The 56,999-nt window shown below is 54.9% G+C and carries 49 protein-coding genes (1 of these 49 only partly in view); 16 read left to right on the forward strand and 33 right to left on the reverse strand.

All coding sequences use genetic code 11. The features are described from left to right. Positions 1–877: the 3' portion of an oxidoreductase gene (locus B7G66_RS03610; RefSeq protein ID WP_003619150.1), read on the forward strand. It extends 194 nt beyond the left edge of the window; the window shows 877 of its 1,071 coding nt (coding positions 195–1,071); its start codon lies off the left edge, out of view; its stop codon occupies positions 875–877. Then, positions 868–1,371, forward strand: a complete 504-nt coding sequence (locus B7G66_RS03615) for a heme-degrading domain-containing protein (protein WP_003619148.1) — start codon at positions 868–870, stop codon at positions 1,369–1,371. Before B7G66_RS03610 ends, B7G66_RS03615 begins: the two co-directional genes overlap by 10 nt. Positions 1,372–1,687: 316 nt before the next feature. Here B7G66_RS03615 and B7G66_RS03620 read toward each other — a convergent pair whose 3' ends face one another. Further along, positions 1,688–2,311, reverse strand: a complete 624-nt coding sequence (locus B7G66_RS03620; protein ID WP_040510652.1) for a TetR/AcrR family transcriptional regulator — start codon at positions 2,309–2,311, stop codon at positions 1,688–1,690. A gap of 105 nt (positions 2,312–2,416) precedes the next feature. Here B7G66_RS03620 and B7G66_RS03625 point away from each other — a divergent pair, with 105 nt between their 5' ends. Further along, positions 2,417–2,986 carry a hydrolase gene (locus tag B7G66_RS03625; RefSeq protein ID WP_003619144.1) on the forward strand — a complete coding sequence of 190 codons (570 nt, stop codon included), beginning with the start codon at positions 2,417–2,419 and terminating at the stop codon, positions 2,984–2,986. 44 nt (positions 2,987–3,030) lie between these two features. Then, positions 3,031–4,428 carry a DHA2 family efflux MFS transporter permease subunit gene (locus tag B7G66_RS03630; RefSeq protein WP_040511793.1) on the forward strand — a complete coding sequence of 466 codons (1,398 nt, stop codon included), beginning with the start codon at positions 3,031–3,033 and terminating at the stop codon, positions 4,426–4,428. Positions 4,429–4,648: 220 nt separating this feature from the next. Here the strand turns inward: B7G66_RS03630 and B7G66_RS03635 are convergent, their stop codons facing one another. The 7 genes from B7G66_RS03635 to B7G66_RS03665 all read right to left on the reverse strand — a co-directional run bounded on the left by B7G66_RS03635 (position 4,649) and on the right by B7G66_RS03665 (position 11,051). After that, the gene (locus tag B7G66_RS03635) at positions 4,649–5,659 is read right to left on the reverse strand and encodes an aldo/keto reductase (RefSeq protein ID WP_003619140.1); all 1,011 of its coding nucleotides are present in this window, start codon (positions 5,657–5,659) and stop codon (positions 4,649–4,651) included. A 271-nt stretch (positions 5,660–5,930) separates the two neighbouring features. Beyond that, on the reverse strand, positions 5,931–6,380 hold the full coding sequence (locus B7G66_RS03640) for an RrF2 family transcriptional regulator (RefSeq protein ID WP_040510650.1): 450 nt from the start codon (positions 6,378–6,380) through the stop codon (positions 5,931–5,933). A gap of 113 nt (positions 6,381–6,493) precedes the next feature. Beyond that, positions 6,494–7,498, reverse strand: a complete 1,005-nt coding sequence (locus tag B7G66_RS03645; protein ID WP_080545421.1) for a TauD/TfdA dioxygenase family protein — start codon at positions 7,496–7,498, stop codon at positions 6,494–6,496. Positions 7,499–7,867: 369 nt separating this feature from the next. Beyond that, positions 7,868–8,254 carry a rhodanese-like domain-containing protein gene (locus tag B7G66_RS03650; protein WP_003619131.1) on the reverse strand — a complete coding sequence of 129 codons (387 nt, stop codon included), beginning with the start codon at positions 8,252–8,254 and terminating at the stop codon, positions 7,868–7,870. Between the two features lie 84 nt (positions 8,255–8,338). Beyond that, positions 8,339–9,040 carry an ABC transporter ATP-binding protein gene (locus tag B7G66_RS03655; RefSeq protein WP_003619129.1) on the reverse strand — a complete coding sequence of 234 codons (702 nt, stop codon included), beginning with the start codon at positions 9,038–9,040 and terminating at the stop codon, positions 8,339–8,341. Then, positions 9,037–9,819: an ABC transporter permease gene (locus tag B7G66_RS03660; protein ID WP_202795164.1), complete on the reverse strand. Its 783-nt coding sequence runs from the start codon at positions 9,817–9,819 to the stop codon at positions 9,037–9,039. The genes B7G66_RS03655 and B7G66_RS03660 overlap by 4 nt, the downstream gene beginning before the upstream one ends. A gap of 107 nt (positions 9,820–9,926) precedes the next feature. Then, on the reverse strand, positions 9,927–11,051 hold the full coding sequence (locus tag B7G66_RS03665; RefSeq protein ID WP_040510645.1) for an ABC transporter substrate-binding protein: 1,125 nt from the start codon (positions 11,049–11,051) through the stop codon (positions 9,927–9,929). Positions 11,052–11,381: 330 nt separating this feature from the next. On the opposite strand from B7G66_RS03665, the gene B7G66_RS03670 reads away from it, so the two are divergent. Next, positions 11,382–12,455: an LLM class flavin-dependent oxidoreductase gene (locus tag B7G66_RS03670; RefSeq protein ID WP_003619124.1), complete on the forward strand. Its 1,074-nt coding sequence runs from the start codon at positions 11,382–11,384 to the stop codon at positions 12,453–12,455. An 82-nt stretch (positions 12,456–12,537) separates the two neighbouring features. On the opposite strand, the gene B7G66_RS03675 is transcribed toward B7G66_RS03670, so the two are convergent. Next, the gene (locus B7G66_RS03675) at positions 12,538–13,410 is read right to left on the reverse strand and encodes an NADPH-dependent oxidoreductase (protein WP_231106169.1); all 873 of its coding nucleotides are present in this window, start codon (positions 13,408–13,410) and stop codon (positions 12,538–12,540) included. A gap of 354 nt (positions 13,411–13,764) precedes the next feature. Between B7G66_RS03675 and B7G66_RS03680 the strand changes: the two genes are divergently transcribed. The 3 genes from B7G66_RS03680 to B7G66_RS03690 all read left to right on the forward strand — a co-directional run bounded on the left by B7G66_RS03680 (position 13,765) and on the right by B7G66_RS03690 (position 18,296). Then, the gene (locus B7G66_RS03680; protein ID WP_141312807.1) at positions 13,765–16,416 is read left to right on the forward strand and encodes a TonB-dependent receptor; all 2,652 of its coding nucleotides are present in this window, start codon (positions 13,765–13,767) and stop codon (positions 16,414–16,416) included. 85 nt (positions 16,417–16,501) lie between these two features. Then, complete coding sequence (soxC, locus tag B7G66_RS03685) at positions 16,502–17,725, forward strand: sulfite dehydrogenase (RefSeq protein WP_003619119.1); 1,224 nt, start codon at positions 16,502–16,504, stop codon at positions 17,723–17,725. Next, positions 17,712–18,296 carry a c-type cytochrome gene (locus tag B7G66_RS03690; RefSeq protein WP_003619115.1) on the forward strand — a complete coding sequence of 195 codons (585 nt, stop codon included), beginning with the start codon at positions 17,712–17,714 and terminating at the stop codon, positions 18,294–18,296. The genes soxC and B7G66_RS03690 overlap by 14 nt, the downstream gene beginning before the upstream one ends. Positions 18,297–18,661: 365 nt before the next feature. Here the strand turns inward: B7G66_RS03690 and B7G66_RS03695 are convergent, their stop codons facing one another. From B7G66_RS03695 to B7G66_RS03730, 8 genes are all read right to left on the reverse strand, one after another. Continuing rightward, positions 18,662–20,080, reverse strand: coding sequence for an NCS1 family nucleobase:cation symporter-1 (locus B7G66_RS03695; protein WP_003619114.1), 1,419 nt, complete (start codon positions 20,078–20,080; stop codon positions 18,662–18,664). Between the two features lie 66 nt (positions 20,081–20,146). Then, positions 20,147–20,590, reverse strand: a complete 444-nt coding sequence (locus B7G66_RS03700) for a MarR family winged helix-turn-helix transcriptional regulator (RefSeq protein WP_040510643.1) — start codon at positions 20,588–20,590, stop codon at positions 20,147–20,149. A gap of 52 nt (positions 20,591–20,642) precedes the next feature. Further along, positions 20,643–21,902: an MFS transporter gene (locus B7G66_RS03705; protein WP_003619109.1), complete on the reverse strand. Its 1,260-nt coding sequence runs from the start codon at positions 21,900–21,902 to the stop codon at positions 20,643–20,645. 183 nt (positions 21,903–22,085) lie between these two features. Next, complete coding sequence (locus B7G66_RS03710) at positions 22,086–22,886, reverse strand: alpha/beta fold hydrolase (protein ID WP_048858849.1); 801 nt, start codon at positions 22,884–22,886, stop codon at positions 22,086–22,088. A gap of 23 nt (positions 22,887–22,909) precedes the next feature. After that, positions 22,910–23,671, reverse strand: a complete 762-nt coding sequence (locus tag B7G66_RS03715; RefSeq protein WP_003619105.1) for a maleate cis-trans isomerase family protein — start codon at positions 23,669–23,671, stop codon at positions 22,910–22,912. Continuing rightward, positions 23,665–24,327 (reverse strand): isochorismatase family protein, encoded by a 663-nt coding sequence (locus B7G66_RS03720; protein ID WP_003619102.1) that lies wholly within the window; start codon positions 24,325–24,327, stop codon positions 23,665–23,667. The genes B7G66_RS03715 and B7G66_RS03720 overlap by 7 nt, the downstream gene beginning before the upstream one ends. 51 nt (positions 24,328–24,378) lie before the next feature. Further along, positions 24,379–25,410 (reverse strand): M29 family metallopeptidase, encoded by a 1,032-nt coding sequence (locus B7G66_RS03725; protein WP_003619100.1) that lies wholly within the window; start codon positions 25,408–25,410, stop codon positions 24,379–24,381. A 96-nt stretch (positions 25,411–25,506) separates the two neighbouring features. Next, positions 25,507–26,634 (reverse strand): FAD-dependent monooxygenase, encoded by a 1,128-nt coding sequence (locus tag B7G66_RS03730; RefSeq protein WP_003619098.1) that lies wholly within the window; start codon positions 26,632–26,634, stop codon positions 25,507–25,509. 602 nt (positions 26,635–27,236) lie between these two features. Here B7G66_RS03730 and B7G66_RS03735 point away from each other — a divergent pair. Further along, positions 27,237–29,588, forward strand: coding sequence for a TonB-dependent receptor (locus tag B7G66_RS03735; RefSeq protein ID WP_003619096.1), 2,352 nt, complete (start codon positions 27,237–27,239; stop codon positions 29,586–29,588). Positions 29,589–29,799: 211 nt separating this feature from the next. Here the strand turns inward: B7G66_RS03735 and B7G66_RS03740 are convergent, their stop codons facing one another. The 10 genes from B7G66_RS03740 to B7G66_RS03785 all read right to left on the reverse strand — a co-directional run bounded on the left by B7G66_RS03740 (position 29,800) and on the right by B7G66_RS03785 (position 43,132). Next, the gene (locus B7G66_RS03740; RefSeq protein WP_003619094.1) at positions 29,800–31,053 is read right to left on the reverse strand and encodes a M20 family metallo-hydrolase; all 1,254 of its coding nucleotides are present in this window, start codon (positions 31,051–31,053) and stop codon (positions 29,800–29,802) included. Between the two features lie 82 nt (positions 31,054–31,135). Beyond that, positions 31,136–32,224 carry a phosphotransferase gene (locus B7G66_RS03745; protein WP_239016120.1) on the reverse strand — a complete coding sequence of 363 codons (1,089 nt, stop codon included), beginning with the start codon at positions 32,222–32,224 and terminating at the stop codon, positions 31,136–31,138. After that, complete coding sequence (locus B7G66_RS03750) at positions 32,221–33,663, reverse strand: NAD-dependent succinate-semialdehyde dehydrogenase (RefSeq protein WP_040511788.1); 1,443 nt, start codon at positions 33,661–33,663, stop codon at positions 32,221–32,223. Before B7G66_RS03750 ends, B7G66_RS03745 begins: the two co-directional genes overlap by 4 nt. A 98-nt stretch (positions 33,664–33,761) precedes the next feature. Continuing rightward, the gene (locus B7G66_RS03755; RefSeq protein WP_040511785.1) at positions 33,762–35,183 is read right to left on the reverse strand and encodes an amidase family protein; all 1,422 of its coding nucleotides are present in this window, start codon (positions 35,181–35,183) and stop codon (positions 33,762–33,764) included. 249 nt (positions 35,184–35,432) lie between these two features. Beyond that, positions 35,433–36,845 carry an amidase family protein gene (locus B7G66_RS03760; protein WP_003619087.1) on the reverse strand — a complete coding sequence of 471 codons (1,413 nt, stop codon included), beginning with the start codon at positions 36,843–36,845 and terminating at the stop codon, positions 35,433–35,435. Positions 36,846–36,905: 60 nt separating this feature from the next. After that, positions 36,906–37,109 carry a DUF3311 domain-containing protein gene (locus tag B7G66_RS03765; protein WP_003619084.1) on the reverse strand — a complete coding sequence of 68 codons (204 nt, stop codon included), beginning with the start codon at positions 37,107–37,109 and terminating at the stop codon, positions 36,906–36,908. Positions 37,110–37,153: 44 nt separating this feature from the next. After that, entirely contained in the window at positions 37,154–39,619 is a 2,466-nt protein-coding gene (locus B7G66_RS03770) for a TonB-dependent receptor (RefSeq protein ID WP_003619083.1), read from the reverse strand. Positions 39,620–39,911: 292 nt separating this feature from the next. Continuing rightward, complete coding sequence (locus B7G66_RS03775) at positions 39,912–40,859, reverse strand: 2-hydroxyacid dehydrogenase (protein WP_003619081.1); 948 nt, start codon at positions 40,857–40,859, stop codon at positions 39,912–39,914. Positions 40,860–40,948: 89 nt separating this feature from the next. Then, positions 40,949–42,334 (reverse strand): aspartate aminotransferase family protein, encoded by a 1,386-nt coding sequence (locus B7G66_RS03780; RefSeq protein ID WP_040511780.1) that lies wholly within the window; start codon positions 42,332–42,334, stop codon positions 40,949–40,951. 39 nt (positions 42,335–42,373) lie between these two features. Continuing rightward, positions 42,374–43,132: a class II aldolase/adducin family protein gene (locus B7G66_RS03785; RefSeq protein WP_003619077.1), complete on the reverse strand. Its 759-nt coding sequence runs from the start codon at positions 43,130–43,132 to the stop codon at positions 42,374–42,376. 499 nt (positions 43,133–43,631) lie between these two features. Between B7G66_RS03785 and B7G66_RS03795 the strand changes: the two genes are divergently transcribed. The 3 genes from B7G66_RS03795 (at position 43,632) to B7G66_RS03805 (ending at position 47,562) form a co-directional block, all read left to right on the forward strand. Beyond that, a complete protein-coding gene (locus B7G66_RS03795) occupies positions 43,632–44,729 on the forward strand; it encodes a LysR family transcriptional regulator (protein WP_196760700.1) in 1,098 nt (365 codons plus the stop codon). A 34-nt stretch (positions 44,730–44,763) separates the two neighbouring features. Then, on the forward strand, positions 44,764–46,218 hold the full coding sequence (locus tag B7G66_RS03800) for a sodium:solute symporter family protein (RefSeq protein ID WP_003619072.1): 1,455 nt from the start codon (positions 44,764–44,766) through the stop codon (positions 46,216–46,218). Positions 46,219–46,347: 129 nt separating this feature from the next. Further along, positions 46,348–47,562 (forward strand): aspartate aminotransferase family protein, encoded by a 1,215-nt coding sequence (locus B7G66_RS03805; protein WP_040511774.1) that lies wholly within the window; start codon positions 46,348–46,350, stop codon positions 47,560–47,562. A gap of 429 nt (positions 47,563–47,991) precedes the next feature. Here B7G66_RS03805 and B7G66_RS03810 read toward each other — a convergent pair whose 3' ends face one another. Then, positions 47,992–48,885 (reverse strand): LysR family transcriptional regulator, encoded by an 894-nt coding sequence (locus tag B7G66_RS03810; RefSeq protein ID WP_003619065.1) that lies wholly within the window; start codon positions 48,883–48,885, stop codon positions 47,992–47,994. A 129-nt stretch (positions 48,886–49,014) separates the two neighbouring features. Between B7G66_RS03810 and B7G66_RS03815 the strand changes: the two genes are divergently transcribed. Next, complete coding sequence (locus tag B7G66_RS03815) at positions 49,015–49,404, forward strand: (R)-mandelonitrile lyase (protein ID WP_003619063.1); 390 nt, start codon at positions 49,015–49,017, stop codon at positions 49,402–49,404. 166 nt (positions 49,405–49,570) lie between these two features. Further along, positions 49,571–49,870 carry an EthD family reductase gene (locus B7G66_RS03820; RefSeq protein WP_040510642.1) on the forward strand — a complete coding sequence of 100 codons (300 nt, stop codon included), beginning with the start codon at positions 49,571–49,573 and terminating at the stop codon, positions 49,868–49,870. Between the two features lie 78 nt (positions 49,871–49,948). Here B7G66_RS03820 and B7G66_RS03825 read toward each other — a convergent pair whose 3' ends face one another. Next, a complete protein-coding gene (locus B7G66_RS03825) occupies positions 49,949–51,190 on the reverse strand; it encodes a multidrug effflux MFS transporter (RefSeq protein WP_048858851.1) in 1,242 nt (413 codons plus the stop codon). A 116-nt stretch (positions 51,191–51,306) separates the two neighbouring features. Next, positions 51,307–52,356 carry an NAD(P)-dependent alcohol dehydrogenase gene (locus tag B7G66_RS03830; protein WP_040510641.1) on the reverse strand — a complete coding sequence of 350 codons (1,050 nt, stop codon included), beginning with the start codon at positions 52,354–52,356 and terminating at the stop codon, positions 51,307–51,309. Positions 52,357–52,834: 478 nt separating this feature from the next. Here B7G66_RS03830 and B7G66_RS03840 point away from each other — a divergent pair, with 478 nt between their 5' ends. After that, a complete protein-coding gene (locus B7G66_RS03840; protein ID WP_040511773.1) occupies positions 52,835–53,818 on the forward strand; it encodes an aldo/keto reductase in 984 nt (327 codons plus the stop codon). 43 nt (positions 53,819–53,861) lie between these two features. Then, the gene (locus tag B7G66_RS03845) at positions 53,862–54,851 is read left to right on the forward strand and encodes an aldo/keto reductase (protein WP_003619053.1); all 990 of its coding nucleotides are present in this window, start codon (positions 53,862–53,864) and stop codon (positions 54,849–54,851) included. Positions 54,852–54,886: 35 nt separating this feature from the next. Here B7G66_RS03845 and B7G66_RS17120 read toward each other — a convergent pair whose 3' ends face one another. From B7G66_RS17120 to B7G66_RS03850, 3 genes are all read right to left on the reverse strand, one after another. Next, positions 54,887–55,234, reverse strand: a complete 348-nt coding sequence (locus tag B7G66_RS17120; RefSeq protein ID WP_141312811.1) for a zinc-binding alcohol dehydrogenase family protein — start codon at positions 55,232–55,234, stop codon at positions 54,887–54,889. Between the two features lie 61 nt (positions 55,235–55,295). Next, positions 55,296–55,451, reverse strand: coding sequence for a hypothetical protein (locus B7G66_RS17770; RefSeq protein WP_155116143.1), 156 nt, complete (start codon positions 55,449–55,451; stop codon positions 55,296–55,298). Positions 55,452–55,520: 69 nt separating this feature from the next. Beyond that, on the reverse strand, positions 55,521–56,465 hold the full coding sequence (locus tag B7G66_RS03850; protein ID WP_080545419.1) for an MFS transporter: 945 nt from the start codon (positions 56,463–56,465) through the stop codon (positions 55,521–55,523). Positions 56,466–56,999: the final 534 nt, after the last annotated feature.

Genomic DNA, 56,999 nt, shown 5'->3' on the forward strand with positions numbered 1-56,999 from the left:
CAAGGATGTTGACCTTGTCATCATCGCAACCCCGAACGCGCACCATGCCCCCTTGGCACGACAGGCACTGCTTGCGGGCAAGAACGTCGTCGTGGACAAACCCTTCACACTGACGCTGGCACAGGCGCGTGATCTGGTGGCGCTGGCGGCACAGCAGGACAAGTTGCTGTCGGTCTTCCACAACCGGCGCTGGGATAGTGATTTCCTGAGTGTGAAAAACGCGCTCACAACCGGTCTGATCGGTCGGATTACGCATTTTGAATCCCACATTGACCGTTTTCGCCCCATGGTCCGCAAACGCTGGCGTGAAGGCGATCAGCCGGGCGCCGGCCTGTGGTTCGACCTTGGCCCACATCTGGTGGATCAGGCGCTATGCCTGTTTGGCCTGCCCATTGCCGTGCATGGCGACCTTATGAGGCAACGCAATGGCGCCGTGTCGGACGACTGGGCGCATGTCGTGTTGGAATATGATCACCATCGTGTCATCCTGCATTGCAGCATGCTGGTTGCCGGCGGCGTGCCGCGTTTTGTCATGCATGGTGAAAAAGGCAGTATTCTCAAACGCAAGCCCGATGGCCAGGAAGCCCAGCTTCTTGCGGGCATGGCACCAGGTCATGATGGCTGGGGATATGATCCAGACCCGCTCCTGATGTATGATGAACATGGATCAGAGCAGGAAATTCCTGCACTTATGGGGGATCAGCGACGCTATTATGCCCATATTGCGGATGCGCTGACAGGTGTCGGGGCGAATCCCGTGCCCCCGTTCCAGGCACTGGCCGTAATGGCCGTTATCGAAGCCGCAAACCAATCCGCCCGGGCGAAAGCCTCTGTCGGGCTGGATCTGACAAGTGAGGAAATCGCCGCATGGCCATAGCAGATGACCTGCGCATGATCGCGCAGCAGGAACACGAACTTCTTTTTCCAACATTCGATGAAGCCAATGCGTGGCAGCTTGGCCAGTTCCTTCGGGAATGGGGACAGACGAACGGGGCACCGATCGCCATAGATATCCGTACCTTCAATCGCCCCCTGTTCTTTGCCGCCCTGCCGGGATCGGCACCGGACAATACCGACTGGATCCGCCGCAAAAGCAATATGGTCGATCGCTATCGGCGAAGCAGCTATGCAATCGGGCTGGACCTGAAGGCGAAGGGAACAACCCTCACGGAACGCTATGGCCTGTCACTTCAGGATTATGCTCCGTATGGTGGGGCGTTCCCGATCATACTGGACAAAACCGGCATTATCGGTTCCGTGACTGTATCAGGGCTGGATCAGCGCGAAGACCATAATCTGGTTGTCACGGCACTCTGCGTGGCACTCGGGCTGGACCCAAAGCAGCATACCCTTGAAAGCAACATCCCCTGAACCTCCTCCTGCCGCACCACGGGTCCTGCCCGCCCATTTACCTACACCCGGCATGATGCAGGATCGCAGTGGACTGATGCCCCCGGAAGCGCGGACGATCGGGCCGGTCTATAATCTGCGGCCTGCCTGATCGCCCACATGCGACCTCAAACCGTCTGAGCATGGTCAGGCAGCCGCTCTTTGCCCATTGGGCCTCCATCATACACATGCCCCAACCTTTTCCATCAAGGGGCCATCGTCGCCATCTGTTCTTTTGTCATGATGCACCGACTTTACACGCGATATCATGGGCACCACCACGCCAGAAACCGTTTCATCATCGCCAGGGATCAAGCCGTGCGCACAGATACAGGCGATTCATGCGACGCAGTTCATCGGGGGCACCGGGTGTCGTCGGGGCCTCCTTGAGGGTCATGCCCAGCATAACTTTCATGTTGTTCAGCACCACTGCCGCAATATCTTTTGCCACCACTTCGTCCAATGCTGGCGCACAGACCCGCAATGCTGCTGAAATCCCCTGTATTGCCTGCGCGCGCGAAACATTGCGGATTTCCACGCTGTCAGTGCGTGCCTGCATCAATGCGGGAAGCGATTTGACACGGGGATAACGTGTCACCATCAGGTCGATCAGGATATCGGCAAGTTCTTCGGGCAAAAGCGTCGATGCCCGCCCCGCCAAGGCTTCATATTCATCATGCAGAACGGCCATCTGCTGCTGTAACAGCGTTTCGGCTATCGCTTCTTTGTTGGGAAAGAAGCGATAGAGCGAGCCGACCTTCGCCCCCGCCCGTGCGGCAATTTCTGCCATGGTGGTGGCGTCATAGCCCCGTTCTGCCATGAGATCGGACGCAGCTTGCAGCAATTCCGCCACGCGTTGACGTCCGGCCGCCCGACTTGGCTGGAGGGGCTGGCGTTTCTCACTTGACGTATTTGAGTCCATCCTCAAATAATGTCCATACTTGAGTTAATCCTCAACTTTTATCCACCCTGCGACTGTCGGACAATAAGTCCGCGTAAAGCGCGCACAGACGGGAAACAACTGGTCATGATTTCTCTCCCGGCATCCCGGACGGCCCTGATCCTGATCGACCTGCAAAAAGGCATCGTCAGGCGTCCCGTGGTCCCTTTTACAGGCGAAGTGGTCGTCGAACGATCCCAAAAACTTGCCGCCCGTTTCCGCGCGGCAGGATCACTCGTAATCCTGGTCAACGTCGCCTTCGCACCGGATTTCGCAGATGCCGTGCGCACAGAGGTGGATCGTCCCCTCTCACCTCCGGCAGGTGGATTCGCCCCGGACTGGACCGAACTTGTCGAAGGGCTGGCAGAACCCACGGACCTTCTGGTGACGAAGCGGCAATGGGGGGCGTTTTATGGCACGGGTCTTGATCTGCAGCTCAGGCGGCGTGGGATCGAAACCGTTGTAATTGGGGGGATCGCGACGAATATGGGCGTTGAATCGACAGCCCGTGCCGCCCATGAACATGGATATGGCGTTGTCATTGCCGAAGACCTGACAGCAACCTTTTCCGAAGCCATGCAGCGTTTCGCCTGTGATAACATCTTCCCAATGCTCGGGCGGGTGACAACAAGTGATCTCATAACCCTTGCCGCATGAAGACGGGCTCATCCGGCATGCCTGTATCGAACCATGACGCCGATATGGACACCGCCCCCGCGCAGCAGCAGGAGACAGGCCAGCTTCCAGCCGGCATCTGGAAAATTGTCAGCGTTGCTGCAATCGGCTCGTTCATGTCACAGCTTGATGCGACGATCGTGAATGTCTCGCTGCCGGATCTTGCGGGGACGCTGCATGCGCCGTTTTCTGTCATCCAATGGGTGGTCAGCGGATATCTGCTGGCCCTTGCACTGACGCTCCCGCTGAATGGATGGCTTGTCACCCGGATCGGCAGCCGTGCAGTGTATCTGCTCTGTTTCGCAGCCTTTACGATCACTTCCGGCCTATGCGCCGTGGCGTGGTCCGCCCCCTCCCTTATCGTCTTCCGCCTGCTACAGGGCATGGCAGGCGGCCTGCTGGCCCCCATGGCACAAATGACCGTTGCACGGGTGGCGGGCAGACATATGCCAAGAGTCGCCAGCGCTGTTACCATGCCGATCCTGCTGGCGCCCCTTCTTGGTCCGGTCGTGGCGGGAGTGATCCTGTCGGTGGCATCCTGGCGATGGATATTTCTTCTCAATCTGCCATTCGGTCTGCTTGCGCTGCTCCTCGCGATCCTGTTTCTACCTGATGATCAGGATACGATACGCCCCCGCCCGCTGGATGTTATCGGGCTGGCGCTTCTGGCCCCTGCCCTGACGGCGTTCCTTTACGGCATGGATCATGCAAGACTGCGCATCGGGCAGACCGCGCTGTGTGGGGCATTGCTGCTTTTCATCGCCTATTTCTGCTTTGCACGACGGAAAGGTGATCTGGCGCTGATTGACCTGCGCCTGTTCAACAACGCGACCTTTTCAACGTCGGCTGCGATATTGTTCATGATGAATGGTGTTTCGTTCGCGGGACAGATGCTCCTGCCGGTATGGCTTATCCATGCCTGCGGGGTCTCGCCCGAACGTACGGGACTGTTTATATTGCCGCTGGGCCTGGGGATGTTCTGCACCTATCCCCTGATGGGACGCCTGACGGATTGTTTCAGCATTCGCCGCCTCACCTCTTGTGGTGCCCTATGCGCCATTGCGGGCACAGCCCTGCTGGCCGTCCTTGCCCATACCGGCCTCGGCATCGGTGGTCTGGTGATCGCCCTTTTCCTGCGCGGTGCCGGAATGGGCGCCGTTGGAATCCCCACCATGAGCGCGGGTTATGCCGCCGTCAGGCGCACCGACATTCCCATGGCAACAACCGCCCTGAACATCATGCAGCGGATCGGGGGGCCAACCCTGACAACATTATGTGCAACATTCCTTGACTGGAGAATATCTACCACCGGGGTGTCAGAGATATTTTCAGAAACATTTAGTTTACTCTGCATATTTCATATTGTGCTGTTTCTAGGAACTTTGAGATTACCCCGACACCGCGCAGGCGCAGCCCGTTCATAACACAGCGCAAGAATTTGGCCCTGTTCATTCATCAACCCCATATATCGGGGACGTGTATCACGCCCCCGACCGCGCACACAGCAGAACATATTGCCCCCTGCGAGGCGTCAGAGACGATCATGGTTCAGTCAGGCCGTCCGACACAATGTCGGTCATCAGGTCAGGAGCTTCATGGCATAGATCCCACACGCAAGGGGAGTTACATCCGATTGATATGCACTTATGCACGGACCACTCTTCCCTCCACAGGATGACCGGGATCACTGAAACCGGGGGTAGATGCATGACCTGGGGCCACCAGAGTATCAATGAATTCCTCGTCTTCCTTTGTCAGACTGACCTTCCGTCCCTGCAGATATCCTGCCCATTGCTCCTCCGTACGTGGCCCCGCGATTGTTGATGTGACAAGTCGATTACCCAGCACCCATGCAACGGCAAAATCTGCGATCGAAATTCCTCTTTTTTGAATATAGGAACGAATTTTCTCCGCCACTTCGAGGGATTGTGGCCGCCACTCAGTTTCCAGCAAACGTTTATCCGCCCGCCCTGCCCGGCTATCTCCCTGCGGAACGCTATCAGTGCGGTATTTTCCCGTTAAAACACCTCTGGCCAGAGGACTGTAGGAAATAACACCCAGGCCATAATGAGCCGCCGCAGGCAATTCCTCGACCTCAGCCTGTCGTGTCACGATGTTATAAAGCGGTTGGCTGGCAATCGGACGCTCAACCCCCAGCATATCCGCAATGCGACAGACTTCCGCGATACGCCAGCCGCGAAAATTCGAAATTCCGAAATAACGGATCTTACCCTGACGAATCAGGTCGCCAACCGCACGCACCGGTTCATCCAGCCTCACGCCAAAGATCGCACGGTGGAAATATAGAATGTCGATATAATCTGTTCCAAGGCGCCGAAGACTATGGTCAACTTGCTCGATAATCCATTTACGCGACAATCCTCCTTGATTAGGGCCACTCCCCGCCCTGTTCGCCAGTTTTGTCGCAAGGACCCAATAATCTCTCTGCGCCTTTATCGCCTTACCGACGACAACCTCTGACTGACCAGCATTATAGACATCGGCCGTATCAATAGAGTTGATGCCATGATCGCGCGCACTTTCGATAATACGTCGTGACACGGCTTCATCCGTGACACCGCCGAACATCATTGTCCCCAATGTCAGCGGTGAAATTTTCAATCCGCTGTGCCCCAGATAACGATAGTCATCCATGAATATTCTCCTTTAGATTTCAGGCAGTCGGCATTTTTTCGCTTCGCCCATACCGTAATCCCGTGAGTTTTATATATCAGTTGCCAGAAACATACTTATGGTGCATATAAAACTAAATATTTTCAGAAAATAATTTTAAAATACATTTATAATATATAAATAAAATCTCCGTTCGTGATATTATGAAAAATGTTCTAAAAATTTTATAATTGTTTGAGTTATCGGCGATTATTTTTTAAATATTAAATCTGAAATTTATCATTTTAATATTCTACACAGAAGCCTTGGATGGAACAGTTTTTTCAGGGCGTTCCAATAACAGGGCATCGGCCAGGGAACGATGATCCAGAATATCCGCAACAGCGGTGCGGACCTCGGCAAAAATTTTGCGCAAGGCACAAATTTCCTCGTTACTGCAATCCTCGCATTGTTCATAGAAATTGCGGCTGACACATGGCAGCATCGAAATTGGACCATCCGTAACGCGAATGATATCCGCAAACATAATCCGATCAGCCGGACGCGCCAGCCTGTAACCGCCACCACTGCCACGCTGGCTGGTCACAAGTCCGGCGCGACGCAGGTCACTCATGATGGTTTCCAGGAATTTCCTTGGGATATTCTCCTGATCCGAAATATTTCCTACTTGCTGTGACGGTCGATCAGCCCTCGCAAGATTCAAGAGCGCCTTAAGCGCATAACGTGCACGCTGCGAGAGCATTTTCGATGCCTTTCCCTAAAGATTATCCACAATCCTGATCTGGTTGGTATTATATGGTCATACATGCGGACTGAGAAGCGGCATCACGGAACAGAATGTGTCCCTCTTTACATTCAGTGGTGCGCATAAAACGGTTCCCCAAGGATCTGACGCGACTGAAACCCGCCGGGACCGTGCGCGACATCAGGATCAACAGTGGTGCGGTGAACGATACGTTCATTTGAAAAATAGGGATCATCGACAGGTCCCCAATGCGCCGTTGCACGATTATCCCATACGGCAAGCGAATGCGGCGTCCAATGGAATCGCGCCTGCAAATCAATCCGGCCGGCAAGTTCCTCAATCAGAAAGGACAACAGCGTATCACTTTCCCCCTGGCGCAATGCCGGGATATAACGAATGAACCCCGGACTGAGGAAAAGCGACCTGCGTCCCGTTTCGGGATGGATACGCACAAGAGGATGTTCAGCAAGGAAAGCACCATTGTACCGTCCATCCCGACGTGGTGGCAACGGAAAGCCAATCCGGGCATCATCCCGACCATGCACCGCGCTCAGACCATCAAGGAAACCACGAAGCGTATCGGACAGACTATTATATAAAGCCTCCAGGTCAACCCAGGCCGTATCCCCCCCAAATTCAGGAATTTCGATCCCACGAAGGAAAGAAATAGATGTCGGGTTGGCAACGAATGTGATGTCGGTATGCCAGCCACGGCTACGGAAATGCCGACCATTTGCACGAAGCTGCTGTTGCTCCACATCACTCAGGATGTTCTCGCGCAAAGCCTTGAGAGATTTTATGTTCTCCATGACCTCTGGCTGCCCGACAAGGCCATTCTTGATAGGATGCGCGGGCGTCACCTGACCGAAATAACGCGAAAAACGGACCTGCTCAGCATCGGTGATTGGCTGGTTGCGAAAAAACAGGACCTTGTGCTGCAGCAACGCCTGCCGCAATCCTGCGATGGTGGCAGTATCAAGCGGATTTTTCAGGTCTATTCCCAGAACCTCTGCACCGATAACAGGACCGGTCGGAATAACGGTAAACTCCTTCCCGCCACCCACAGCAGATGATTTTGAAGCTTCACGGACTTCGGTAAGAATGGTTTGAGACATGATGTAGACTCCGTATCATACGAGCACAGTAATCGGGGAGAAGATGTTGCGTAATCACTCTATCCGATTGGTAGAAAACTGGTTTTTCGGCTATATCAGCCAAAAATTTTCATAGTCTGCCGTTTTCGCAAGATCCCTGTAATGGGCGACATGGTGCCCGGTGTCCTGCAGGAAGTCTGGGTCGTTGAAGCGAATCTGGCCTACGGAACGCCTGCCTTTCATCCATACCATATAAAACACATCAATTAAGTATGGTTAGTCAACAACATTTTCCCTTATTCATTTTTCATAGGTTTCAACACAGGTTTCCAGAAACAGGAAGTTTTCCTTTCTTACAAGTCGGCAGATACTTCCATCGCTCCGATCATTTTAATATTCCGACAAAAGAGGCTCTATCCAAGTTTGCCCAGCTTCGACACGCCAGGCATGCAGCCCTCCACGAAGATTATAGACCTGGCTGTAACCAAGACGTCGCAGACTATCCGCGGCCAACGCACCACGGTTCCCGCCTGCGCAATACAGGATCAATGGCGAATGACGATCGCTGACTGCATCGCCAATCAGGAATTCCAACCGTCCCCGACTGAACTGCAACGCGCCGGGCAATGGACGATTACGCCGGATTTCCTCTTCATCACGCACATCAATGACAAGAACGCCCTGCGCAATCCTGACACGCGCTTCCTCCGGGCTGATCTCCACGATGCGTAACCGTGCCTCAGCCGCCAGTTTCCGGATGTCGTCATAACGAGACATCGCACATTTCTCCCTTCTTTGTCCCATTTCACATGTAATATTATGAATGACTGTACACTTCACGACCGTAAAAGACGTGCATTATTACTGCGGCTCTACACCAAGATAACATAACAGCTTTTTTCTAAGCTCTAAACTTATGATCGCGCGCGCATACTCATCGTCAGGCAGAACAATTCTTTCCTCATGCATCACCTTTCCATGATCAAGAACAATAACCCTGTCCGCCAAAGCAATGGCCTCCTCGACATCATGGGTCACAAGCAGAACGGCTGGCCTATGGATGACCGACAGGCGGCGCAACAGCGTGTGCATCCTGATTTTTGTCAACGCATCAAGGGCCCCGAACGGCTCATCCGCCAAAAGAAGACGAGGCTTCCTGACCAGAGCACGCGCAAGAGCAACGCGCTGCTGCTCCCCACCTGATAATTCATGTGGCCATGATGTGCTCCGCCCACTGAGCTCAACTTCTTCCAAAGCATGTTGCGCACGCGCAGCGGCATCAGAACCATCAAGCCCGAACACGACATTATCCATGATGTTCTTCCACGGCAGTAACCGCGCATCCTGAAAAACGACGGCCAGATCTTCTGGAACTTCAATCACACCACTGCCGCGTGCTTCATGATCAAGACCGGCCAAAGCGCGCAGAAGCGTTGACTTACCCGAACCACTACGCCCAAGCAAAGCAACGAACTCACCTTTGGCGATATCGAGATCGACACCATTCAGCACCCCTTTACGCGTAAAATGCCGTTCGAGATTTCGAACCCGCACGACGCTCATGCCGCAAGGGTCCGTCGCCAGGAGAGAACCCTCCTTTCAACCCTCAGCAATGTCTGATCCGCAATAACGCCAATGACAACATACGTTACCAGACCAACCAGCATGACATCCGACTGCGCATATGTGCGTGCAAGATCAATCATATAGCCGATACCGCTGGTGGCATTCACTTCTTCGACCACGACCAGGCCAAGCAGTGCCGCCATGACACCAAACCTCAGCCCCAGCATCATTCCCGGTAAGGCGCCAGGCAGAACGATATGCCAAACAAACTTCCAGTATCCAATACGCAGCGTTTCTGCCAGTTCGACATAACGAATATCGATCGCACGCAGTGCCGTATGGGTATGAAGATAGACCGGTGTAAAGGCGCCGACGGCTATGACCATGATTTTCATGCCTTCGTCCACACCGAACCAGAGAATGAAAAACGGAATCAACGCCACCGCGGGCACCGCACGTTTGACCTGTGCAATACCATCGACAAAATAATCACCAGCCCTGCTGAGCCCAGAGAGCAAGGCAAGAGCTATTCCGGCAAGCCCCCCGATTACAAAACCTTCTACAGCACGCACGAGAGAGATCAGAAGATTACCCAACAGACGTCCATCATGCACCAGATCCACCCCTGTACTGACGACAACCCACGGTGCAGGCAGTATCCGCGTGTCAATCAGGCCGGAAGCCGATGCCGCCGCCCAATAGGCAAGCAGGAAAACAGGTCCGGCCAGCCAGCCATAACGCAGGGCTGGTGGCGGTGACAGCCGCTGCGTGGTCATCCTCATATGTCTGCTATCGTCCTGCGCTGCCTTGTCCTGTAGGGGATCAGGCTGTGACCAGGCAAAGAACATCGTCAGAAAAGGAGGCAGCGTTGATTTTACATTCATTACAAGGCTCCATTTTCTTGGTGATTCAAACGGCTTTTTCCCTGCATGGCGGGTGCCGTATAATCCGCAACCCCGTCGGTCGCCACAGATTCAAAACGACGATCGAACAGATGCTCCGCATCGAAAGAATGGCGACCGGTCTCTTTTGCCAGCAGATCAATCGTTTCCTGCTGGTAGCCCACCATCCACGACCAGTCATGCGGGATATCGGCATGCCCAGCACGCTCCACCTCAGCCCAGGCGGCGTCGGGCGATAATCCAAGGAATTTCACATAATACAGCCTTGCCCATTCATCAGGATGCGCATCCCTCCAGGCGGCAACCCTGGCCCACATACGGACATATGCCTGCAACGCCGCAGCCTTTGCCGGATTTTGCAAAGTCTCAGTGCGCACATAAAGGACATCAGGATCGTCACGAAAGGCTCCATGATCAATGACCGTTCCACCGGAACTGCCCCATTCAGCCAGATAACGTGCCGCCAGCGCCCCGCTGGCGATCGGCGCCACATCAACAATTCCCGCCCCCAGGGCGCCGTTGTAATTATTTATTCGCGTCGTCGGCAGATCCACCAACGTCACGTCAGCCGGCGTCAAACCGGCGGCATGCAGGGCACGCAGCACAACCACTCCCTGGGCCTGCCCTGGGCTGAATGCGATCCTTTTGCCCCGCAGGTCCGCCAGCGTCTTCACATCCGCTTTTGGCGCGACACCCAAGACGTAAATCGGATGTAAAAGCGGTTGCTGGCGCAGACGCACAGCAATGATCTTAACCGGTATACCGACCCAGATTGCCCTGATGGGTGGGATATTGGCACCGCTGCCAACATCAATGGCACGCGCATGAAAGGCCTCGGTCGTTGCAGGTCCCCCCGTAATATTGGCCCAACGGACAGTGAACGGCAGTTCGCGTTCCCATCCGGTATAAGCCAGGACCTGCTGGGTCATGGGATCACCGATCGCAAGCGTTACACCTGGGGGCACCTGTTGAGGAAGATCTTCGGATAACGCCAGCCCGCCACGAACGGCAGGATTGCTCCTGACACCGTGCAGCACCAGTGGGATCAGGGCAAGAAACAACAGGATGGCCACGGCGGCTGCCCCTATGCGGTCTCCCTTTGTCATCGGCAATCACACCAAAATAATAGTTATTAATAAATATAACTTTGCACGTTCGTTATAATTTGTGCAATTCAAATTTTTTGGTGTATTTATGCCTTGGGGAAGGATCTTAATATGCGATTAAACATAGTATTATTCCTTGCAGAATTTTTATCCGCGAAGGACATATCCGAATGCTTGATGCACCAACGCCTGAATCGTATCACACCACCATCCCTTTACGTTCGGCATGAGGTTGGCGCGCCTTAAATCCTATTATTTCAACAGATATAATAGGATTTCTTCCCGGTCGCGCGCACCGTAACCGCCTTCGAAATATCGGAGAACAAGGACATGTCACGCAATAACACAGAATTTCTGTGGTACATTCCCAACCAGATCGCGCCGGGCCATCGTGGGGACCCGACACAGGACAATCACAACAGCCTTGATACCTTGACCAAGCATGCCCATGCGATTGAGGCCCATGGATGGACAGGCGCCCTGATCGGTACGGGATGGGGACGACCAGATACATTTACACTGGCGACAGCCCTGGCCGCCCGCACATCCACATTCGAACCATTGGTCGCCATCCGCCCCGGCTACTGGCAGCCAGCACATCTTGCTTCTGCCGCAGCGACACTGGATCATCTGACAGCCGGGCGCTTACGGATCAATATCGTTTCGGGCAAGGACAACCTGGCCGCCTATGGCGACACCGAAGAGACACCGGACAAACGCTATGACCGCACCCGCGAATTCATGCATATCCTCCGTCGTCTGTGGACCGAAGAAAATGTCACGTTCGAAGGGCAGCATTTTCACCTTGTTAATTCCACAGTGAACCCCAGAATTATTGAACGCAACGGACGTCGTCATCCCAAACTCTATTTCGGTGGAGCTTCGGCAGCAGCAGAAAAAGTGTCCGCGACCGAGGCGGACGTACAATTATTCTGGGGCGAACCATTGGAGGATATAGCAGCGCGCATTGCACGCCTGACATCACTTGCCACATCTCTTGATCGCAATCTTCCCCCTTTGGAATTCGGATTACGCATTACTACCCTGATCCGCGACACGACCGAAGAAGCATGGAGGGACGCCGAAGCGAAAGTCCAGGAAATGGCCCGCATTCAAGGACAGGGCTGGCAGGACCATCGTGGCGCACCAGCCGTCGGACAGCAGCGGTTGCTTGATCTGCAGGCCCGGGGAGATGTTCTGGACGACAATCTTTATACCACGCCAGGCCGGTATGGCGGCGGTGGTGCCGGCACGACATGGCTGGTCGGTTCAGCGGCAGACGTTGCCCGCTCATTAAAAAAATATGCTGCATTGGGCATTTCACACTTCATCCTGTCAGATAGCCCGTATCTTACGGAAATTGGCCGCCAGGGACGTGAACTCCTTCCCCTGCTGCGGGAATGATCCGATTTCTTGCAACCATGACAACATCCTTCCGTGGATCCGAACCTATCCGTTCGAATCCCGGAAGATGTGGGAAAGCCTCTCACTTCAACCCAAACCCCATATCGCGCAGTGCTGCTGCCAGATGATCGCGACCATGTAAGGACGCCGCATCATGCAGACGCCGCGCCACAGTTTCTGTCCAATTCCGCTGCGGCATATGCTGTTTCGTCTGGAAATGTTTCAAGCGCAGATTGTAATCGTTGAAAGCGGTAGTTTCTGTAATTTCAGACAGTGCATAAGTTTCGCGAAACAGAACGGCTTCTTGTGACAGACGCGGTTTTACTGCAGTGCGTATCGTCGGGTCTGGATAACCAACAGTCAGTCCGAACAGGGGAAAGACATGCGGGGGCAAGGCAAGTTCCCTTGCTACCTTTTCCGGATTATTGCGGATTGCACCGATATACACCGCCCCCAGACCAAGGGACTCCAGCGCAATGACGGCATTCTGCGCAGCAAGCGTTGCATCCACGGCCCCAAGCAGAAAACTTTCCAGATATTGCAACCCTTCGGATGGCGAATCTTCAAGACGGCCAATCGTTTCCAGCCGATGAAGATCCACCAGCCAAACCAGAAACAGCGGGGCCTGGGTAATCTGTGCCTGCTCCCCCGCCAATGCGGCCAAACGTGCCTTACGGTTGGAATCCTCGACAGCTATGACACTCCATGCCTGAAGATTGGAAGAACTTGCAGCGGATTGTCCTGCGGCTACCAGCAACTCTATTGTACCTTCCGGTAAAGGATCTGGGCGATAATGACGGACAGAACGATGCCCCAGCACTGTTTTAAGTGTTTCATTCCATACGTCCAGATTCGGCGCCGTAGCGCCATAACGTGCCAATAGCAACGTAGTAAGCCGAACGTCGCCAGCAGCTTGTGTCTCGATCCCGGAGGCATGGGTCATATGGGTCGTCATCACAAATTCCTTCCATTGAAAATCAAGGCACGGGTACGAATGGCACCGTATATTACTAATTTTATTCGTGATATACGGCACTTTTTACATACTATACATTTCACACTTGTTTAATATGATTTGTTGATATACAAAATTCATTGCAGATATGATTAATAACGTAGTTTATAAGTGAAAATTGTCCGCAATGCTGCCCAGATCAAACCGGGAAGCATCACGGACATACATCGAAAGTAATGAAAAATGCATTCCTGTCCCTGTTGCTGACCAGAACACCGTTTCTCACACATCTGGCGCCTTCTAATTCATTGAAAACGCGCCATCGGTTAGGCGACACTCTGGAGCAGTTTTAGTATGTTGATCAAACTTGATTGGAGTAAGCACGCGCTATTAAAGCGATCGTTACCTGCTGTGCTGGTAACACTGCCATTGGGAAGTAGTCTTGGGTATACAGGCAAGGCATCTGCAAAAGATATGCAGATGTCATCTGGTATGCATCATGCATCATCGAAAAAGCATCATGATGATTCACATGCCCATATGACAGGACATAATGCCAAATCTGGCCATCATAATCACGACATGGATGATGATAATGGCAATATGGGAAGCGCAACGGAAAATATTCATGTGACTTCTGCAATGAGTGCAGGAGATCGCAAAATGCATGAAGTCATGATGAAGACATCGCGCTTTGGTGATGTTGTAACAGGAAAAGAGGCCCAAGAACAGCAATTTACAACTTTGAATGATTATTCATACAAGGTTCCAGGATTCCGCCCCAATACAACAACACCACATTATTCGCGCATGTCGATCCGTGGCCTGGGACAACCATTATCCGGCTCTGCCGGGATTGGATATCTCTCAGAAACAGCATTTTCTGTTGATAACGTAACCTGGTTACAACCCGATTATCAGGCCGGAGACTGGAGTAATATCAGCTCATTTGAAATCGGTTATGGTCCGGGTGGAACAGCAGGTGGGCATAATTCTGATGTTGGCGTCATTTCCATCATGACGGCATTACCTTCCTTCAAACGTAGTACACAATATGAACAGACGGTTGGAAATTACGGCCATACCATTGAAAAGCTTGATAGTACAGGTTCCATTTTACGTGGCCATTTGGCATATCGTATTACTGGATACTATGATAATGCCAATGGCTGGATTCATGATATCCTGAACGGAAAACGTTACCAGAACATAAATCGTGGCGGTGTTCGCGCGCAGCTCTTGGCGACGGAGGAAAATTATACCGATCGCTTTATTTTTTCTTATAATGGCTCCAGTGAATATAGTCAGTATGGTGAATCAGCAGGCACCGGTGGTGCAAGTGCCCCAATCGGGGATTCGGTGCTGGTTTACGGGAATGGGCGATATGCCGGAAGCTATGCCGCGACATTAGCATCGCGTTTAAATAAATCCGTACTGACATATAATCCTTATCGTCCGGCCCTTGCTGATCCAGGGAAGGAGCGAAGCAATGTATATACAGCATCAAATGAACTTAATTATCATATTGGAAGAAATACGCTAACTTCAATCAGTGCCGTGGGGCTTTTTTCTGGGGTAAATAGCGGAACGACAGATAACCAGAATGTATGGATTGGTACTGGCGGTGAAATGGATGATTATGGTGTCCAGGGATCACAGGAAATTCGCTTGGCTTCTCCTCAGGAAGATAAAATTGCATGGACTGTCGGACTGTATGGCGTTGATAATTCGGCGTGGAACAGGATGCATCATACCGCGTTTGGTACCGATGCGGCAGCCTGGTATTCCCGCCCCGCTGCTGTGACCGGGCTGACGCAATGGGAAAAAAACTATAATACCAATATCCAGGCGGCGATTTTCGCGCAGACAGTCATACATGTTAATAATAAATTCTCTCTGACACTTGGCCTGCGAAACAGTTACGATATCCAGAAATTCAATAATAAATTCGAGGTTGGATATGTCCCTGGTACGGCATATTCCTATGATCAGCAGCGTCAGGCGCTTATGGCCGCGGGGGCCGGTGGTGACGCACGCACCGGGTTACAGCGTAATGACCATGATGGCGTAACAGCAATCATCAATCCCAAATATCAATTGAACAAGAACACTATGTTCTATATCCTTATTGGTCATGGTGACAAAACCGTTTCCGCAAACGGAAATTCCGTTCCGATAAATGAATATAACTCCACAACGAAACAGTATACATTTTATGGATGGTCACCATATTTTTCAAAACCCACGACATCATGGGATTATGAAGGTGGCGTAAAAACGATGTCGTTTAATGGGCAGCTTGTTTCCAACGCGAATTTTTACTGGAATGATTTATATAATTACCAAACAAATCGCGTTTACAATTACTATCTCTCTAATGGGGATCTCGCTAATGTCAGTTATATGGGGAATGCCCCCCATGCCAGACTATATGGTGTTGAATTGTCTGAAAGCCTGACACCTGATTTTATTCCTGGCCTTAATATTCATGCCAGTGGGGCATGGCAACAGGTTCGATATGTAAAATATAACGGTGCCCCTGCACCAACAAGCTATGCTTATTCAGGAGGATCATCAACGGTTGATGAATCCGGTCAAAGCCTGCCTGGCATACCAAGCTTTACCTTTAATATCGGTGCAAATTACGAGCACCCCGTAGGTGCGATTTTCAGTAATTTTCTGAAATCCCGTCAACACCGTGCCGCATGGCTGCAACGTGCGTTTACGGCTTTTGGATATATCAATGAAGCATGGTGGAGCAGAAATCGCCTGACAGACCCTCTTGCAGCACATCAGTTTTACCAACGTTCTTATTCCATCCTGAATGCTGGTATCGGTTTACGTACGGCAGATCAGAATTTCAGTGTGACATTATGGGCCAAAAACCTGTTGGATGCCCGTCCATGGACAGGATACAGCCCCGGTAGTGCAAGTTCCCCGGAATCTGTTGACCTGACCCAACAAGGACCACGTTATTTTGGTGCCACAATGCATATGGGTTTCTAGTTCCAGCACCAGTTTTATTATCATTATTTTTTATATGACATAATGATAACAGGATGCCGCCCCTCCGGGACACAAGGTACGGTAAATGACACTGAATCGTAGAAAACTTCTGACCAGAACAGTTCTGTTTTCAACACTGTTTCAAAAAAACAAAACGTCGGAAGCTGCTGACCTCGATATACCGTCCTGGACCAGGGAGCCAGGCGCACCAATTTTAAAAAACCCGTATGGAAAACCGTCATCTTTTGAAAAAGATGTTGTCAGACGAACATTCACCAAGATGCGTGGAGGTCAAGGGTCAACCCTGACACCATTGGCCTCTTTACATGGCATAATAACACCGGGCGGATTGCATTTTGAACGGCATCATGCCGGGGTGCCGGAGATTGATCCGGCACAGCATGCTCTGGTCGTCCATGGTCTTGTCGATCAACCAATGCGTTTTTCTCTGGATGATTTGCACCGCCTTCCCTCTGTTTCGCGCCTTTGCTTTATCGAATGTTCGGGCAACACAGGCACCGAATGGACAAAAGCGACCAGAACGGACGTGCAAAGTACTCACGGACTGCTCTCATGTTCTGAATGGACTGGCGTTCCTTTGCCCTACATTCTGGCTGAAACTGGCATAAAAGCAGATGCACGATGGATTCTTGCGGAAGGCGCTGATGGAGCAGCCATGTCACGCAGTATCCCCCTGGCAAAAGGGCTAGATGACGTCATTGTTGCGTATGCCCAAAATGGCGAAGCACTTCGTCCAGAGCAAGGATACCCGTTACGGCTGATCTGCCCCGGATACGAAGGTAACATGAACATAAAATGGCTCCGGCGTTTAAAGCTGGGCCAGTATCCATTCTATACGCGTGAGGAGACATCTAAATATACTGATCTGCTACCTGATGGAAAAGCACGGCAGTTCAGTTTTACGATGGGTGTCAAATCTGTCATTGTTCGCCCTTCTGGTGGCATGAAGCTTTCCTCTCCAGGCTTGCAGGAAATCAATGGTCTGGCATGGAGTGGACATGGAAAAATCACAAAAGTCCATGTTTCAATAGATGGTGGAAAACAATGGACACCTGCCCGTCTTGATGGATTGGTATTAGATAAATGCTTGACACGCTTTACTCTTCCTTGGGTATGGAATGGACAAAAAACAATCCTACAAAGCAAGGCTTACGATGAAGCTGGCAATGTTCAGGAAACCCGTCAGGTTTTGCGAGCACGCTATGGGGATAATTTATATTACCATAACAATGGCATTCAATCTTGGCTGGTTTCTGAATCGGGCGATATCTCAAATGTATTCATATAATATTTGTGCATTTTTTATTGCTATTTTTATTTTTAGCGAACCATGCCTGGCCGCCCAATGCCCAGGAACATCAATATCTGAAAATGATATTTCACGATGGAACATAGATATTTCCAAAAACTCTCCACTTCCTTCGGGAAGTGGCACGCCATTAATGGGAAAAAAGATATATCTTGAAAAATGTGCTGCATGTCATGGGGAAACCGGTGAAGGAATGATGGGTATATATCCTGCGCTAAGCGGTGGTATAGGCAGCCTTGCGACAACAACGCCCCTACGGACAGTTGGAAGTTTCTGGCCATATCCAGAAAGTGTTCTTGATTATGTCAGACGTGCAATGCCTTTGAATGCGCCTCAATCTTTAAACACCGATGATTTATATTCTGTTGTATCTTATCTGTTTTATATGAATCACATTATTCCGCAGGAATTTTCCCTCAATGAAAAAACTATTCATTCCATAAAAATGCCAAACAAGGATGGGTTTATTAATGAAAAAGAAGAAAATATAAATAAAAACACCCCACGAGATGAACTGCGTTCACGATTAGGAATTTGCTTACACCCATGATGATTTACGTTATACGCATTCATATTATATGAAATATTTCCGTTTATTTAAAAATAAAGACGCATACAGATACTAGATCTCCCCTCTCCATCACTCCCAATGCGCAATTTACAGCATGGAGATAATCGTGAGTTCATCAGTATCGAGGTAGTTCATAGCCAATTTTCTGCATAGATTACTATCTTAGTTCTCCAGCCATAACGCATTGATTGTTTTTGCACTGGGCAATCCCCACTTGCAGCCTGCATGTGAAACACGCTTCAGCTCTCTTGAAAACTCATCATATCGATTTTTCCTTCAGGACTCTTACATGTTTTACTTGAATTATTATATTCAAAAGCACGGTCTATAATAAGGCAGCCTGACTACCGGCGCATGAGCAGTCCATACAATATGGCAGCGATCCCCCCACCGATAAACAGGGACATATTATGGATGGGCTTTAGTGCAGGCATGAAGACAACTGCACTGCCTGCAATAACCGCGACCACCATAACCAGAATGGCTACCGGATTGATGCCGTTATGGTACCAGTACGGCAGGTTGCTCTGGCGACGATAAAGGGCATTCACATCCATCACGCTGCGACGCACGATATAATAATCAGTCAATAAAATGGCGATCAGTGGCCCGATGAAAGTAGCCAGCACATCCAGTGTGAGGTGGATAAGTTCAGGGCGCGCATAAAGATTCCACGGCGTCATGACGACAGCCCCGGCCGCCGCCATCATGCCCCCACAGCGCCATGAAATTCGATGGGGCGCAAGATTTGAGAAATCAAACGCAGCCGAGACAAAATTAGCAGCAATATTGATCCCTGCCGTCGCCATGACAAAGGTGAGCACGCCCACCACAACGGCAACCGGACTGTCAATCTGGGCCACGGTTTCAACCGGATCAAGGATGATGCGGCCAAAGACGGGCTGTGTCAGCACAATGGTGACAAGCGTAAGAAGTGAAAACCCCATAAAATTGACAGGCAAACCCCAGAAATTACCGCGCCTGATAGCTGGCATTGAGATGCCATATCGTGAAAAATCACCAAAATTGAGCGCAATGGGGGCAAAGTAAGACACCACAAGGGCAATGGCATTAATCATTCCCATGATCCGCGCCGAAATCGCATGATGGGTAACACCGGGGATATCGAATGAAAAATTACGCCATCCCGCATGCCACAGCAGCCATATATCCAGCCCGATCATCACGATATAGATGACAGGTCCGGCCCAATCGACGAAATGGCGGATTACATCCATCCCCCGCCAGAATACCAACGCCTGTACAATCCACAGGATGATAAACGCCCCCCATCCCAATGCCGACAGTCCGGCAAAACCGTGGCTGTCGGCCTGCGCCCAGAACATCAGGCCCGGCCACTGGTGTAAAAGCAGGACAACAACCGCGTTCGAGGCCAGCCATGTCTGTATGCCGTACCAGGCGACTGAAATGATTCCGCGTATGAAAGCAGGGACAAGTGCGCCATGCACACCAAACGCCATGCGCGCCATGACGGGATAGGGCGCGCCCGATATCTGGCTGGGACGCGCGACAAGATTACACAGGACCTGAACAATAACGATCGCGGCGATCAGCGCGATGAACACATCCACCACAGGCAACCCCATGGCAAACAGGCTACCCATCGTGACATATCCCCCGACGCTATGGATGTTTGACATCCATAACGAGACATAATCAAACCAGCCCCATGTCCGCGTGCCGGTAGGGGCAAGATCCGCATTGGTCAGATGCGTATCGGGTGCGCCGACCCCATCATGCATGTAGCTCTCCCGCTTGCTCGATATATGGTAATCCAGGGGCCATACAGGCGCCCGATCATGATCGTATTATTCCGCGAGTTTGCGCAGCACATGCAATGCCGCGATCCGTTCGCACGCATCAAGCGGTTCAAGCGTGAGTTCGGAGACACGGGCGGCCTGAGGCAGATAGGTACGGACCATTTCCATGCCCTCCTCACTCAGCGACAACAGGCGTTCGCGTCTGTCGTCGGGGTTCCCGCGTATATTGATCAGGCCACGCTGCTTCAGGCGTGAACAGATGCCACGCAGGGTGGCATGGTCTATGGCCGTAATCCGACCGATATGAATGAGCGAGCCTTCCTTTTCCCTGAATACGGTTGCAAGGACCGCAAACTGGACGGACGTCAGGTGATCATCGGGAATGACGGTCTGGAACAGGGAAGTATGACGTTGGTACGCCCGGCGCAGAAGATGGCCGATCTGCTCATGCAGGTCATAGGTGGTGTATGTCGTGTCGTCTGTCTCGGTCATATGCAGTCCTGCCCGTTGCATGCCTGGCGTGCGATCCATTGACGCAACGCCATCAGCTATTGTGTTCCGTCGGGGCAGTACGGGCAACATTGATCAACCGTGCTGGAATGGTCGCGACCAGTCCGGCCCCCACGGCGACACACCCGCCAAAGACGACGAAGATACCCCATGAACCCGGCATGATGCTGCGTGCCCAACCGATCAGGTCGGTTGCCATGAAGCCCGCAAGGTTGCTGATCGCCCCGACAAGCGCAAGCCCGGCTGCAACCGTCGCCGCCTCTGGCAGGAGGAGCGAGGGTAAGGTCCAGAATGGCGGCAGCGCGCCGAGGATACCCATGTTGGCAAGCGTAATCAGCATGATCGCCGCCATCACGTTCCCCTGCGCCAGAGGCAGCAGGGCAAGGGCTGCCGCCCCGATCAGGACGGGCACGATAATATGGCGCTTGCGCTCCCCCTTGCGGTCCGAATGCCACCCATTGACGATCATGGCGATGGCGGCGGCAATGTTGGGGATGGCCGTAAGCAGCCCCACCTGCAGCGCAGACACCACACCGGCCTCCCGTAAAAAGGATGGCAGCCAGAAGGCAATGGTATACAGCCCAAGTAGCAGCGCACCATCTGCCAGGCCCAGCAGCCATATGCGTCTGTTACGCAAAGCATCCACCATGGCACGCAGGGAATGGGTATGATCGACGGGCACGCAGCGTACCGACAGCAGGACTTTCTGCTCAGGCGTCAGGAAACGTGCCTGGGCGATACTGTCGGGCAGATATAGGAAAACGGCGATCCCGATCAGAACGGGGGGAACCGCCTCCATAAAAAACAGCCAGCGCCAGCCGGCAATCCCGCCATATCCTGCCATCATGTCCAGGATCATGCCCGATAACGGGCCGCCCAGGACACTGGCCAGCGGAATGCCGATCATGAACCGTGCAGTAACACGCGCACGGTATTCGGGTGGAAACCATTGCGAGAGATAGAACAGCACACCGGGCATGAAACCGGCCTCGGCAATGCCCAGCAGCAGGCGCAGGGCATAGAATTCGGCCGGGGAACGGACAAACGCCATCGCCCCGGAACACAGCCCCCATGTAATCAGGATACGCGCCAGCCACCGCCGCGCACCAACGCGCACCATCAGGGCATTACTGGGCATTTCACAGACGATATAGCCAAGGAAGAACAGGCCTGCCCCCATCCCGTAGCTGGCCTCGCTCATGGACAGGTCGGACAGCATCCGCAATTTGGCGAAGCCTACGTTCACCCGGTCCAGGTAGGATGCCAGAAACCCGAGGAACAGCAACGGCAGCAATCGCCATGCCACGCGGCCGCACAAGGAAGCGAGAGCGTTATCCACACGAGGCGCGTCAGTCGTCGAAGGGGGTGCATTCATCAAAATACCCTGCTCAGGCCCAGTACGTTCTTTTGATCGCCGCTATGTCCGGCACTCATTCCCCGGCCACCCGCCCCGATACGGGGCGAATGAGGTCATGGTTCAGGGCAGATTGAAGCCCTTGAACGACGCCATGAAACCAGCAAGGTTGTCCCATGGGATCATGTGGCCCGCATCAGGCACCCGATCCATGGTGATGGAAGGCAGCAGGCCCGCAATCTCTGCTTCATCCTCGGGCAGGATGACATTGCCGCGCGTCGCGATCATGAGATAGGTCGGCACCGTAAGGTGGGGAAGATCCTGATGGATATCCTCGGTATGGAAACCTTCATAGGTAATGCGGGTGGCCAGTTCGTCGCAGGTATGCAGCCATTCTGCACGCAGTTGGAGCTGTTCCTTAGTCCATGTTGGGCAAAAACGGCGCATCGCCTCGGCATCCATGCCCTTACGCGCAAGGCGGATGGAATCGACATACCAGGGCAGGCTGGATGGATAAGGCCTGCGGCCCGGACCACTGACCGGCGGATCAACCAGAACAAGTGCCGCAATCCCCGATGCATCCTGACGCCCAAGGCGGATGGCAATGCGTGCGCCCATGGAATGGCCTAACACCACGCAGTCCTTCAGGCCCAGCGCATCAATGAAGCCCCGTACATCGCCTGCATAGGGATTCAGGTCATAGGCAAGGTCCTCTCCCCCCTGCGACAGGCCGCGTCCACGTATGTCCAGCACATAGACATCATGTGTGCGGGCCAGTTCCTCGGCCACGAACCCCCATGTGATGGCAGGGCTCGTGATGCCAGGCACCAGCACCAGCGGCGTGCCCTTGCCCCCATAACGCAGGTAATGCTGGCGGATGCCATTGGCGTGGACATGCGCACCATACTGAAGGGATGAGGTCATAACGGGTTTCCTGTTTCGAATAATCAATATGCACCGGACAGCAGCGCACCACCGCCCGGGGCAATACGTTCCAGCCCCAGCCGGGTCAGCATGGCGTGCGTTGTCGCGATGGCAGCACTCAGCACGGGCTTGCCGGTCTGCGCCTCGATCATGGGGACAACAGAAAGCGAAGGCATCTGAACGCAGGCCGAGGTCACGATGGCGTCGGCATCGGCATAATTCAGCTTTGCCACGATGCCAGGCAATAGACCGGGATCATGGCGGGCAACATCAAGGTTATCGGATATTTCCAGGGCAATATGGTCGATGATCTCGTACCCCTCGTCGGTCAGGTAGTCGATGACCATCCGCGTCAGAGGTTTCATGTAAGGCGCAACCAGCACGATGCGACGCGCACCCAGTACCCGCAGCCCATCGACCAGCGCACCCGCACTGGTTACAACCGGCGCAGGGCCGCCATTATCGACCGTACATTGGTGCAACCGCTTTTCTGAAACGCGATGATAGCCCGATCCCATGGACATGGTCGCCACAAGGCAGGCATAGCCCAGCACATCAACCTGTGCATCGCTCAGTTCCAGCGCGCAGCGGTCGGACTGCGCATCCATGGCCGCCAGTTCTTCCTTGCGCACCGTCTTCATGCGCATACGCGCGGAATGGAAGGTAAACCGTTCAGGCCGGATCAACTGCCGTGCGGCCAGCAGAGCCGGAATTTCGGTTTCCATGGTCAGGTTCGAACTGGGTACGATCTGACCAATCCGGTAGGACGTCCCGCGCATCAGCATGCCTCCAGTGTTGCAGGGGGAAGCTGTTCAAGCAGTGCATCAAGCGTAATCACATCGCCGCATTTCTGGCTCATGTCGAACAGGTTGGCTTCATGCGGGCCGATGGCGCGATCGCCCACGCAATCAGCAATCACAACCGGGCGAAAGCCAAGCTGCATGGCATCAAGCACGCTGGCCCGCACGCAGCCACTGGTTACGCAACCTGCAACCACCACGGTCTGCACCCCCTGCGCTGCATACCAGCTTGCCAACGGTGTGCCGGCAAAGGCGGAAGGGACGGTCTTACGCACCACATATTCCCCCGGATCGGGCGCCAGTTCGGGCACGATGGCACTTGCGGGATTATGCTCGGTCAAACCCAGCATACTGGGCACTTTTTCAGAAAAGATATTGGCATCCGCGCCATCATCAGCAAAGACGATGCGCGTATGTGCAACAGGCCAGCCCAGCTTTCGCGCCGTCGCAAGCAATGTAGTGGTACGCGCGATTGCAGGGGGAATATTGCCCCCACCGAACTGTTGCGGATCGGCAAAGCCATTTACAAAATCGACAATAAGCAGGCCAACCTTGCCAACAAGACCAAGCGACCGACCAAAACCCTGGCGGTGGTACAGCGCGCTGTCCTGTTCGGGGGCGGATGTCTCGATAGGCGGCATTGTCTATCCTTTTCGTATTTCAGATCATATCATAACTTATAAGAAATGATATTAGATTACGCGTCCCTTTTCCACTACGGGCCTGCCATCAAGCATGACTGTGCAGTTGCGCATGGGGATATCGATATGGCATGCCGTATCGCGCGTACCCCCGGCCTCATTATTCGGACCGGTGGACCACAGAAAGTTTCCAGCCACGGCGCGCGGATCCATGCCGATCGTATTTTCAGAATCATAGAACCCCATGACCGACCAGTGCGCGCGATCCTGCAACCCCCACCCGACATGCGACAGGGCATAGGCTTCAGGATCGCGGAAGGAATCCATGTAAGATTTCAGTAGGTCCGCATCCAGCCCACCGGAAATATCGGTCACGTACCCGTTGCGGATGGTACAGGTGATCGGATCGCGTATATAGGATTTATGGGGCAACAGGATATCGCCACGATCCAGCACGATCACACCGTTGGCGGATCCTTCGTTCGACCATGTGGCCAAAAAGCCGCTGGGCCAGTGGTCCCACCGGCCGGGGCGGTCACAGAAACCATATTCCTCCAGAATGGGGAAATCACCCAATGCACACTCCATATCCGTGCCCGCATCGGACACGACATGCATGGTGCGCGCCGCACGCAGCACGGCAGAGGCCGCCAGCACGCGCTCACGGTCCTGCAGCGTAGGCAGCAGCCGCACCAGTACCTCGGGCGGTTCCACCGCCAGCAGGATACGACCGCCCGATGCCAGGATCTCATGCTGTTCGGGCGAAAAGAGCAATGTCATGAGATCGAGGACCAGATCGCTTTCCTTCAGGATCGCCATGGCCGCACGGTTACCCGTAAGCGGCGTGGTCCCGACATAGGCCAGCGGATCGCGTGAAAGCGACAGGCCGCCATTGGTGGGCTGCAGGTCAAGCCGGTTGACCACAAGCCCCTTCAGCCCCGCCGCGATGATGGCACAGCGCATGGTCTGGCGATTGGTCTCGGATGAAGTCAGGACCGTAACGCTCTGTCCTGTGGTCATGTCGGACAGGTCAAGCACCTGCGTCCATGCCTGAATGAGTTCTGCATCGCTGATTGAGGGCATCGGACCTGCTCCATAAATAAGGGCCTGCGGGTGGGCCGGAACACCAGTCGGAACATCCGTGTGGCCATGTTCCCCATGACCACACGCGAGAACGGTTTATGCGTGCAGGTCGATCCCGTAGACGTCATAACCGTAGACCCATGATGGATCTTCATTCGTGCGTAGCCATGTATTGGCGTTCGATACTTCCTGCACGCGGGAGGCACGCCCCATGCGATGGTGACGATAGGCCTCGAAACAGGTATTGGGATCGTTCGTTTCGATTTCGGACATGCAGCGCACCAACATGGCCGCATCCTCGATCGCCATGGCAGCACCCTGTGCCATATGCGGCTTCATCGGGTGGCAGGCGTCACCAAGCAGGACCACACGACCACGGTGCCAGACAGGCAGCGGCCTGCGGGTATAGAGCGGCCATTTGGTAATGTTCTCGGCCGCATCAATATAGGCCCGAACCAGAGGATCGTAACCAGCGAAGGATTTGTGCATTTCCGCATGCGTGCTTGGCACCCATGAAACCCCAAGCGGCCAGCTTTCGGCAGGCTCCCCCGTGACGAAATAGAATTCTTCCTTTTTGTGATCAAGGAAGTACGTCATCATATGCCGGTCAGACGACCACCATTTCACGCATTCACCCACATCCAGACCGGCCAGTTTGCTGGCCTTTATCATACCGCGATGACCAATCCAGCCAGTAAAAAGCGGGTCTTCCGGGCCAAGCAGCTTTGCCCGCACACATGAATTGAGGCCATCGGCACCAATCAGGATATCCACGTCATCGGATGTACCATCCATGAACGATAGACGCACCCCCCTGTCATGCACATGCAGGTCGGCAAGGCATTTGCCAAACTGCACATTGGCGACATCCACCGCACCCAGCATGATCTGGTGGGCTTCACCACGATGAATGGTAATATACGGCGCCTGATAACGCGCACGGTCGGCATTAAGCGGAATACGCGACAGATAAGCGCCATCCGTCGCATTACGACTGCACCAGTATTGTGGTTCGTTCGCGACTGCGGCCATACTCTCTTCAATGCCAAGACGGCGCATGATTTTCATGACATTGGGACCAAGCTGTATGCCAGCGCCCAGCCGGGAAAAAGCGGGCATCTGATCATACAGCACCACACTGAAACCCGCGCGCTGCAACAGGCCCGCCGCGGTCGTACCGCCCAGTCCAGCACCAACAACGCCAATACGCAGAGAGCGTTCCATTCATCCTGCTTTCAACTTGATCTGGCGGGCACGCACGGCCGCCAGGCGTTAATTCATGACATATAACGTATACACCACATATGCCCGGATCAAGATTTATTATCCCTGAATAACGTTATTGAGATTCTCTCCCGGAAAACGCCCGAAAACCAGGGAAACTCCCTCCTTGGAAAAACGGTATCGGCCAAGGTTACGCTGAAAAAAATCGTTTCCCCAGATCTATAAACTGCGCCTTTAATTTTAATAAAACATTGTTTATAAACAAAATTATTCTTATTCCCCCGCATCCAGGAAAAAGCCTCATCCACCTTTGATAGAGACAGGAATCATATCGAGCCTGAATAAGGCTGTGTCTAAAAAGACACAATTCGTCCTATTTAAATTCATAACGAATAAAAAACAATTCCAAAGGGGCGCCTGCATAAAGTAGCGTATACAACGTTAATGCCGGAATCGGCTGTATCCTGCCAAGCAGAAGGGGTTTCAATCCGTGCCGAGGATGCACCGACCTTCACGACCAGAGAACAGATTTCAAAAACAGATGCTTGGGCAAAAACGCCGCCTGCCTACCCGCCTCTCCCTGATATGAAAGGAATACATGCATGATCTGGAAGCATGTGAAATATCTGTACCTGCCCTTGTCCCCGATCATCATGCTGGCCCTGTCCACCCAGCATTTCGCGCATGCCGCATCCGCCCCGCACAAGAAGGCGGAAGAACATACCGCCCCGAAAAACACTGCCACACACAGGGTCATTCATGCAGGTGCCAATGCCACGGCGGCACCGGAAAAGATCAGCGTTGTGGGATCAGGTTCGACCCGCCAGATGCAGTCGCTCTCCCGCCGTGACCTGCAATATCTTGTGCCAGGCACCACGCCACTCAAAGCCGTGGGGAATATGCCTGGCGTACAGTTCAGTTCATCCGATCCGCTGGGCATCGACCTGTGGTCACAAAGCTTCTACATGCATGGTTTTACCAGCGACCAGCTTGGTTTTACCGTCGATGGTATAGCTCTGGGCGGCCAAGGATATGAATCCCATGATGGCGTGCCCGTCAACCGCGTCATCAGCAACGAAAACATTTCCCATACGGACGTGTCACAAGGCGCCGGTGGGCTTGATACCCCGTCCACCAGCAACCTTGGGGGCACCGTACGTTTTTACAGCGACGACCCAAGCGACAAGATGGGGGGCAAGGTTTCGCAGACATTCGGCAGCTATAATGCATTCCGTACTTTCGCACGGTTTGACAGCGGCAAGCTGAATAAAAGCGGGACGAAGTTCTATATGTCCTATGACCGTCGCGCCGAGGATAAATGGCTGGGTGGGGATTCACAGTTTCAGCAGATGGTGAATACCAAGTTGGTACAGCCGATTAACGACCACACAACCTTCAAGGCCTATTTCGACTGGTCCAGCGAGGCCGCGGCTTCCTATCTGGACAATTCACTCGAAATGCTGAACAAGGTTGGATACGATTCAGATTATTACTATCCGAACTACGGCGCGGCACTGAATGCCGCCAACGGTAACTATCCCTCCAAATATCAGGGCCTGTCTGATCCGAAGAATGCGGCCTATTACCGCGGCATCGAAACCAGTTCCTATTACGTGGGCGGCATGAGCCTGGACAGCAAGCTCACTACGAACCTGGAATCCAAGACCACCTTCTACGGTGTTGGCAAGCGTTACGATGCGTGGTGGACCTCGCCCTATGTCAGTTCACCCAGCGGCGCACCGCTGGCGGCACAGGACCAGGCCATGAGTTCACGCAGGCTGGGGTTCCAGACCGACCTTATCTACCATTTTCGGCATCATACCTTTGATGCGGGCTTCTGGTACGAGAACTCCACCTACAACCCGGAAATGGATTACTTCAACGAACCCAATTCCGCCAATGGTACGCCTTATAACGAAGTCGCCCACAAGGGTGAGCCGTTCATGATCGGATATGGCGAGGCATTCAACACGAATACCTATGTCTTTCACCTGCAGGATACCTATAAAATCCTACCTAACCTGACCCTGCATGCAGGTTTCCGCACCATGGTCGTCAATGCAAGCGATCGCGTGACCCATAACGACATACGTTACACGAACAGCACGCAGATTCCGGCCGGTTCACTTACGGCAGAAGCCGCCGCACTGCCACAGTTCAGCGGCAACTGGCGTTTCGCACCCCATAATGAATTCTATTTCGATATATCCAAGAACATGCAGGCCTATCCGGAAGGGGGCTATAACATGTTCTCGCCGTGGGGCGCTAAAACGCAGTCCGATTTCAATGCACTCAAGAAAAACCTTCGCCCTGAAACCGACTGGGTATATGAAATCGGTTACCGGCTGCAGACCCGTCGCGTTATCGGCCTGCTGAATCTGTATCATACCGACTTTTCAAACCGTCAGCAGTCAATTTCCGTAGGGCCGTTGGTTACTGCCCACTCGCTGTTCGAAAATGTCGGCAGCGTCAATATGAATGGTGTTGATGCCAGCGTGACCTTCATTCCGGTACGCCATCTGTCGATCTATAACAGCATCAGCTACAACAGTTCCAAATTTGAAAATAATCTGACTTCGGGCGGTGTCCTGTATCATCTCAAGAACAAGCAGGAACCCAACTATGCTCATCTGATGTACAAGAACTCCCTGAAATACTCGATCAAGGGGATCAACATTCACTTCGATACCCTGTTCATGGGCAAAAGATACCTCAGCTATACCAATGATTCCCGCGTTCCATCCTACTGGCTGGAGAATTTCGGTGTCAGTTACACCCTGCATGATGTGTCGGTTGCCAAGAACCTCAAGTTCGACTTTAACATCTATAACATTACCAATGAACGCTATATCTCCAACATGGGTAGTGGAGGCAATCCGCTTTCGGGTGATTACAACAGCCTGCAGGTTGGCGCGCCCCGGTCCTTTTATGGCACCATAAGCGCGGATTTCTGATCTGTTTGCGTAAAGCTGACTGGGAAGATGACTTACGGGTTGTCTTCCTGGTTACCGGCTTGAGTATCCGCTCCCACTGGTCATCGCGTAAACCGTATCGCCGCATCCGTCTGTCTCCCCCAAAAACCGGGAAAACAGTCAGCACACCCAGCCACAAAGTACACCCCTCACGTGCCACACTCAGGGCTTAACTGACGACACGCCGTAGGCCTCATGCAGGGTCGAAATGTTCATCCGCCGCCATAATCGCGCGCATCAGCACGTTTGCGCCGGCCACGATATCCTCCGGTTCGGCGTATTCCGCCTCATTGTGGCTCAACCCATCACGACAGGGAATAAAGATCATCGCAGTCGGACAGATCCGGGCCATATAGGCCGCATCATGTCCCGCGCCGGAAATGATGTCGCGATGGCTCAGCCCCGCCTTTGCCGCCGCATCACGCACTATGCCGATGCAGGCGGGGTCAAACGGCACGGAAGGCGAGGCCCAGCTTTCCTTGATCAACAGGTCGATGCCCGCTCCGCATGCAATCTCATCCGCCCGGGCACGAAAGTCGGCTTCCATCCTGTCTATCACCGCATCGTCGGGGTGGCGCAGGTCCAGCGTCATGCGCACTTCACCCGGCACCACATTGCGACTGCCCGGACGTGCGTCGATGATGCCGATGGTTGTCTTGGCATCGGGCCCGTGCGCCGCCGCCACATCCGCCGCCAGCACCATCAGGCGGGCCGCTGCCAGCAGAGCATCGCGGCGCAGATCCATGGGCGTGGTACCGGCATGGGCCTCCTGACCGGTCAGGGTCACGTCAAACCACCGCATGCCCTGCACGCCTGTCACGACGCCGATGGTTTTGCCTTCATTCTCCAGCACCGGTCCCTGCTCGATATGCAGTTCGAAATAGGCGGCAAGCGGGTGCGCGCCACAGGGTTCATCGCCCCTGTAGCCAATCGCCTGCAGGGCATCACCCAGACGGACCCCATCACGATCAGTCAGGGCGTAAGCCTGCTCCAGCGTGAAAACACCGGCAAAAACGCCCGATGCCGTCATGGCCGGGGCAAAACGTGCCCCTTCCTCATTGGTCCAGTTGGCCAGTTCAATTGAATGGCGAGGCACATATCCCGCCGCCCGGAAGGCACGCAATACCGCCAGCCCCCCGAGCACGCCATAAATGCCATCATACCGGCCGCCCGTGGGCTGGGTGTCGAGGTGGCTGCCCATCATCAGTGGCGGAAGGGTGGGATCACTCCCCTCCAGCCGCAGGAACTGGCTGCCCATTGTGTCTATCGTAATGGAACACCCAAGCGCCTCACCATGCGTGGCCAGCCAGTCACGGACAAGGCGGTCCTCCGCCGACAGGGCCAGCCGGCGGATACCGCCCCGTGGGGTCGCGCCAAAACGGGATGTGAAGGCAATGTCCTCGTTCAGGCGGGGACCATCAATCGTGATATTTGCATTCTTGTGCATCTGACTAACCTTTTTTCATGGTCCTGTGCTGATGCGCGGCTCATGGCCGGCCGTATCATATCAGCCCGTATATCCCTTGCGGTTAAGCGGCTGCGAAGGTCAGCATCCTGTCGCGCAGGGTGTCCTGCAGGGCTTCCAGCCGGGACAGGCCCTGCCAGGCGATGGCCTGGTTACGCGTGATGTATTCGGTATCGGCGGGATTGCGGCTGGCCCGCCATGAACTGATGCCCAGCGACATGACCAGCCGCGCCCCCATCATGGCGGGCAGGCACGCCAGTTCCGCCCGTGTGAGCGCAACGGTCTGGCAATAGCCGGAAAGAATGGCCATGAACTGCTCCAGCGGCTGCGTGCCACTCCCCATCATGTACGATGCGGCAATTGCAAGGTCCTGCACGCGCGGGGCGCGTATCACATCGCCAAAGTCGATCACGCCCTCGATGACCTGATCGCTACACAGGATATTATGCACATTGAAGTCGTTATGGATCACCTGCGCTGGCAGCGTCGCCATGACAGGCTGCACCTGCTGTTCAAATGCCGTCAGTGCCCCGCTGGCCAGCGCCCTTTGCGCCCCGGTGGGGAAATAGCGGATGAAATTGCGCATATAGGCCGCATTGCGCAAATTCCATAAAAGCGCATGGGACTGGGCCGGGTGGTCAAAGCCCGCCAGGGCCTGGTCCAGCCGCCCCAGCATACCCCCGATGGAGGTGCATAACGGCACTGTGGCCGGCCGGTTGCCCAAGGGCGTGCCGGGCAGGAATGTCACCATCCGCACGATCCGCCCTTCACCCGCACCATCGCGCCATACGGCCTGCGGCACGGATGGGGCCAGCAGTTCCGGCACGACCAGCGTCGGGTCTTTCACCCTGAGGTAGCGCAGGACACTGTCCTGCAGGTCAAGCATTTCCGGCTGTTCGGCACAGTGGGCAATTTTCAGCACGTAATCGCCGCCCTGCGTGGTACGAAGGCGGAAATTTCTGTCGCGCTCTCCCGGCAGACGTGACACCACGCCGGTCATGCCAAACATGTCATGCGCGATCCGGGTTGCGTCCTCCACCGATACGGACCGCGATGGCTGTTCAAGCAGGATCAGCGCCGTTTCAAAATCGGCCCCGGTTTTTCCCATGCCGGTAGAAGAGACAGGCACGCCCATCGGATGCCCCCTGTTCACATATAATCCATTGATGTCACCATACGGGTATCAAGATAGGCGTCGAGTGCCTCCGACCCGCCTTCCGAGCCATAACCGGAATCCCCGATCCCGCCAAAGGGAATTTCCGGCAGGGACAGGCCTATATGGTTGATGGTCAGCATGCCCGTGCGCACCGTATCACGCAGGCGACCCGCAACCGCACCCGAACCGGTAAAGGCATAGGCCGCAAGCCCGTATGGCAGGCGATTGGCCTCGGCAATGGCGTCCTCCAGCGTATCAAAGGAACAGAGCAGCGAGATCGGACCAAAGGGCTCCTCGTTCATGATGCGCATATCGGCCGTCACCCCCGTCAGCACGGTAGGGGCATAGAAATAACCCGGCATTGCAAGGCGGGTGCCGCCGGTTTCCACCCTTGCGCCGCTGTCGCGCGCCTCATCGACCAGGGCCTCGATTGCCTCCAGCCGCCGCTGGCTGACCACGGGCCCCATCTGCGTGCCGGGACACTGGCCATTGCCCACCACCAGCGCCTGCATGCGCGCGACATAGGCGGAGCGGAATGCCTCAAAGACCCCCTTTTCGATCAGGAACCGCGTGGGGGAGACACAGACCTGCCCGGCATTGCGGATCTTGGCTTCGGCAAGGAGGGAGACGGCACGCGTGATATCGGCATCCGCCGTGACAATGACCGGGCCATGGCCGCCGAGTTCCATGGTCACCCGCTTCATGTGCGCGCCGGCAAGGGAGGCCAGGATCTTGCCCACCGCCGTTGACCCCGTGAACGTGACCTTGCGGATGATGTCATCGGCAATCAGTGTTTCCGAAATTTCGGCGGGCGTGCCGTATACCAGCCCGATCACCCCGGCGGGCACGCCCGCATCGGCAAAGGCGCGGATCAGCATCGCGGGTGAGGCCGGGGTTTCCTCCGGGGCCTTGACGATGATGGAACACCCCGTGGCAAGGGCCGCGCTGACCTTGCGCACGACCTGGTTTACCGGAAAATTCCACGGGCAGAATGCGGCAACCGGGCCAACCGGCGTGCGGATGACAGACTGCGTGACCCCCATGAACCGCGCCGGTACGAGGCGCCCGTAAGCGCGCCGCCCCTCTTCCGCCATCCAGTCGATAATATCGGCGGCAGCGGCCATCTCGGCACGCGCCTCCGCCATGGGCTTGCCCTGTTCGAGCGACATGTAGCCTGCCGCCTCTTCCGCACGTTCACGCAGCAGCACGGCGGCCCGGCGCATGATCTGGTAGCGCTGGAAGGCGGGCGTGGCGCTCCATACGGCAAAGCCGCGCCGTGCCGCCGCCAGCGCCTGCGCCAGCTCGCGCTGCCCCGCATGGGCAACCGTGCCGATCACCTGTGCGGTCGCGGGGTTGATTACGTCAAGCGTCCGCCCATCGCTGGCCGCCTGCCACTGGCCACCAATAAACAACAGGGTATCGGGATAGGACATCATCATGTTTCTCTTGCGGAAGTATCGACACAGGCGTGGCAGGGGCACCGCACCACAAGGGACGCGACCGCAGCACCCGTGGCACTGCGGCCGCGTGCGGATCAGCCTTTGCGCATGGCCCTGTCGCAGACAGCCGACGGGTCGGGGCGGGCCTCCGCCAGCAGGGCTTCAAGCGTCATGCTCAGGCGCAGCACGCCGATATCATCATTGATACGCCCCCCGATCTGGATGCCCACCGGCAGGCCACAGGAAGAATATCCTGCCGGCAGCGACGAGGCGGGCTGGCCCGTCATGTTGTACAGCAGGGAGAACCCGGCCCATTCCAGCCAGTCCGGCCAGCTGTCATCAGGCACCGTAAGCCCCGCCCTGAGCGGCAGGATGGAAACGGTGGGCGAGATGACGAAGTCAACCGTTGCATGCTGGCGGGCGCATTCCTGGCGGTAGGTCAGCCGCGCCATCATCGCATCAACGTAATCCCCGGTGGGAATATGCGCGCCATGATCGCCCCAGCCACGGAATTCGGGGTCGAGCAGGTCACGCTCGGCCGGGCTCAGGCGGCGCTGGGACTGCCATGCTCCCACCTGCCACAAGGTGCGATAGGTCGGGCGCCAGTCCTCCATGGGGGCCAGCGGCACCAGCACGGCCCCTGCGTCCTCGATACGCGCGATGGCGGCACGATAGACCGCCGCCACTTCCGGATCGACCTTCATGAAGCCGAAATCTTCCGTTACCCCGATCCGCACTCCTGCCAGTGGCAGTGGCGCCACCGGAAAATCAGAGGCCGGGAGCGGGTCGGTGGTAAAGGGGTCCATCGGGTGGCGCCCTTCAATAACCGAGAACATCAGGCCAGCATCCGCCACAGTGCGGGTCATCGGGCCAAAATGCGCCATGTCGGAATAATGCGGACCAATGGGGTACATCGGCACCCGGCCAAAGGTTGCCTTAAATCCGAATATGCCGCTGAAACTGGCCGGAACACGGATGGAGCCGCCGCCATCGCTGCCCAGCGCCAGCGGGCCACAGCCGGCGCTGATGGAGGCTCCGGCTCCACCACTGCTGCCGCCGGGCGTATGATCGGTATTGTGCGGGTTGCGGGTGATGCCGGTCAGCGGGCTGTCAGTGACCGCCTTCCACCCCCCTTCGCAGGTGGTGGTGGAGGCGAACAGCACGGCACCCGCCCCGCGCAGACGCCCGACAGAGGGGGAATCCTGTGTTGCGGGCGGATTATGTTCGGCAAGGCGCGACCCACGGGCAAAGCGCCAGCCTTTCACCATGGCTGTATCCTTGACGGAAACCGGCACGCCTTCCAGCGCGCGTGTGGGCAGGCCAGCCATCCAGCTCCGCTCGGCCGCGACGGCGGTGGCGAGGGCGCGCTCGGGGTCAAGGCTGCAAAACGCATTCAGCACCGGCTGCACCGCCTCGCACCGGGCAATGACGTCGCGGATCACCTCTACGGGTGAAAGTTTCCGTGCTGCATACAGAGACAGAAGCTCAACAGCCGATAGTTCACATAATTCAGTCATGGAAATCATCTCTGCTTCTTGATGTGCCCCAAAACGGAGCACGTACACCGGGGGCGATCACCATGCGCACCGCCACGGACCGGCCAGACAAACACGGATATGGAAAAAATTACTTCACCCCGGGAACGGGACATCTGACACACGAGACCACGCAGCGAGGTCATTGCGACATCGTTTCATACCGATGCGCCAGATCATGCGGATTTGTGAAATGGCATGGGCATATCATCATGTTTTCTCCCTATGTATTCACGACAGTTTCAGGTCGGGCCGCACCGCGCTCCATGGTCTGGCCTCTTCCCATGCGGCGCAGGCCTGCAGCACGCCCAGATCATCAAAACGGCGGCCGACAACCTGCAGGCCCACGGGCAAATTGTCCGCGCCAAAGCCACACGGAATGCTGGCCGCCGGATTGCCCGCCCAGTTGAAGGGATAGGAAAACTCCGCCCAGCCCAGCCAGTCCCAGTCGTGTCGCGGCCATGTATCGGGCTGGAGCTGCGTGGCGGGGAATGCCGCCACACTGGCCGCGGGCGTGAGCAGGAAGTCCCATTGGGTAAAGAATTCATGGATCTCGACCGCATAGGCAAAACGCTTCTCACGCGCGAGTGTGAATTCCTGCATCGTGCGGCCCTGCGTCTCCCTGATCATCGCCACCAGGCCGGGGTCCATCAGCGGTTCCCACTCCGACAGGAGCGTGCATTTTGCGCTATAGGTGGCAGGCCAGAAAAAACGCGCCAGTTCCGGCCCTTTCGGCCCCCAGGCCGGAGTAACTTCCTCCACCGTGGCGCCCATGCCCTCAAACACACTGACCGCCGCCGCAACGGCCGCAGCCACATCAGGATCGACACGGGCATGGCCAAGGTCGGGACTGTAGGCAATCCGGCGTCCTTTGAGCGGGGCGGACAACATCGTCGAATAGGGCAGCGGCGCGGCCTCAAGGGAGGTATAATCCCACGGATGCGGGCCACTCATGGCCTCGAGCATCAGGGCCGCATCCTTTACCGTACGCGTCAGCGGCCCCATATGCGTTGCAAGGTCATTGTTGCTGATGGGCCAGTTCGGTATCCGGCCATGGGTCGGTTTCATGCCAAACACCCCGCAGAAATGCGCGGGCATGCGGATGGAACCAGCCCCGTCGCCACCCTGATGCAGGGGACCATACCCGGCTGCAGCCGCAGCCCCCGCCCCGGCTGATGAGGCACCGGCGTTATAGCCCGCCTTCCACGGGTTGCTGGTCACGCCGGTAAGCGGGCTCTGGCTGACCCCTTTCCAGCCGAATTCCGGCACGGTGGTCTTTCCCAGCATGACTGCCCCGGCCTCATGCAGGCGCGTGACGCACGGGGCATCGACGGTGGGCACATTATCCTTGCGCGACCATGAACCATAGCGGGTCGGGATGTTCGCGGTTTCCTGAAGGTCCTTGATCGTCACCGGCACGCCTTCAAGCCTGCGGTTCATGCCCGCCCGGTAGGCTGCCTCCGCCCGGCGGGCGCTGTCCATGGCGTGCCTGGCGGTCACCTCGACCATGGCGTTGATCTTCGGTTCCGTGGCTTCAATATGGCGCAGGACTGCCGCCACCACCTCAACGGGAGAAAGACGGCTACGCTCATAATGCACCATCAGCTCCGCGGCGGACATGAAGCCGATTTCCTCGTCAGACATTGCTTATTTTTCCCACCTTGTGCAGCAGGGACATTGTCCGCCACATGGGGTCATGTTCCGTCATTCCGGGTAGTGCCTGCGGTCGAACATGACCCAGCACAGGCCAAGGCAACCCGATGTGAGCAGGAACCATGCGAATATCCAGACCATGAAGAAAGGTAGTCCCGCCACTTCAATCCTGACCTTGTCAATCATGGGAAAAAGCAGGTCGATCATGACCATGGGAATGACAAGTCCAATAACAAAGCTGCTTTTTGAAGGCATCGGAAGCTCGCTTTCATGTAAAGGGAGGCCAGATGCGCGCGGTATCAGAACCCGACCGTCAGCGCACCGGACATTGCAAAACCACCACCAATATTGTAGCCGGGCTGGCCAGCGGCGATCCACTGCCCGTTTGCCGCGCGGACACCCTTGGCCGTGGGCGTGAAGCTGGCGGCCTGGGCATAATACAGGTTGTTGCCGATATTCATGAAATTGAGCTGGAGCTGCGGCTTGTAGACCATGAATTTGTCGATACGGATATTGTGTAGCCGGTAGCCAAGCGTAATGTCGGATGTCAGGTAACCAGGAATGCTCTGGTCATTCATGAACGTAGTGTAACGCTTGCCAATATAGTTCAGGCCAAAATTACCGAAAAACGTTCCGTCATCATAGGAAAGACCAATCGCCCCTGTAAATTCCGGTGTATTGACCGAACGTTTGCCACGGGTGTCAATGTAAGTACCCTGGATCTGAAAATTGTTGTCCGTTGTGGCATGAACATAGGACCCCGAAATATAGGGGCTGAAATGATGCCACGGGCGCAACCCGACCTCCAGCTGGGCGCCGCGCACGGTTTCACCCCCCATGTTGATCGGCGTGGTCACGAGCGAACCACCTGCTGAATAGGCGGTTGAGTTCACATCGTGATTGGTCAGGTTATAGTTGAACAGTGATGCGGCAATATGCACCAGACCGTTATGGCGGAAGCCGATTTCCTCACCAATTGCATATTCCGGCTTCAGGTTTGTCGGATGCACATCAATGGGCGTGGGAGACTTGGCATCATACATGTCCAGATAGGCTTCGGTCCGGTCCGGGGCGCGGAAGCTGGTAGTGCCGTTAACGAATATCTGGTCATGCTTCGTGATATTGTAGCTGATGGCGACCTGAGGCAGCGGCTCCGCATAGTTGCCGCCATTCTTGCGATCGGAAATGCCGGGCAGGTCGTTCGTGGCCCATCGATTGATCATAACCTCCTTGAAACCAGCCGTAAGTTTAAGGCGGTCATTGAGCAGAGATAGCGTATCGTCAAAATAGATGGAGACCTGCTGCTGGCGGAAAACAAGATTCCACGGGCTGAGCGACTGACCCGCTGCATCCTTGATACTGTATCGCCCCCAGGCATTGGCGGGCAGGCCCTTGGGTCCTACGGCGGCATAATTGGCCGGTTCAACCATATCAAGATAGGAATACATGGACCCGATGCGGAACAGGTTGTTCTTGTACTTCCAGTCCAGATGCCCCATCAGGGCCAGAGTGTGCTGGTGCTGTTCATCCACGACCTGTGTCGTATCGACCCTTGTGCCATTGGCCAGGGTCACGGCCGTTGGCAGGTTGAGCGCGCCTACATTCTGCGTACCGAGATAGGCCTGTGAATCATTGATGTTTTCACCAAACCCGCTGTCCTTGTCCCAGTTGATGAAATAGGGCGTCAAATGCAGGTTGAGGTTATGGCCCAGGTTGAACTTCATCGGCGCCATGACCGCGATGGTTTTGTTCATCAGGCGGTTCATGCGGTAATAATTTGGACTGCCTGGGGTATAAGTGGGGTTAAGGTAAAGGGAGGACGTGCCTTCAGCCTCAAAGACTGCCTTGGTTGGCGTTGCCGCACCGTTGGAGTTGATCCCGCTGGACGAATACTGTCCAAAAATCATCTCCATGGCAACCCGGTTCCCCTGCCCCCATTCCTTTACCAGCTTTGCATCGACATGGTGACGGTTGATGGAACCTGGGGTCTGCCAGAAATTGCTGAACATGTAGGAATAGGACATGAAAGCACGGATGCCTGTATGCCCGATTTCACCGGTATCAAAACGGACGAATTCCTTTTTCATGTGATAGCTGCCATAGCTGCTTTCAATCATGCCGCCGCGACGGCGGGAAGGATCGCGCACGGTGACATCAATAGACGAGCCAACCGCGTTATAGGACGGGCTCGTGATATCAGGCGACCCCTGCGTAAGGGAAACCGAAGACATGTTTTCGGCATCTGGTGAACTGCCGATTGAATCCGGCTGGTAATACACGCCATCCACCAATGGCACGCCGTCAACCAGATAACCGATTTCACTCTGGTTCATGCCACGCACCACAAGGGCGCGGGATGTCAGGCCGTAGGGGTCGGTACGGGCGTAAGCCACACCCGGCATCATGGCCACGAGAGCCTGTGGCGTTGTATTGGAACTCTGCTTGGCGATAAAATCGCGGGTCACCTCACTGCGCGCCTTTGGCACGGTCTGTACCGGCATGAGGCCACCACCGGGGGTTGTACCGGTCACGCCATTTGGCGTGCGGATGCCGGTTCTAACGTGAATGGTTTCCCCATCACCCCGGGCGGCAATACCCGCAGGCTGGGCATCCTGCTGCGGTCGCGGGCCGGCATGCACTCTGGCGGGCCGATTGCGGACCGTGGCCGCAGGGGTGGCCGCTTTTGCATTGCTGTGCTCTGTCACAATCAGGCCCGACAGGACGGTTGTAGACAACACAAGAGCACCGAAGGAACAAAATCGCATTCATATTCTCCCTGTCGTCCCGTTCGGGAAAAACTGATGGCATAAATGAAAAGATGAAGACCGAGCAGGAACCAGTGGGCACCTGCATTTTCAATAGGAATACCGTAACGACATTTAATTATCATCTCGTAACATTTTTCAAGAGATAAATGCCAATTATTTTAATATTCCAAATTATATTGTTGTTTTTGCATCAATATGCGTGATGGATGCATTAATTTAAGTATTGGTATAATTTATGATAATGCAGGGCATAAATTTATTTATGCCAGATGGTGGAAAGCCTGCGCTTTCAGTAACCCCGGCTGATATCAAAAATCTGCTCCGGGCGTTCCCCGCGCTGCATGCTCCTTATGCAACCAATCAGGTAATCGACCCGGGCAACGACCGATGCCTGGGATGCGATATGCGGGGTGACGATTACGGATGGGTGCGCCCACAAGGGCGAGGTCACCGGTAACGGTTCGTGCTGGAAAACATCCAGAACAGCGGCTGACAGCACGCCGTCATCCAGTGCCGATAAAAGATCGCTCTCAACAACATGCTCCCCGCGACCGACATTGATGAACGCCCCTCCGGGCCGGAGCGCACGCAGCACCCGGGCATTGATGATGTTGCGGGTCTGGGGGGTATTGGGCAGCAGGCAGATGAGGATATCGGTCCCGGCCAGAAAAGGCTCCAGCCCGGCCGCCCCGTCAAAAGTCCTGACCCCTTCGATCACCTTGGGCGAACGTGACCATCCCTGCACGGCAAAGCCACACCGGTTGAGATGCCGCGCCGCGTAACGGCCAAGCTGCCCAAGCCCCATGATGCCCACCACACAGTCCGCAGTCGAACGCGTGACGACCATGCGTTTCCACACCCGCTCGTTCTGCTGCAACGCCCACCCCCGCGCGCCACGGATCGTGCTGATACAGGCCCACAGCAGGTAATCCGCCATCAGGCGACCGGTTTCCTCCCCCGCCATGCGGATAAGGGGCAGACAGGCGGGCCAGTCAGGGTCGCGCGCCACGATATGATCAACCCCCGCAGACAGGCTGAAAACTGCCCTGAGCGCAGGCAGGCGCGCAAGATCGCCTATGGGGGGCATCCATACCAGCGCATAGTCGATACTGTCGGGCGCCCCCATGGCGGTCGCCCAGTCCACTACATGGATATCTGGCGCCCGTTCGGCAAATGCTTCCTTTACCTGCCTGGGATAGTCAGCATCGTCTTCAACATAAACGGCGATGGAAACCATTCCCTGACTCCATTACAAACATATTTCTTTATTAATGGCTTATATTATTCAGTTTTACCTGAATAGTATAAGCCTCCTCCAATTATCACTCAGTGGAACTGGCCGGAGCCGATCTCATGTTCCATCTGCGCAAGAACCTCCGTCACGCCATCAAAGATCATGTCGACCTGATCGCGCGTAATGATCAATGGCGGCGAAAATGCCAGCGTATCGCCCATAGCACGGGCAATGACCCCCTTATTCTGGAGCAGCCTGAACGCATATTTTGCCAGTTGCCCAGCCTGTAGCGACGAGGAACGCGTGGCCTTGTCCGTCACCAGTTCCAGCGCCCCGATCAGCCCGACGCCACGCGCCTCCCCCACCAGTGCCGAGGATGCGCCCAGCGCGCGCAGCCGCGCCTGAAAATGCACGCTGACATCACTGACATGCGTCATAAGGTCGCGCTCTTCCATGATGTTCAGCACCTCGATCGCCACGGCAGCGGCCGTCGGGTTGCCGCCATTGGTAAAGCCATGGGCAAAGGCGCCAATGGCGTGCGACTCATCAGAGATCGGTTCAAACACCATGTCATTCATGAGAATGGCGGAAATCGGCAGATAGGATGATGAAAGCTGCTTGGACAGGATCATCATGTCAGGCCTGATATCAAAGGTCTGGCTACCAAACATGCGTCCGGTCCGGCCGAACCCGCAGATGACCTCATCCGCGACAAGGATGATGCCGTATTTTTTCAGCACGGGCTGCAGTTTTTCCCAGTAGCCCTGCGGGGGAACGATCACCCCGCCTGCCCCCATCACGGGTTCGGCGAAGAAGGCGGCAATGGTCTGTGGCCCTTCGGCCAGGATAAGCGCCTCGATTTCGTTCACCAGCCGTGTCGAGAAGGCCTCCTCGCTCTCGCCCTCCTGGCCTTCGCGGTAATAATGCGGCGCGGTCACATGCAGGAAGCCGGGCAGCGGCAGGTCAAAGGACTGGTGATCGACAGGAATGCCGGTGAGGCTGGCAGAGGCAATCGTGATGCCATGGTAGCCCCGCCTGCGGCTGATGATCTTCTTGCGCTTTGTCTCTCCGAGCGCATTGGAGCGGTACCAGATCATCTTGATCGCCGTATCATTGGCTTCCGACCCGGAATTGGTAAAGAACGCCTTGCTCATCGGCACAGGCGCCATCTGTACGAGGCGGGCGGCCAGTTCTATCTGCGGCGCATGCGATTTTCCGGTGAAGGTATGATAGTAAGGCAGCTTCTCCATCTGGCGGACAGCCGCATCGATCAGCCTGCGTTCACTGAACCCAAGGCCGACACTCCACAGCCCGGCGACCGCCTCAAGATATTTTTTGCCCGCATTATCATAAACAAAGACGCCTTCGCCCCGATCAATCACCATCCCGCCGCCCTGCAGGTTGGCCCGTGCATCCGTAAAGGGATGCATCAGGTAACGGGCATCGGTCATTTCCAGGGTATCGGCTTCGTCAGACATTTTTTCCATCATTCCCAAACCTTCTGACCACTTGTCGTATTATGAACAGTATGAATCTTTTTCATCCGCAATCAGGCTGAGGGCCGCTGTCCAGGCACGCTGGATGATTTCTTCAGCTTCATCACGCTGGAACTGCTCCGCCGTGCGCAGCCGGACTTCCTCCGGCGGGTAGGAGAGTTGCCTGCCTCCGGCAAGGGCATGGATCTGTATCTGGCATGCACGTTCAAGGAAATAGATTTCGTGGAAGGCATGCGCCACATGCCGCCCCCCCACCAGCAGGCCGTGGTTGCGCAGGATCATGGCATTATTGGTGCCAAGGTCGGCAATCAGGCGCTCCTTTTCCTCGGCCCGCAGCGCAATCCCCTCATACCCGTGATAGGACAGGCAGCCATAAAATTTCAGGGCATGCTGGCTGATGGGCAGCAACCCTTCCTCCTGCGCCGAGACCCCTGCCCCGTGGGGCGTATGGGTATGGATGATGCATTTCAGGTCAGGCCGGGCCTGATGAATGGCAGAATGGATGACAAAGCCCGCCGCATTCACATTGGACTGCTCAAGCTGCAGGTCCTTCACATGGCCGAATTTATCAATCCGCACCAGATCGCTGGCGCACATCTGCTCGAAAACCTTGCCGTAGCGGTTGATGAGGAAATGCCCCGGATCACCCGGAATGGCCATGGATATATGGGTATCGATCAGGTCCGTCATGCGGAAATAGGCAATCAGCCTGTAAAGTGCAGCAAGTTCACAACGTGCTTTCCACTCATTTGCGGAGAAGGGTTCGGATGGAAGGGTCACAGGCAAGCCTCCGGAAAACATAAAGATGCATACAGGGCGAACGGACGCAGCCGTATCATTTTTCCTACTATGGCATAGATGATTACACGAACCTTTCGATATGAAAACGATAAATAGACATTAAAATTGATAATAATGCCCATTAACTGCATGCCTTGTGAAATATATTCGTTATTTATAGAGAATATATACTTTAATACCCTTGCAAATCATCCTTCATCTGTCCAGACTCTGCCGCACCGCATTCTCATCCGCATGTGATGGCCAGAAACAGAAATAATGATGGGCAGGCCAAATGATTAATTGACATCATGCTTTCGGGTAAATCATTATGTATATGTAACGTTTTGATGCTCTGTGCCCTGTCAGCAATACCGCTGCAGGTCTGGTGCAATATCCGGCGCCCAGCGCCATGAAATCGCGAACGAGCCTCATGCAATGCGGCAGGTTAGGTTTATGAAACCCCGTACCCTGAAAACTGAAATCAGGCTGTATCCCCATGACCATGCTCTCTTTTCCGTCCATGCCCGACCCTGTGAACCGAAAGGCCGAAACGGGCCATGACATCCCCAGGAAAAGTGAACAACTGATCGACCGGCTGGACTGGAACCTGCTGCGCACGTTCATCGCCATCGCGCATGAAGGCAACATAACACGCGCGGCCAGCAGCCTGCGCCTGACGCAGTCAGCCGTCAGCCAGGCCCTGCGGCGGCTGGAAAAGCAGATCGGTTATGCCCTTATTGTCCGTAACGGAAGCCGCTTTACACTTTCCAGCCATGGCGAGAAAGTGCTGCGTCTGGCATCCGATATCTATGGCTCGATCAAGGCGATCAGCAACGAGATCGAATCCGGGACGGAAGAAGTGGGCGGCCATATCCGCCTGCTTACGCTCAGCAGTATTGAATCCGTCACGTATGACACGTTCCTGGCCAACTTTCATGAACGCTTTCCGCGCATATCGCTTGAAATCATCTGCATACGCAGCGAGGACATCCTAAGCTCCCTCCAGAAGAAAACGGCCAATATTGGCATAGGGCTCTGCCCGCGCCCCCTGCCCCGCATCGGGCGCTCACTGATCATGGAGCAGTCCTATGGCCTGTACTGCGGTCGGCCCCACCGCTTTTTTGGCAAGAGTGACATTTCCCTGCGGGAACTGGCGCAGGAGAATTTTGTCCGCTCTGAAGCGGACAGGATTGACGGGCTTCTCTCCAACATCACCATCTTTCGCAACGAGATGGATTTCAGCGGGTGGATCTCGGGCACATCGTACTCCATACAGGAAATCACTCGCATGATTGTTGCGAATTACGGGATTGGGTGCCTGCCTGAACATATCGCGCAGCCATGGGTAGATGCAGGCAGGCTGTGGCGCCTGCCACCGGCCTCGGGCATCACTACATCGGGGATATTCCTGCTGTGGAACCGTGACGGGCGTTACAGCAATAGTGAACGCATCTTTCTCGAGCAGTTCCAGAACCATCTACAGGCATCCCCATCAGCACCTGAAGGCAGGCCTGAAATTACCACTGCCGCCAATACAGGGCAGACCAAAACAGGGCAGACCAAAAGCTACCCTTTACAGAATATGTTGAAATAAAAGACTTTCTGTCTGGCACGCCGGGAGCATATTAATGGCAATCATCTTCTTCATTCTTATCCTCACCGCGTCGATCATCGTGGCGATCATTTCAAAGCGGCGTGCCGGTGCGCAGAACATCAAGGACTACCTGACGGCCTCACGGTCCTTTGGTTCGATATTCATCTTCTTCCTCGGCATTGGCGAGACCTACAGTATCGGCATGATGACCGCCTTCCCCGGGGGCATCTATCATTCCGGCTACCCGTTCGCGTCATGGTTCCTGTCCTATGTGCTCCTGGCCTATCCTGTCGGCTATTTCCTGACTCCGCGCATCTGGCAGCTTGCGCGCAATACCAACGCCGCCACAGTGCCAGACATTTTCCGCAAGGTGTTCAACAGCCGCGCGCTTGAAATTACCGTTGCCTTCAACATCATATTGTTCATGATCCCGTGGGCGACCATCCAGTTTTCCGGCCTGACCCTTGTGCTGTCAGGGCTGAACATCGTCTCCTCGCGCTGGCTGCTCATGCTGACCGCGGGCGGGATCGTTTTCCTGTATATCGCCATTTCCGGCATCCGGGCCTCCGCTTATGTCTCGGTCATGAAGGATCTGCTCGTGCTGTTCATTATCGGCACGATCGTCATGGCGCTGCTCAAGACAGACAATCCGGCCACCCTGTTCCAGATCGGCACGGATGAGCTGCACAATACGGGGATCAGCGGTCGGCAGGAAAGCTTTGCCATGTCCACGATGTTTTTCCAGGCCATTGGCCTGCCCATATTTCCACTGAGCTGCGCTTACCTCATGACGGCACGCAGCGCACGGACCGTCATGCGGGCACAGATCTTCATGCCGCTTTACATGGTGATCTTTCCGTTCATGATGCTGATCGCCTTTTATGCAAAATATCATCACCTGACACTCACGTCCCCCAATGATGCCTTTATCGAGACGGTAAAAACCCTCCTGCCGCCCGCCATGATCGGGATTGTGGCCGGCGGGGCTGCCCTGTCCGCGCTGGTGGTGCTTTCTGGCACGTGCCTTGTCATCGGGTCGCTGGTGGCGCGCAACCTTGTACCGGGCCTGCCGGAAAAACACCAGAAAACCACATCGCAGATGGTCATCATGCTTTATATTGTTGTCTCCATGATTCTGGCGACCATGGTGCCAACACTGGTTTCCCACCTGTATAACATGACGTATTTTGGTGTAACACAGTTGCTGCCCTGCTTCCTTCTGGCAATCCTGTCAATCCGCGCCAGACCCCGGGTGTTGTGCGCCGGGATCATACTGGGGGATGCCGTGGGGTGCGGGCTGTACCTGAGCGGGATAGATACGCTCGGCATCAATCCCGGCCTGATCGGCCTTGTTGCCAACACGGCCATCGTGTTTCTGGCCGGCAACTGCCAGCGGCCGCAGAAGGTGCGGCATCATGCGGAGCAGGAATACATTGTGATCAAGGAAAACTGGACAGACCGCTCCTTATCCACATCTTCGGGTTCATGATCCCGTTCCGTGGGGACATGGCCTGCCTCACGGTTCGTGCCTTCCGGCCCTTTCCGCCATCCACAGACCGCTGCTGCCCACATGTCCCCGCCTGCCTGTTTCAATTTTCCATCCCAGACTGGATACCCCATGACGCAGCCCCTTCTTGAACGCCGCCATCAGTTGCTCAGTCCGTCTTACCGGCTGTTCTATGATGAACCGCTGCACCTTGCATCCGGCCGGGGGGCATGGCTGACCGACGTGCATGGCCGCCGCTTTCTGGATGCCTATAACAATGTTGTCCCCGCCGGGCACTGCCACCCGCGCATTGTGGCCGCCATCGTGGCCCAGACGGAACGGCTGAACACGCATACACGTTACCTGCATGATACCATCGTGGATTATGCGGATGCCCTGCTCGCGACCTTTCCCTTCCCCGCGCAGGCAACATTTACGTGCTCGGGCAGCGAGGCCAACGACCTGGCCATCCGGATTGCCCGCCATGTCACCGGCGGCGACGGGCTGATCATAACCGAAAATGCCTACCATGGCGTGACCTCCACAACAGCCGAGATTTCTCCCTCTCTGGGCAAAAGCGTCAATCTCGGGACGCATGTACGCACGGTGCCTGCCCCTGGGGCAGGCACCGATTTTGCCGCAGGTGTCAGATCCGCCATCGCGGACCTGCAACGCCATGGTATCCGGCCTGCCCTGCTGGTGGTGGATACGATCTTCTCCTCGGATGGAATATTTTCTGATCCCGCCGGGTTCCTCGCTCCGGCGGTTGAGGCAATCCATGAAGCGGGCGGGCTGTTCCTGGCCGATGAAGTGCAACCCGGTTTCGGGCGCACTGGCAGCCATATGTGGGGTTTTGAACGCCATAGCATCACGCCGGACATGGTCTCGATGGGCAAGCCCATGGGCAACGGATATCCGGTTGCAGGGCTTGTATGCCAGCCGGACGTGATCCAGAATTTTGGTTCCAGCATCCGTTATTTCAATACGTTTGGCGGCAACCCGGTCGCCATGGCCGCCGCCATGGCAACACTGGGCGTGATCCAGGACGAGAACCTCATGGAAAACGCCAGCACCGTGGGTGCCTACCTGCGGACACAACTGGCCCGGCACCCAGGCATTCATGATGTTCGCGGAGCAGGACTTTTCATTGGCGCCGAACTGGCGAATGAGGCCATCGCCTCTCGGGTGGTCAATGAAATGCGCGCCCGCGGCGTGCTCATCAGCTCTTCCGGCCCGGCCGGGAATGTCCTGAAAATCCGCCCGCCCCTCATATTCTCCCGCGAACAGGCGGATATCCTGAACGACACGGCAGCAGCTGCCCTGGAAGTGGCTCTGGCGGATGGCTGATACCAATATCTCATCGATGGGGATGCCATTGTCGCCGTGCCTGGCGAGGCAGTGACAGACGACTATCTGCGCATGCTTCAGAAACATGGGGGATCTTACTGCTTCGCCGGTACAGACGGACATGACACCCGGAAAGCTGTCGAGGTTCTGAGGAAGATATTTGGACGTAATAAGCTCCTGCTTGAAGGAGGCGGTCGAATCAATGGGGCTTTCCTGAAGGCAGGCGTCATCAACGATGACCAGTCTCATGATTTATCCGGGCATTGACGGACTCTGCCGTGTCGCCAGCAGCTTTGACTGGATTGGCGCCAAAGATGAGGACCTGCAAATGGACAGGCCTTGCGTCTGAAACACGTTGAAAACCGTGAGAACGGTGTTTTGTGGTTACAGTATGATGTGGAAAAAGGCCGTCCTGAGTAAATGTCGGCTTTATCCGCGATAGCGTAAGGCCTCAACAACCAGCCGGAAGGCGGCGGAAGACTGTCGTCTGCTGGGGTAATACAGATGATAGCCGGGGAATGGGGGGCACCAGTCCTCCAGCACACGGACCAGACGCCCGTCTGCCAGATAAGGCGCGCTCTGGTCCTCCATGATGCAGGCCAGTCCAAATCCACCCAGCGCGGCCTGTCGGATCATTGGCACATTATTGAACGTCAGTTGCCCATCCACACGCACGCGCAGCGCACGTTTCCCCTTTTCCAGCTCCCACGCATAAACACCGCCAGAGGTCGGAAGACGCAGATTGATACAGGTATGATGGGATAAGTCCTGTGGCTTTCTTGGGACAGGATGCCGTTCGAAATAGGACGGTGCCCCGACGACGGCCATACGCAACGGCGGTCCGATGGGAACGGCAATCATGTCGCGGGCGATTGTTTCCTCAAGACGCACGCCGGCATCGAAGCGCTCGGCAACAATATCGGTCAGACTGGAATCGACCGCCAGTTCAACATGCAGATCGGGATACTTGGGCAGAAGCTTGCTGAGTGCTGGCCACAGCAACGTATTGGCCGCATGTTCCGAGGTCGTGATCCGGACTGTCCCCGACGGTTTTTCAGAAAGTTCGCTGAGGGAGGCGATTTCACTGCTGATCATATCGAGAGCGGGGACCAACGCTGTGAGCAGGCGCTCGCCTGCTTCCGTAGGAGAGACCCGACGCGTCGTGCGGGTGAGAAGCCTGACATTCAGACGAGTTTCCAGTCGGCGGATCGTATGGCTCAGCGTGGATTGGGACGTACCAAGTTTCGCAGCCGCCCGTGTAAAGCTCTGTTCTTCCGCAACCGTCATGAACGCATTGAGATCGACCAGTTCCTCGCGACGCATTTATGAACTCCAAGCATAAGATCAAGCGGACCCTAGCATCTAATCATGGAAATGGCCTCATGCTTTGATGTCTGACAAACCTGTTGGGGTGTGTTTTACCCGTCAGGCCCTCTTTGAAGGAGGATATTTATGGATATCCGTCGTCCTGGTTTCAAACCCTCCGTTAAAGGATCAGCCGAATGGTTTACTGGCACGGTCCGGGTCGATGCACCCTTTGCCGGCAGTGGTGCACTTTCCTGCGCAACCGTCACTTTTGAGCCGGGCGCACGCACGGCCTGGCACGCACATCCGCTCGGCCAGACTCTCCTCATCACTGAAGGTTTCGGCTGGGTTCAGCGTGAGGGCGGACCGATCGAAGATGTACGTCCCGGTGATATCGTCTGGTTTGAACCAGAAGAGAAGCATTGGCATGGTGCATCGCCGGAATGCGCGATGACCCATATCGCCATCACTGAATCGAAAGACGGTAAATCTTCGGACTGGATGGAGCATGTCAGCAACGAACAGTATCGTCGCTGAAGTCCTGAAGGCATAAAACTCGACCTGTAATGCACTCTAAAAAATTATAATGAGGAAGAGGACAGTTGCGCAGCGGGCCTCTTGTGAGCGTAGAGTTTTATGTCACATTGATGCGTTAACGGGGCCAAGACACCTAATCCCGTGAGTGAAACAGAGAGAAGTGGACATGATAACACTCTTCGTGACCTACCCTGCGAGCGCTGATGCCTCGTTTGATCGTGACTATTACACGACCCATCATATTCCGCTGGTAAACAGCGTATGGAAGCCATTGGGCCTGATCTCGGCGACGGCATTTTTTCCAAGTCCGGCGCCAAATGGCAATCATGCGATCTGCGAATGTGTCTTTGAAGGAGAAAGCGCGCTCCAGGCCGCTCTTGCCTCTCCGCATACACCGGCGGTCATGGACGACGTAAAGAATTTCACGACAATCGTGCCGGTCATTCTACGTGGTACCGCGTTCTGATCTTTATGACATCAGGACGGATATGCAGGAAGAATGTCAGGTAAATTTTTCCATTCTATCCGTCCTGAACATTTACAGTCAGTCCTTTTGTCCGCGGCTTTCACCATAATGAAGTAACAATGCAAGGGCACACAGAAAACTACCAACTCCTGTTAATGCAACCACCCAGCCCATAGGCCATGGTGTGCCATCAGCGAATACACCGATCAGACCGGAGCCGAGGATGCCGCTCCCATACTGCGCTGCTCCCACAAACGCCGATACCGACCCCGATCGCTCAGGAGAAACGTTAAGAGCGCCAGAAATCGAATTGGCAACAATAAAACCGGTCGCCGAGGCAAAGATGAAAAGCGGAACAACCAGTCCCCATAACCCTCCGTAGCCGCCCCACGCGGCGAGCGCCACCAGTATGCCGGCTGCCGCAGCCTGAAACGTGCCAAACCGGAGCATGCGGTCGCTACCGATCCTGTGCGCCAGTCGGGCATTGAGCATGTTCGTCGCCATGATTCCAAGGATACCGGCACCGAACAGCAGACCATAATAACGCGGCGGTACATGATAGAAAGAAATATAGGCGAACGGCGTTCCCGCGACATAGGCGAACATGCCGCCATAAAAAAATGCTCCCGCGCCCGTATAAGCCAGAAGGCGCGGGGTCGTCAGAAGTTCGCCATAGCGCAGGAATGCGCGCGAGAGTGGTTCGTGGTGGCGTCTGGTGGACGGCAGTGTCTCGGGCAGAGTGAAAATCGCTGCAAGCGTTGCAATCCCGACAACAGCCAGCACGCCAAAGACCGCCCGCCAGCCACCGATCGACAGGATCTGCGCCCCCACGATCGGTCCAAGTAGCGGAGCAATGGCCATAACGGTAATCAGCGTTGACAACATGCGGACTGCGTAATGACCTTCATACAGGTCCCGTACCATCGCACGGGACAGCACCACCCCTGCAGAGGCCCCGAGAGCCTGAACAACCCGCCATACGATCAGGCTGCCGATACTTCCGGCACAAGCACACAGGACAGAACCGATGATGAAGATCATGATCCCGGTTGCAACCGGCATGCGCCGCCCGTAACGGTCACTCACAGGCCCCCAGAAAAGCTGCCCAAGGCTGAACCCGACCAGATAGCCGGACACGGTCCACTCGACTGCTCCGGGAGAGGCCAGCAGAGCCTGACCCATGGCCGGCATGGCCGGCAGGTAAATATCCGTCGAGATCGATGCAAAGCCCATCAAGAGGCTCAGCACCCCCAGCGTCCACCAGCGAGCCTCACGACTGGACCTGCATTCTGGTGCAGCGGCGCTGGTCTTTAAGGGCATAATTTTGTTCAAGGTCAGGATACGTTCCGTTTATTCATGAATGACGCTGGAGAACTGGTGAAGCCTCCCCTCTCCACCAGTTCTATTTTTACTGAAAGTAAAGGTGTTTTTATCGATCAATTCAGGGTCGACATGTCAACGACGAAGCGATAGCGCACATCATTACGTTCCAGCCGTTCAAGCGCTGCATTGATCTCATCTGCGCGGATGAGTTCAATATCGGCCGTAATCTGATGTTCCGCACAGAATTCCAGCATTTCCTGCGTCTCCGCAATGCCACCGATATTGGAGCCGGAAAAACTGCGGCGTCCCACAACGACATTGAACGCACCCACTTCCAGCGGTTCGGGAGGAAGGCCTACAAGCACCAGGCTCCCATCAATCGCGAGTAGCTGCAGATACATGTTAACGTCGTGCTTCGCGGAGACCGTGTCGAGCAGCATATCAACCCTGGACGCGAAACGTTTCATCTGCTCGGGATCGGTCGATAGAACTGCATCATGAGCCCCCAGCCTTCTCGCGTCCTCCATCTTTTCTGGTGATGTCGTGAACACCACGACATGCGCCCCCATTGCCCTGGCGATCCTGATGGCAACATGGCCCAAGCCGCCAATCCCTATGATGCCAACGACCTTGCCGGCTCCCGCGTTCCAGTGTTTCAGCGGGGAATATACTGTAATCCCCGCACAGAGCAGCGGGGCTGCGGCAGCAGGGTCCAGCGTATCGGGCATACGCAAAGTATAGTGCTCCTTAGACACATAGCTTTGCGAAAACCCCCCATATGTCATCCCGCCAAGGTGTTTGTCGGGGGAGTTGAAAGAGAATGTCACGCCCGCTTCACAGCATTGTTCCAGATCGTGTCGGCAGGGAGAGCAGGTACCACATGAATCCACGATGCAGCCAACTGCTGCCATGTCACCGACCCTGAAGCGTGTGACCGCACTGCCTGTGGCCGTAACGCGTCCGACGATTTCATGTCCTGGCACCAGGGGATAGTGTGCCATCCCGAAATCGTTCCTGATCTGGTGGAGATCAGAATGACAGATCCCACAATAGAGTATCTCTATCCTGACATCGTCCGGAAGCAGATCCCGGCGCGCGATCTGCATGATTGCAAGCGGTTGATCAGCAGCTTGTGTGCCAACGGCCTTGACGGAAGTGCTCATCGGAATCCTCGCGCGTTATTTATGTGACCATCCAACCAGACGCACTGTCAGATCGGCCAGAAACCTGAATAACCGGCTTTATTTCACGTCGGGACATTGCCTCGCATGATACCGGTCGTATCACCATTGATTAGTCAGAGACGGGCCGTCCAAACAAGACGGCATAATCAGATTGCCGTTATATCGCCAATTCATGAATTGCGGTGCCTGCGCTCCCAGAGCATTTCCACCGAAAACCGGTTCGGTGAAGATGCCCCGGTTTATTGTTTTTACGAGCATCTTCACCTGTCTGAATGCACGCATTCAGACAGGATCTGCTCTAGAAAAACATTATTCATGAAATCCTGATATGATGTCATGCAGAATCCGGCGACTAATCGCATCACGCCTGAACATGTATCATTTCCATCAACCTGAAATTGCTTGAACTGGCAACGCGTTACTCGATGGCCCGTGGCATCAGAAATGGGGAATGAAGATGGATTATGTGCGTCTTGGTAAATCCGGCCTGAAAGTCAGTCCCCTTACTCTGGGATGCATGAGCTTCGGGAGTGGTGGTTTTTCTGGCGGATGGTCACTCAGTGAGACAGACGCGGAACCAATCTTCCGGCTGGCGCTGGATCTCGGAATCACCTTCTGGGACACGGCAAACGTCTATGGCAAGGGAACGTCCGAAGAAATTACCGGCCGGATGCTCGCCAGACTGGCACGGCGCGACGACATTGTGCTGGCGACCAAGCTCTTCGGCCCGATGGGCGATGGCCCTGGCGGCGCAGGTCTGTCGCGCAAGGCAGTGATGGAACAGATCGACGCCTCATTAAAGCGCCTCGGCACCGACTACATCGATCTCTATCAGATTCATCGCTTTGACCCGAACACTCCGGTCGAAGAGACGATGGAAGCGCTTCATGACATCGTGAAGGCGGGAAAAGTTCGCTACATCGGTGCTTCATCCATGTGGGCATGGCAGTTTTCGAAAATGCAATATGCTGCCAGCCTCAATGGCTGGACGCGCTTCATCTCGATGCAGCACCAGTATAATCTGGTCCAGAGAGAGGAAGAACGCGAGATGTTCCCTCTCATTACGGATCAGGGCGTGGGCTCAATGCCCTGGAGCCCGCTTGCAGCCGGTCTGCTCACCAGACCCTGGGGCGAGAAAAGCACGACGCGGGCCAAGGACAATCCGGTCACGGATTTTGCCGGACGCCCGCTTTTTCTTGAAAGTGACAAGGCCATCATTGATATCCTCCAGAAGATCGCTGGCGTTCATGGAGTGTCGATGGCAACCGTTGCGATGGCCTGGGTGTTCCACAACCCACGCGTCACGTCACCGATCATCGGCGCGACAAAGCCAAAACACCTTGAAGATGCGGTCGCAGCACTTGGGCTCAAGCTGACCGATGAAGAGGTCGCCGAACTGGAAGCACCCTACACGCCCAGACTACCGACCTACTTTCTCTAAATACTCGATAACTACATAAAGACGAACAACAGGGAGTCTCACCATGCAAAAACGTATTCTCGGAAAAACAGGTCTTGAAGTCTCCGCTCTTGGGTATGGCTGCATGGGACTGGATTTCAGTTATGGCCATAAGCTGAGCAAGGACGATGGCATCATCCTAATTCGTCAAGCGGTCGACCTTGGAGTAACTTTTTTTGATACAGCCGAGGTTTATGGCCCCTTCACGAATGAAAAAATGGTCGGCGATGCCTTGCGTCCGGTCCGTGAACGGGTCGTGATCGCGACCAAGTTCGGCTTTAACATCGTTGACGGCAAAATGGCAGGTTTGAACAGCCGTCCCGAGCATATTAAACAGGTCGCCGACGCGTCATTGAAGCGGCTTGGAATTGAGCAGATTGACCTGTTCTATCAGCACCGTGTCGATCCTGATGTGCCGATCGAGGATGTGGCGGGAGCAGTCAAGGAATTGATTGCCGCCGGGAAAGTCAAACATTTCGGCATGTCTGAACCAAGTGCCGCAACTGCTCGGCGTGCCCATGCGGTTCAGCCGATTGCCGCCCTACAAAATGAATATTCGCTGTGGACGCGAGGCGTCGAAACAAACGGTGTTTTGGAGTTGTGCGAGGAGCTTGGTATTGGCCTTGTTCCCTATAGTCCGCTCGGTAAGGGCTTTCTCACTGGCGCGATGAGCAAGGATACGAAGCTCGGTCAGGGCGATTTTCGCGCCATGCTCCCGCGCTTCACGCCAGAAGCGATGGCGCACAATCAGGCACTTGTCGATCTGTTGAAGCAGATCGGCATCGAGAAAGACGCGACGCCGGCCCAGATCGCGTTGGCATGGCTGTTGGCGAAAAAGCCCTGGATCGTGCCGATCCCGGGTACCACAAGGCTGAACCGCCTTAAGGAAAATCTCGGTGCTGCCAATATTGCCCTGACGGCGGACGACGTAACACGGATCGAGAATGCAGCCGCAGCAATCCAGATCGAAGGCGATCGTTACCCGGCACAGCTTCAGGCCATGGTCGGTCGCTGACAAATATTGCTGGCGGCGTTTTGAGCGCCGACGTTTCACACAATAACGAGCGAGTTCATGACAGCAACCAAGCTGAATGTTCTCGCCGTCGGTGCGACGGGAAGCGCAGGACGACATGTCGTACCTGCGCCGTCAGTGCTCAGAACGAAAGACGCCTTGGCCTTGTTGAAAAGACCTCGACGAATTTGCCCGGAAAGTTGATTGACCGTCGCGGCATGCATTTTGATCAAAGTATAACCTGACCGAGGCAAAGACTTAGGACGTTCCTCAATAATAATTGAAGTAATTGCCCCAAAATACGCGCAAACCAAAGACTTCATGATGTTTCGCTCATGCAGAAAAACGTTTGATAATAACAGGTGATCTGCGACGATCATTTTCATAATTTTTGAGTTTTTTTTCTCTTAGTCTCGTATTTTGTCTCAGCGAAAGGCACTCACAAAATCACTCTGCTTTTCTGTGGGTAACCAGATAGAAAGCGCTCAGAATGACAATCAGAGCGCTCATCCAGAAATTGGCTTTCAGCCCGAAATGATCGACTATCGTACCTCCAAGACTTGAACCAACCGCAATGGCAACCTGTGCGGTAAAGGTAAACATGGCGGCTGCAGCTTCCGAATGCTCGGTCTCGATACTGCGGTGCCAGGTATTCAGGCACAGTGGCAGAGCTCACCAGGCGATTGCCCAGAGAAGAATGAGCACCGTTTCAAACTTCGGAAAGATCAGCAGCACCGGCAGGAGCAGAAAAGGTATTGCCAGCGATATTTTCGAGACAAAAAGCGTTGCTTTGAGATTATTTTCCAGAAAGCGGCTGGCCACGAGGTTAGAAGCAAACCCGATAGCACCATAAGCCAATAACAAGACCGTCACAGCCGCCGAAGGAATGCCTGCTTCGTGGATGAGAGGGGTCAGGTAAGTATAAGATGCGAAATGTGCCGCAAAAACAGCGGCAATCATAACGATACTTTTCCGTGCTTCGGGTAGCCTGACGAATGCTTTGAAGTCAGTAAACCGCACATGGCTTTCCGCTGGAATAGTTGGAAGCATTCTCCACTGCATAAGTAAAGCGGCAATGGCAATGATTGCGGCAGCCACGAATGCACCGCGCCAGGAAGAGTATTCTGCCACAAGAGATCCCATTGGAACCCCCAGGATCATGGCTGCTGTGACCCCTGCGAAAACAGCCGCGGCTGCCGTATGCGCTTTTTGCTTGGCAACGAGTTCTACTGCAACAGAAAGGCCCATCGCCCAGAATGCGCCAAGACTGATACCGACCAGTGCCCGACTGAGCAGCATCACTGCAAATGTCGGTGCCAGGGTGGCAATAAGGCAACCTGCCAGCAGAATAAGGGAGAGCCATAAAATAATCCTGCGACGATCCGTGCGCCCTGAAAAAAGCATGACCCCAGGAGCAGAAAGCGCTGCCATCATGCCCGGAACGGTCATGGTAAGCCCTGCCGTTCCAGGAGTTACAGAAAATGTTCTCGAAATATCAGGCAGGATACCTACGGGAAGAAATTCGGTGGTGACGGACGCAAATGATCCCAACGCCAGAGACAGGACGGCCAGTCTCTGGCGAGCAGGTGAAAGCTCCCGAGCAATCAAATGCTGCATGATGGGAGCCTTTTTTCTGAAATTTCATGTTGCAAAAATATACTCCAACATTTCACACCAATAATACAAACAAAAATTAATGTATTATTTTCTGAACATAAAGTAATTATATTCATTTATGGTGACCATTTCCATATGAACTCAGATAGGACCAATCCATACGATGTGGATACAGCCTTGGCTTTTTTTAGAGATTTTCCTGTCTTAAAATCGAAGGGTTTGCATGACTATAGAGTTTTTTATCAAAATGTTTGTGAGTAAATTTCAGCAATGAATGACTATTAATTCTATCCCCCTCATGAAATACTCTAGTGTATGAAGTGGTTCGGAAAATCTCGGATTTTTTACGAAAGAAGAAAGATAATCGCCCTCACATCTGGCGTGATGGCGAGTTGTCTGATCGGTGCAGAGACAGACCGCATGCACTTACCTGACAGGAGGTCTTCCATGACGGATCAGAATTCCCAAACTTTGAGACTCATTTTCCCTCAGAGCCTGATCCGAAAGTTTTTGAACAATACCAGCCTGTTGTGA

This window comes from Novacetimonas hansenii JCM 7643, from assembly GCF_000964405.1.
Lineage (GTDB): Bacteria > Pseudomonadota > Alphaproteobacteria > Acetobacterales > Acetobacteraceae > Novacetimonas > Novacetimonas hansenii.

What these genes read in the sequence shown, in the direction of transcription:
- B7G66_RS03615 (WP_003619148.1), top strand. Translation starts at nt 868, where the DNA reads ATGGCCATAGCAGATGACCTGCGCATGATCGCGCAGCAGGAACACGAA.
- B7G66_RS03620 (WP_040510652.1), bottom strand. Translation starts at nt 2,311, where the DNA reads ATGGACTCAAATACGTCAAGTGAGAAACGCCAGCCCCTCCAGCCAAGT.
- B7G66_RS03625 (WP_003619144.1), top strand. Translation starts at nt 2,417, where the DNA reads ATGATTTCTCTCCCGGCATCCCGGACGGCCCTGATCCTGATCGACCTG.
- B7G66_RS03630 (WP_040511793.1), top strand. Translation starts at nt 3,031, where the DNA reads ATGGACACCGCCCCCGCGCAGCAGCAGGAGACAGGCCAGCTTCCAGCC.
- B7G66_RS03635 (WP_003619140.1), bottom strand. Translation starts at nt 5,659, where the DNA reads ATGGATGACTATCGTTATCTGGGGCACAGCGGATTGAAAATTTCACCG.
- B7G66_RS03640 (WP_040510650.1), bottom strand. Translation starts at nt 6,380, where the DNA reads ATGCTCTCGCAGCGTGCACGTTATGCGCTTAAGGCGCTCTTGAATCTT.
- B7G66_RS03645 (WP_080545421.1), bottom strand. Translation starts at nt 7,498, where the DNA reads ATGTCTCAAACCATTCTTACCGAAGTCCGTGAAGCTTCAAAATCATCT.
- B7G66_RS03650 (WP_003619131.1), bottom strand. Translation starts at nt 8,254, where the DNA reads ATGTCTCGTTATGACGACATCCGGAAACTGGCGGCTGAGGCACGGTTA.
- B7G66_RS03655 (WP_003619129.1), bottom strand. Translation starts at nt 9,040, where the DNA reads ATGAGCGTCGTGCGGGTTCGAAATCTCGAACGGCATTTTACGCGTAAA.
- B7G66_RS03660 (WP_202795164.1), bottom strand. Translation starts at nt 9,819, where the DNA reads ATGACCACGCAGCGGCTGTCACCGCCACCAGCCCTGCGTTATGGCTGG.
- B7G66_RS03665 (WP_040510645.1), bottom strand. Translation starts at nt 11,051, where the DNA reads ATGACAAAGGGAGACCGCATAGGGGCAGCCGCCGTGGCCATCCTGTTG.
- B7G66_RS03670 (WP_003619124.1), top strand. Translation starts at nt 11,382, where the DNA reads ATGTCACGCAATAACACAGAATTTCTGTGGTACATTCCCAACCAGATC.
- B7G66_RS03675 (WP_231106169.1), bottom strand. Translation starts at nt 13,410, where the DNA reads ATGACGACCCATATGACCCATGCCTCCGGGATCGAGACACAAGCTGCT.
- B7G66_RS03680 (WP_141312807.1), top strand. Translation starts at nt 13,765, where the DNA reads ATGTTGATCAAACTTGATTGGAGTAAGCACGCGCTATTAAAGCGATCG.
- soxC (WP_003619119.1), top strand. Translation starts at nt 16,502, where the DNA reads ATGACACTGAATCGTAGAAAACTTCTGACCAGAACAGTTCTGTTTTCA.
- B7G66_RS03690 (WP_003619115.1), top strand. Translation starts at nt 17,712, where the DNA reads ATGTATTCATATAATATTTGTGCATTTTTTATTGCTATTTTTATTTTT.
- B7G66_RS03695 (WP_003619114.1), bottom strand. Translation starts at nt 20,080, where the DNA reads ATGCATGATGGGGTCGGCGCACCCGATACGCATCTGACCAATGCGGAT.
- B7G66_RS03700 (WP_040510643.1), bottom strand. Translation starts at nt 20,590, where the DNA reads ATGACCGAGACAGACGACACGACATACACCACCTATGACCTGCATGAG.
- B7G66_RS03710 (WP_048858849.1), bottom strand. Translation starts at nt 22,886, where the DNA reads ATGACCTCATCCCTTCAGTATGGTGCGCATGTCCACGCCAATGGCATC.
- B7G66_RS03715 (WP_003619105.1), bottom strand. Translation starts at nt 23,671, where the DNA reads ATGCTGATGCGCGGGACGTCCTACCGGATTGGTCAGATCGTACCCAGT.
- B7G66_RS03720 (WP_003619102.1), bottom strand. Translation starts at nt 24,327, where the DNA reads ATGCCGCCTATCGAGACATCCGCCCCCGAACAGGACAGCGCGCTGTAC.
- B7G66_RS03725 (WP_003619100.1), bottom strand. Translation starts at nt 25,410, where the DNA reads ATGCCCTCAATCAGCGATGCAGAACTCATTCAGGCATGGACGCAGGTG.
- B7G66_RS03730 (WP_003619098.1), bottom strand. Translation starts at nt 26,634, where the DNA reads ATGGAACGCTCTCTGCGTATTGGCGTTGTTGGTGCTGGACTGGGCGGT.
- B7G66_RS03735 (WP_003619096.1), top strand. Translation starts at nt 27,237, where the DNA reads ATGATCTGGAAGCATGTGAAATATCTGTACCTGCCCTTGTCCCCGATC.
- B7G66_RS03740 (WP_003619094.1), bottom strand. Translation starts at nt 31,053, where the DNA reads ATGCACAAGAATGCAAATATCACGATTGATGGTCCCCGCCTGAACGAG.
- B7G66_RS03750 (WP_040511788.1), bottom strand. Translation starts at nt 33,663, where the DNA reads ATGATGTCCTATCCCGATACCCTGTTGTTTATTGGTGGCCAGTGGCAG.
- B7G66_RS03755 (WP_040511785.1), bottom strand. Translation starts at nt 35,183, where the DNA reads ATGACTGAATTATGTGAACTATCGGCTGTTGAGCTTCTGTCTCTGTAT.
- B7G66_RS03760 (WP_003619087.1), bottom strand. Translation starts at nt 36,845, where the DNA reads ATGTCTGACGAGGAAATCGGCTTCATGTCCGCCGCGGAGCTGATGGTG.
- B7G66_RS03765 (WP_003619084.1), bottom strand. Translation starts at nt 37,109, where the DNA reads ATGCCTTCAAAAAGCAGCTTTGTTATTGGACTTGTCATTCCCATGGTC.
- B7G66_RS03770 (WP_003619083.1), bottom strand. Translation starts at nt 39,619, where the DNA reads ATGCGATTTTGTTCCTTCGGTGCTCTTGTGTTGTCTACAACCGTCCTG.
- B7G66_RS03775 (WP_003619081.1), bottom strand. Translation starts at nt 40,859, where the DNA reads ATGGTTTCCATCGCCGTTTATGTTGAAGACGATGCTGACTATCCCAGG.
- B7G66_RS03780 (WP_040511780.1), bottom strand. Translation starts at nt 42,334, where the DNA reads ATGTCTGACGAAGCCGATACCCTGGAAATGACCGATGCCCGTTACCTG.
- B7G66_RS03795 (WP_196760700.1), top strand. Translation starts at nt 43,632, where the DNA reads ATGACCATGCTCTCTTTTCCGTCCATGCCCGACCCTGTGAACCGAAAG.
- B7G66_RS03800 (WP_003619072.1), top strand. Translation starts at nt 44,764, where the DNA reads ATGGCAATCATCTTCTTCATTCTTATCCTCACCGCGTCGATCATCGTG.
- B7G66_RS03805 (WP_040511774.1), top strand. Translation starts at nt 46,348, where the DNA reads ATGACGCAGCCCCTTCTTGAACGCCGCCATCAGTTGCTCAGTCCGTCT.
- B7G66_RS03810 (WP_003619065.1), bottom strand. Translation starts at nt 48,885, where the DNA reads ATGCGTCGCGAGGAACTGGTCGATCTCAATGCGTTCATGACGGTTGCG.
- B7G66_RS03815 (WP_003619063.1), top strand. Translation starts at nt 49,015, where the DNA reads ATGGATATCCGTCGTCCTGGTTTCAAACCCTCCGTTAAAGGATCAGCC.
- B7G66_RS03820 (WP_040510642.1), top strand. Translation starts at nt 49,571, where the DNA reads ATGATAACACTCTTCGTGACCTACCCTGCGAGCGCTGATGCCTCGTTT.
- B7G66_RS03825 (WP_048858851.1), bottom strand. Translation starts at nt 51,190, where the DNA reads ATGCCCTTAAAGACCAGCGCCGCTGCACCAGAATGCAGGTCCAGTCGT.
- B7G66_RS03830 (WP_040510641.1), bottom strand. Translation starts at nt 52,356, where the DNA reads ATGAGCACTTCCGTCAAGGCCGTTGGCACACAAGCTGCTGATCAACCG.
- B7G66_RS03840 (WP_040511773.1), top strand. Translation starts at nt 52,835, where the DNA reads ATGGATTATGTGCGTCTTGGTAAATCCGGCCTGAAAGTCAGTCCCCTT.
- B7G66_RS03845 (WP_003619053.1), top strand. Translation starts at nt 53,862, where the DNA reads ATGCAAAAACGTATTCTCGGAAAAACAGGTCTTGAAGTCTCCGCTCTT.
- B7G66_RS17120 (WP_141312811.1), bottom strand. Translation starts at nt 55,234, where the DNA reads ATGAAAATGATCGTCGCAGATCACCTGTTATTATCAAACGTTTTTCTG.
- B7G66_RS17770 (WP_155116143.1), bottom strand. Translation starts at nt 55,451, where the DNA reads ATGTTTACCTTTACCGCACAGGTTGCCATTGCGGTTGGTTCAAGTCTT.
- B7G66_RS03850 (WP_080545419.1), bottom strand. Translation starts at nt 56,465, where the DNA reads ATGCAGCATTTGATTGCTCGGGAGCTTTCACCTGCTCGCCAGAGACTG.